We start from the raw sequence: 57,014 nt of genomic DNA, 5'->3' as shown, positions 1-57,014 counted from the left end.
ACGTGGCAGGCATGGAGCGGTTGTTTTTCCGCTTGTGGTTCGATGAAGCCCTGCGCGGCCAAACGAAGGTCTTTCTACATGCCGGGCTGCTGCCATGGCTGCAGGGCAGGGTGGCCGACTATCCCGGTGCCCTGGCCGAGGGCGGCGTGAACTATTGGGACGCTTTCCACCTGGTGCCATGCACCCGCGGCTTCTGGCACGCAGGCCTGTGGTTCGATGTGTTTCCCACCCGGCACCATGTGCAGGGAACCTCCTATGGCCTGGCCCTGCGCGGTGGTTTCGTCTTCACGGGCGATACGCGGCCCGTGCCGGAGGCGCTGGCGATCCACGCGGTGTCAGGCGAGCTCATCGCCCATGATTGCGGCGTGGTTGGCAACCCCTCACACACCGGCGTCGACGACCTCGAGCGTGAATATCCCGACGAAGTGCGCGCCCGCATGGCCCTGTACCACTACGGCAGTGTCTCTGAGGGCGAGACGCTCGAGGAAAGGGGGTACCGCATAGCGCGGCCGGGCGAGCGTCTGGCGCTCCCTGAGCCTGCGCCGGTGCGCCCGACGGCCGGCTAGCCGCTTGTGCGGGGCTGCGCATGCCGTTATCCTTCCGCTTCTTTGTCGGGACGGAAGCCGGCAAAGAGAAGTACACGTGCGGAGAGGTGTCCGAGTGGTTTAAGGAGCACGCCTGGAAAGTGTGTATACGTTAATAGCGTATCGCGGGTTCGAATCCCGCCCTCTCCGCCAGTTCTACGTCTTTATGGTGGCCCTGTCGGTCCCCCCGCGACGATAGTCCGTGAACTCCGCCAGGTCCGGAAGGAAGCAACGGTAGCGGGCGATTCGGGTGCCGGGGTGTGGCTGGCAGGGTCATCGCCTTTTTGGCCTGGCGCTTTCGCCGGCTCCGTCTCCTTGGCACAATCGACTGTCGCCCCAAGGTAGATCGCATGTCCTATCAGGTTCTCGCACGCAAGTGGCGCCCACGGAAGTTCGCCGAACTCGTGGGCCAGGAACACGTGGTTCGCGCGCTCACCAATGCGCTCGACAGCGGCCGCATGCACCATGCCTACCTCTTCACCGGCACCCGCGGCGTTGGTAAGACCACGATTGCCCGCATCTTCGCCAAGTCCCTGAACTGCGAGCGGGGTGAATCCGCAGACCCGTGTGGCGAATGCGCGGTGTGCACGGCCGTCGATGCGGGGCGCTTCGTCGACCTCCTCGAAATCGATGCCGCCAGCAACACAGGCGTGGACGATGTGCGCGAGGTGATCGAGAACGCGCAATACGCACCCTCGCGTGGCCGCTTCAAGGTGTACCTCGTCGATGAGGTGCACATGCTTTCCAAGCCGGCGTTCAATGCGCTGCTGAAAACGCTCGAAGAGCCGCCGCCGCACGTCAAGTTCCTGCTCGCCACCACCGACCCGCAGAAACTGCCGGTGACGGTGTTATCGCGCTGCCTCAAGTTCAACCTGAAGCGCCTGCTGCCTGAGCAGATTTCCGGTCAGATGAAACACATCCTTGGCGCCGAGGCTATCGAATACGACGACGAGGCGATCGCCGAACTCGCGCATGGTGCGGATGGTTCGCTGCGTGATGGTCTTTCCTTGCTCGACCAGGCCATCGCCTACGGCGGTGGCGTGCTGCGCGCGGGTGACGTGCGCGCCATGCTCGGCAGTGTCGAGCGCGGCCAGGTGCTCGGCGTGCTTGAAGCGCTCGCGGCTGGCGATGGCGCCGGGCTGATGGCCGAGGCCGATCGAATTGCATCGTTCTCGCCGGATTTCGCTGGGGTCCTCGACGACCTCGCCACCGTGCTGCACCGGATCCAGCTCTTGCAGCTCGTCCCGGGCTACCGTGGCGAAGAGAGCGACGCCGGCCTTGCCGCACTGGCCGAGCGCCTCGCAGCGGAAGACGTGCAGCTCTACTACCAGATCACCACCAACGGTCGTCGCGAACTACCCATGGCGCCGGACGCGCGGATCGGCTTCGAGATGGTGCTGTTGCGCATGCATGCGTTCCGCCCGGCTGAGGGTGGGCAAGGCCCTTCGGCGCCGCGCAGCGTGCCTGCGCAGGCGGCTGCACCGGCGCCCACGCGCCAGGCTCCGCCACCGGCGGCCGCGCCGCCGCGTCAGGCTCCGCAAGCACCGGCACCCGCGGCTGCACCAGCGCCGGCCCCCGCACCCGCGGCTCCGCCTGCTCCGCCGCGTCCCCTCGCGATGGGTGCGAACGGCTTGCCGGACTGGCACGACATTGTCGAGCGCGCCCATCTTCGTGGCCCCATCGGCCAGCTGGCGCAGAACTGCACCCTGCGCGGTGTGGATGGCGAAGCCATGGTGCTGGCGCTGCAGCCGCAGCACCTGCACCTCGCTGTCGAGCCGCTGACCAGCCAGATGGAAGAAAAGGTCTCGAACGCGCTGGGCCGCCGTGTGCGCTTCCGCTTCGTGGGCGAAGGCGGCAACCTCGGCACGCCTGCGGATCGTCGCGCCCAGGCGGCGAGCGACGCGCAGGCAAACGCGGAGGCCTCTATCGACAGCGATCCCCTTGTCCAGGCGCTTAAGCGCGACTTCGGTGCGCGCGTTATTCCCCAATCGATCAAACCCGTGGAGCCAGGAACATGAAAGGTCAAATCGGTCAGCTGATGCAGCAGGCCCAGCGCATGCAGGATGAAATGAAGCGTGCGCAGGAAGAACTGGCGAAGACGGAAATCACCGGTAGCGCCGGCGGCGGCCTGGTCACCGTGACCATGTCGGGTGGCCACGAAGTGCGCAGCGTCCATATCGATCGCCAGACGTTCGCGGATGATCCGGAAATGGCTGAGGACCTCGTCGCCGCCGCTGTTAACGATGCGGTGAACAAGATCGCCGAAGTCAGCCGCAACCGCCTTGGCGGCGTCACGTCAGGCCTGAACCTGCCGCCTGGCTTCAAGATGCCGTTCTAAGACGCTGCCAGGCACACGATGAGTAACGGTTCCCGCCTGCTTGGCGAATTGATCGATGCCCTGCGTTGCCTGCCGGGCGTCGGCGCCAAGAGCGCGCAGCGCATGGCATTCCACCTGCTCGAGCGTGAGCGGCAGGGTGGCCTGCGCCTTGCGTCAGCGCTTGAGTCCGCGATGCGCGATGTAGGTAACTGCACGCGCTGCCGCAACTTCAGCGAAACGCCAGTCTGCACGCTGTGCGCCAGCGCGACACGTGACCGCCAGGTGCTGTGCGTTGTTGAATCCCCCTCAGACCTGGCCGCGATCGAGCAGGCTACGGGTTTCCGTGGCCACTATTTCGTGCTGCTTGGGCGGTTGTCGCCGCTGGATGGGCTGGGCCCGGAAGAGCTGGGTCTGCCGCTGCTCGTGGAGCGGTTGGGGGAGGGTGATGTCGAGGAAATGATCATCGCGACCAACCCTACCGTCGAAGGCGAGGCCACGGCGCATTACATCGGACAGCTGGCCAAGGCCGCAGGCATCCGTGCGACCCGTCTTGCCCACGGCGTACCGCTGGGCGGCGAGCTTGAGTTCGTCGATCGTGGCACGCTGGCGCACGCCTTCGGAAGCCGGCAATCGCTCGGCTGACCTGATCCAGGAGATCGTAGTAGTGACCGATACCATTTTCGCCAAGATCGTCCGCCGGGAAATCCCTGCCGATATCGTCTACGAAGACGACGATGTGCTGGCGTTCCGCGACCTGAATCCGCAGGCGCCGGTGCATGTCCTCTTCATCCCCAAGCGGGCGATCGCCACGCTGGACGATGCGATGCCGGACGATGCCGGGCTGCTCGGTAAGCTGCTGCTCGCCGCGGCCGCCTATGCGCGGGCGCAGGGCCTTGCAAAGGACGGCTACCGCACGGTAATCAACACCAACAGCCACGGCGGGCAAACGGTATTCCACATCCATGTCCACCTGCTCGCCGGCCGCCAGATGCACTGGCCCCCAGGCTGATCATGTAGGAGCGCGCTTGCGCGCGATGGGGCTTGCCGTAACCCCTATCGCGCGCATGCGCGCTCCTACACAGGCACAAAAAAGCCCGGCGGTTGCCGGGCTTTTTTGTGTGGCTTATTTGTGCGGGCGCGGTGGCGGTGCCTGGCGGATGATCACGGTGCGCGGGCGGTACCAGAACGGGTCGCCCCAGGGACCGTAACCGTACGGACCGTAGCCCGGGCCCCAGCCTGGCCCCCAGAACGGGTCGTAGAAGCCCGACGGGTACCGGTTGATGGGAACGCGCTTCGGCCACAGGTAGACCACGTCAGCTTCGACACGGGGGTAGGCATAGTCGAAATCACCCACCTTCTGCGAGACGGCGCCATGCAGCGTGCCGGTCACGGTGATCTCGCGGCCACGGGTGAACACTTCCGGATCATAGAACCCATCACGGCATGCGACGAAGCGGCCCTGGCTTTCCGCCTTGGTGGCGGTCGGGCGGGCTTCATCATCAAGCGGTTGCGAGAGCACGAAGAAGCAGGTCTGCTGCGGACCCGGCTCGGTCTTGATGATCTCGCCACCCCAGCGCACCTTGGCGCCTGGGGCGCCGCCCTGCTGGGCGTTGACGGTGGTGACATCGTTGAACTGGCCCTGCAGCGGCTGCGGTACCGTGGCGCACGCGCCCAACGCAAGGGTGGCAGCGGCGACGGCCAACGGTTTGTACATGGACATGTCACTCTCCTCGGGGCGACGGGCACAGCCGCCGCCATGACCTATTTGACCACGCCACGCGTCCGGAATTCCCTCACCGCCTGCCGAAACTGTTTGACTAGTTCAGGTGGCGGTTCGTCGTGGGCGTAACGTGAACTCAAGTAAAGCTCGCTCAACCTTTCCAGGGCATTTCGATGCGCAGGCAGTGAGCGGGCCGCCCTCGCCATGAAATGCCTTGGGCCTTCGCCCGTACGACGCGCCACGCCAGCACGGGCGAGCTTCCGCTGCAGGCGCTGCATCAATGCGTCCAACGCATCGCCTTCACGTCGCTGGAACAACGCCCAGCCTAACGCGCTTGCGATGAGGAAGGTGCAGCCTACGGCTAAGATTACCGCGAGGTCGCCCACATCGGTGCGGCGGATGCCAAACGGCTGCAGCATGCCTCGCTGGCGCAACGCGTCGAAACCATTAACGGCCTGGTTCCACCATTGGTTGACCACATCCCAGCGATCGCGCAGCGGCCGCAGCCAGCCACCATCGAAGAACGAAACGCCGTCACCGCTTGCCGATGCGGCGGACGCGGCGCCCTGGCTGACGCGTTCCGGACGCACGGCGCCGGTCGGGTCAAAACGCACCCAGCCCCGCCCGGCGATCCATAGTTCGGTCCAGGCATGCGCATCGGATCGCCGTACCAGCAGGTATGAGCCGAGACGATTCCAGTAGCCGCCTTGATAACCGGTAACGACGCGCGCGGGCACGCCCGCGGCGCGCATGAGGAACGTGAAGCTCGACGCGTAGTACTCGCAGAAGCCTTCACGCGTACCGAACAGGAAATCGTCGATACGATCCGCGCCGAGGGGAGCAGGGGCGAGCGTGTAGCGGAAGCCTCCATCGCGAAACATCCCGAGCGCGGCACGTGCGATGGCCATCGCGTCGTGGTTGTACTGGCTTGCCCAACCCTGGGCCAGCTCCCTCGCACGCGGCCCCACCGCCGGCGGCAGTTGCAAGGCGGCGCGCCGAAGTGCGGGGCTTAACTCAGGGTCGAGCGTGTAATCCACCGTGGCGGCCGCATCGTAGCTCTTCGTCGCCTGCACCCGTTGGTTCGCCAGGACGGTCCGGTCGTATTGAAGTGCGGCATCGGTGGGCGCCGCAAACGGCATGTCGAGCATCGGCAGGATGCGTTGCTGGGTGGGCTCCATCGTGACGTGATAGTTGAAGCGCGGGCGGGCCCCGGCGGCATCGCTGGCAGGCGAGTAGGCGCGAAAGCCGGAACTCCACTGATGGCCGTCGAAGTAAAGCATGGTGTACGCGCGGAAGTAGCGTCCTTCGGCGGCCGGTACCGGGCCATCGAACGAGATGCGCAAGGCCGGGGTGTCGTCGACCAGAAGCTCGCCCATGTCACCTGGCGACATGGTACTGGCCAGGCCGGTCACGGCCCGTTGTGCGTTCGGCGCCCCCCAGAGTGGGGACTCCAGCCTGGGAATAAACAGGAACGCGAAGGCGGCGAGGGGAATGGACGCGGCGAGCATCCCCAGCACCGGCACGAATTCAGTGCGCCATGGTTCGCGCGGTGGCGCAACCTCCTCGATGGCGCGCAGTGTTCCCAGTGCCGGGAAGAGACCCAGCGCCACCACGACGGTGGCTACCAGCGACTGATTGAAAAGCAGCGCGCTCATCAGGGCGAAGCCGCCAAAGGCGATGCCGACCCGGGCATCACGGCGATGCTCGGTCTCCAGCGTTTTCAACACGAGGAGCCCGGTGGCAAACGCGGCACCCGGCTCGCGGCCGAACAACGTGCCGTAGGTGGCAACCACGACGGCCAGCAGCAGGCCGACCACCGGCAGTTTGATCCACATGGAAACGGGACGGCCGCCCCGGTTTCGATGCCGCCAGCGCCATGCCAGCGCGGCAGCCAGCGTCGCCGAGAACCACCAGGGCAGGTGCGTGGCATGCGTGGCAAGGACGAAAGCCATGCTGAGGCACAACAGGTTGAACGGGCGTGCGGCGAGCCGTGGCTCGGTATCCAGCCGTGGAGCAAGCGAAAGTCGAAAGCGGGTCATGGCCGCAGGGCCAGCGCGGTCATGCAGCGATGGTAATGCTCATCGCCTTGAGCAATATCGAAATACGCATCGGGCAAGCGCAGGCTCCAGCGTCTGCCGTCGTCATGGGCTTCATCGATCCAGCGTGCGAGCCGGGCGATCCGCGACTCATCGTCGAGGCCGCGCACGCTATCCCAGTCCAGGCGCCAGTCCTCCTGCGGCGCCGGTTGCTCCATGTCCTTCACCAGCAGGCTGTGGTGGCGGGCGCTGAGCTTCCACGCGATCTGCCTGCGCGGGTCACCCGGCCGGTAGGTCCGTAGCGATGCCAGCTCATCGCCGACGCGCGGTCGGCCACGATCGGCGTCTCCCTGGGGTTCAAAAGGGGAAGGGCCCATCGCTTCGGGCATGGGGTAGATCAGCACCGTGCTATCCGGGTGGATCCAGCTCCAGGCGCGGAACAAGCCCAGTGGCCACCGTGTGTGGATGCGGATGCGCGGCAGGGGCAACCAGCCGCGGCGTTCGGCATGCAGTTCAAATTCGACGGCCGTTTGCGCTCCCGCGGGAACGTTCAAAGCGTGCTCGCTCCCCGCGATGTCCATCCGAACGGCGCTGCGCGCGTGCTGCTTTGCCGAGAGATCGAGTGACAGGCGTACACGTTCGCCTACGCGGGCGGTATCCGCCCGCAAGGTGCTGATCGCCAGCCCGTTGAGCACGCGGAAGGCCACTAACATGCTGCCTGCGGTGGCCGCACCGAGCAGGCAGGTGAGCATGAGCGCGGCATTGTTGGCGTAGTTGAGTGCGCCGATCAGCATCACGCCCAGCAACACGGCGAAGCCGAGCCCGAACCCGGTGGGCACGATATAGATGCGTCGCCGGTGCAGGACGATGGGCAACGCCTCACGTGGGCGCAGCCGGGTGAGGGCGGGCAGCCGCCGTTCGGCCCACGCCAGTATCCGCGGCGCCGCGCGTTCCATCAGGGCACCGGCGTCTCGGCGAGGAGCGCACGGGCAATCGCTTCGCGGTGGCTGCCGCGACCCGGCACGAGTCGGTGCGCCGCGGCGGGGATGAAGACCGTTTGCACATCTTCAGGAATCACGTGGTCGCGGCCGCTGAGCATGGCCCAGGCGCGCGACGCCGCCAGGATCGCCAGCCCGGCGCGGGGCGACAGGCCCACGCGTACCTCGCTGTGCTTCCGGCTGGCCGCGAGTAGCGCCTGGAGGTAGTCGAGCAGGGTGCTGGTGGTCTTGATGCCTTGCGCGGCAGCACGCAGGTGGGCGATCGCTTCGGCGTCCAGGCGTGGCCTCAGCGTGGCCATCATGTCCCGCCGATCCTCGCCGATCAGCAGCGCACGCTCCGCGGCAGGATCGGGATAGTCGAGTGACAGGCGCAGCATGAAGCGGTCGAGCTGCGAATCCGGGAGGGGGAACGTGCCGGCCAGGTCGAGTGGATTCTGGGTGGCCACGACGAAGAATGGCGTCGGCAAATCATGCGTGGTGCCATCCACGGTCGCCTGGCCTTCGGCCATGGCTTCGAGGAGTGCGCTCTGTGATTTTGGCGTCGCGCGGTTGATTTCATCGGCGAGCAGCAGGCTGGTGAAGATCGGGCCTGGGTGGAAACGGAACTCGCCCGTCTCGCGCTCGTACACGCTCACCCCGATAATGTCCGAGGGCAGCAGGTCGCTGGTGAACTGGATACGCTGGAATGCCAGGTCGAAGGTCGCGGCTAGCGCATGTGCAAGCGTGGTTTTGCCCACGCCCGGAACATCCTCCAGCAACAGGTGGCCGCCGGCTACCAGGCAGGTGAAGGCGAGCTTGACCTGGCGCGGCTTGCCGAGCAGGACACCGTTGACCTGCGCAAGGGCCGCATCCAGTCGGTGGCGCAGCATTTCGTCGTTAAGTGGAGTAATGGCAGACATGATCGATGCGTGTGGCCCCCGGCCTGGCCATATCGATGGATGAGCCGTCGAGTGTAGCGGTGCGCGCGCGGCGCTGGCGAGGTGTGTTCCTCGGTCTGTTCGTCCTGGCCTGTGCCTGCAAGGTGGTCATAGCGGCCACCTTGTCCCCCTTCGGTGATGAGGCCTTTTATTGGCAGGAGAGCCTGCGGCCGGCGTGGGGCTATAGCGACCTGCCGCCGCTCACCGCTTGGCTCATCGGTGCCTCCGAAGCCGTTTTCGGGCATGGGCTGCTCGCCATGCGCTTGCCCTTCCTGGTGCTGGGCGCGCTGGTGCCGTGGCAGGTCGCCTCGTTGGCCTGGCGCGGCGGTGATGCGGCGGCCGGTTGGCAGGCGGCCACCTTCGCGCTGCTGCTCCCGCTTGTCGGGAGCCTGGGGGTGCTGGCGCTGCCGGATGTGCCCCTGACCTTCGCCATCCTTCTCGCTACGCAGGGCTTGGTGCTTGCGCTTGAGACGAATCGTAGTCGTCATTGGCTCTTGCTCGGTGCCGGTCTGGCGATGGCATGGGCGACCCATTACCGCGCGGCCATGGCGATGCTGGCCGGCCTCGTCTTTCTCGCGGCGATGCCGCGGGGGCGCACCGCATGGCGCCGTCCCGGGCTGTGGCTCGCGATGCTGGTGGCGGCGGCAGGACTCCTCCCGATCGTTATCTACAACATGGGCGCGCACGGTGCAGGCGTGGCGTTCCAGCTGGTGGAGCGCAATCCGTGGCAATTCCACGTGGACGCCGTGGTGCAGCCGCTGGAGCAGGCGGTCGCCTGCACGCCGCTGATGTACGCCTTGCTGTTGTGGGCGTTATGGAAGGCGTGGCGGCAGCGAGGCACCGCCCCGCTTGATGTGCTCTGCGCGCTGGCCGGCACGTTCGTCGTCGCTTACTTCGTCCTCGGGCTGTTCGCCGACGATCTGCGTTTTCGTGCCCATTGGCCGCTGCCGGCTTATATCCTGCTCTGCGCGGCGTTGCCCGGCTTGCTTGCCTCGTCGTCAACGCGGATGCAGCGTTTTGCGACGATCGCGATGGGCGTCGCCGGCCTGGGCCTGGCCGTGGGGTTTGCCTACCTGGGACTTGCGGCGTCTCCGCGCGGGGCGGTCGCGCTAGCCAGTGCAAAAGCCTTCCCTGCGAATTTCGTTGGCTGGCGCGAAGCCTCGGCCGCGTTGCCACCCCGGCCCGGGAGCATGTTGCTCGTCGCCGATAACTTCATGCTCGCCGCCGAGCTACGCTTCGCCATCGGCCCCGCGGCAACGGTGTACTCACTGGATAGCCCGCTTAATGTGAAGCATGGCCGTGCGCCACAGTTGCATGCGTGGCGGCTGGATGAAGCCGCGTTGCGCGAACACGCCGGCGCGCCGGTCCTGCTCGCCGTGGACGAAACCGCGCTGCGTGATCGTGAGGCACGTGACTGGCTCGGCACCGTCTGTGCACGTGTCGACATCATCCGCCCGCTGGCTCGCGTCGATGCGTTTGCCGGGCGTCGGCGGTTTGCCTTCTACGAAGCACGAGCGAAGGCAAGCACGGGCGCCCCCGGCAATCCGGACGATTGCATCGTATGGATGCGCGCCTACCGCGCTTCAGGGCAGGGCGATACCCGCGGCGCGCAGTAGCCGTGACGTCGCGATAAGCGGCAGCCCGATGAGTGCCGTCGGGTCGTCGTTGTTGATGCGTTCGAACAGGGTGATGCCCAGGCCTTCGCATTTGAAGCTGCCGGCGCAATCCAGTGGGCGTTCGCGTTCCACATAGCGCACGATGTCGTCGTGCGAGAGCGTGCGGAAGGTCACGCGTGTTTCGTCCACATGCGCATGCGCACCACCGTCCGCATCCAGGATGCAGACCGCGGTGTGGAAGATCACCTGCTGCCCCGAACTCGCCTCGAGCTGGCGGTGCGCCGCGTGTACCGTGCCTGGCTTGTCGAGCACCGTACCGTTGAGGTCGGCGACCTGGTCGGAGCCGATGACGATATGCCCGGGGTGGGTTGCGGCGACCGCGCGTGCCTTGGCTTCGGCAAGGCGCGCGGCACGGGCAGCGGGCCGTTCGCCATCGAGCGCCGCCTCGTCGGTTCCCGGCGCGGCTTGGGTGAAGTCATCGAACAGGCGGCGGAGGAGGGTGGCCCGGTAGGCCGAGGTCGAGGCAAGGATAACGGTCGGCGAGGGCAAGGTTTAGCGATCCGGCTGGAAGTGTTCGCGTACGGCGGTATCGAGGGCGGTCTGGGCATCGTCCAGGGCTTGCAGGCGGGGCTCGAGCTGGTGGCGGGCTCGGACCAGTGCGCTGACGGCGTCGTCGAGTTCGCGCTGGCTGGCGCTGGGTGCCCGGTCACGAATCCATAAGCGCTGCTGGAGCAGGGCCCGCAAGCCCGAATCAACGGCTTGCTGGGCCTCCACCTCGCCCACGGCGGGCTGGTCCGGGCTGAACTGCATGACCGCATGGGCGCGCTGGAGGCGGTCGCGGCAATCCTTCAGATCAGTCTCAAGGCGATCCGCCTGATCCATCAGGTCCTGCAGGGCCCCATGCCGACGGCGCCGGCGGCGGTGGGCAAACAGCCAGCCCAGCAGCCCGGCGACAATCGCTGTCATCACGGCAAGTGCATAATATGCAAAGGAAAACACGCTAACTCTTCCCCTCGTTGGGCGTGCTGCGGCAAACTTCCCGCTCGGCACGAGTCTGCCCGAAACCCGGGTCGCATCGCAAAAACGCCGGGTGATGTTCGCCGTTGTGTCTAACCAGTTGACTTAAGGCATGTTGATGCCTACCATTTCCCGATTATGTCCGTGACTCTGCCATCGTCCGTGGACGCTTGGCGCGAAGTACGTGCGCGGCGTTCGTTCCAGGGCCAGCTTCCACTGTCGGCGTTCAAGCGCCTGGCTGATGTGGTTGCGTCGCCCGAAGGCGACGTAAGCTACGAACTGGACTTCGGTCGTGATGACCTCGGTGTCGCCTATGTGGCTGTCCGCGCAAAGGCCTCGCCGACGCTGGTCTGCCAGCGTTCCCTGGAACCCTTCCAGTTCCCGGTGGAGGTAGATGCCGTACTCGGACTGATTGTCGAAGAGCGTGAGGAGGCATCGCTTCCGCCCGGCTACGAACCGCTCCTGCTGGAGCAGGACGGCAAGCTGGATCCGCTGGCGGCGATCGAGGACGAATTGTTGTTGGCGTTGCCCCTTGTTCCGGTCAATCCGGACGCTGAGCTGCCCGAAGACGTAAACGCGCCTGAGGAAGAAGAACTGCCTTCTTCGCAGGACCCATCCGATAACCCGTTCGCGGCTCTCCGCGGACTTATTAAGTAATTTCGCTGGAGATTCGCCATGGCCGTTGCCAAGAGCCGCAAGACCCCGTCCACCCGCGGCATGCGCCGTTCGCACGATGCCCTGAAGGGCGTGCAGCTGTCGACCGACCCGACCAGCGGTGAAGTCCACCTGCGCCACCACGTGACGAAGGATGGCTTCTACCGCGGTAAGAAGGTCATCGACACCCGCGGTGCGGTTGAAGTCGAAGACTGATCTTCACGCCATGTGAAGATGTAAAGAACGGCGCACCTGGTGCGCCGTTTTTTTGTGGGAGCGGCCCTGGCCGCCATGCCTCCCGGGTTCCAAACCCATGCGAATGGTGCATTCGCCCATGGGTTGCTGGCACCATTCGCGGTTTGAACGACCGGAATCGCCCCGCATGACTTCGACCAACCCCTCGCTCGCCATCGTTTTCCCTGGCCAGGGTTCCCAGTCCGTCGGCATGCTTGCCGAACTGGCCGCCGCCCATCCCGAGGTGAAGGCTACGTTTGATGAAGCCTCCGAAGGCGCGGGTGTCGATCTTTGGGATATCAGCCAGAATGGCCCCGAAGAGAAGCTCAACAGCACCGAGAACACCCAGCCCGCCCTGCTGGCCGCCAGCGTCGCCGTGTGGCGGGTATATCTGAAGCAGGGCGGCAAGCGGCCCGCCTACCTTTCCGGACACAGCCTCGGCGAGTACAGCGCCCTGGTCGCGGCGGGTGCCCTTTCGCTCAAGGATGCCGCCGGGCTGGTGGCTGAGCGTGGCCGCCTCATGCAGGCGGCCGTGCCGCCTGGCGTGGGTGCCATGGCGGCCATTCTTGGTGGTGATGATGCCCAGATCGCTCAGGTGTGCGAGGAGGTGGCCCAGGGCCAGGTCGTCGCTCCTGCCAACTTCAATTCGCCTGGCCAGCTGGTGATCGCCGGCCACGCCGAGGCTGTGGATCGTGCACTGGCACGCCTGGCTGAGCTAGGTGTCAAGAAAGCCGTGAAGCTGGCCGTTTCCGTGCCCTCCCATTCCATGCTCATGCGCGATGCGGCCGACAAACTGGGCGAGAAGATGGCCGCCATTGCCTGGCAGTTGCCCTCGATCCCCGTTGTCCAGAACGCCGACGCGAAGATCCACGCCTCGCTCGATGACATTCGCGGCGCCTTGCAGCGCCAGCTCTACCTGCCGGTCCGCTGGACCGAGTGCGTCCAGGCCCTTGCGGCCAACGGCATCACCCAGGCGCTCGAGTGTGGCCCGGGCAAGGTGCTGGCCGGCCTCATCAAGCGCATCGATAAATCCGTCGAGGCCAAGGCGATTGGTACGCCGGCCGAGCTCGACGCGGCTATCCAGGCCTGATCCCCATTCCCCTGTCGTAGGACCCAAAACCCATGACCCATTCCCTGAAGGGCGAAATCGCGCTGGTCACCGGCGCCAGCCGCGGCATTGGCGCCGCTATCGCCGACCTGCTGGCAGAGCAGGGTGCCACCGTTTACGGTACCGCCACGAGCGAGGCCGGTGCCAATGCCATCGGCGAACGCCTTGCGGCGCAGGGCGGCCATGGCCGCGTGCTCGATGTGACCAACCCGGAATCCATCGATGCCCTGGTCGACGAGATCGCCAAGGCCTCCGGCGCCATCAGCATCCTCGTGAACAATGCCGGCATCACCCGCGACCAGCTCCTCATGCGCATGAAAGAGGATGACTGGAGCGCCATCATGGATACCAACCTGACCTCGGTCTTCCGTACGTCGAAGGCGGTGATGCGCGGCATGATGAAGGCCCGCAAGGGGCGCATCATCAGCATCGCTTCCGTGGTTGGCGTGACCGGCAACCCGGGCCAGGCTAACTACGCCGCGGCCAAGGCCGGCATCATCGCATTCTCGAAGTCGCTGGCCCGGGAAATCGGCTCGCGCGGCATCACCGTGAACGTGGTCGCACCGGGCTTCATCGATACCGACATGACCCGCGCCCTGCCGGAAGAGCAGCGCACGGCCCTGCTTTCGGGCATTGCCCTGGGCCACCTGGGCGAAGGGCGTGATATCGCCGAAGCCGTGGGCTTCCTGGCCTCTCCGGCCGCGAAGTACATCACCGGTGAGACCCTTCACGTCAACGGCGGTATGTACATGCCCTGACCGGCAGGGCCCGGCAGTCGCCACCGGGCCGATTTTGAGAGACAATCACCCTTTCGCGTCCGGGTTCACCCTGGCGCTATCTACGAACGGCTACGTGCTGGCGGGTATGGACCTTAGCCACTACAATGCGCCGGATTTTTCCCCTCGGGAGGTTATAGCGACATGAGCACCATCGAAGAACGCGTCAAGAAGATCGTCGTCGAACAGCTGGGCGTCAAGGAAGATGAAGTCACCAACAACGCATCGTTCGTTGACGACCTCGGCGCGGATTCGCTGGATACCGTCGAACTCGTGATGGCTCTTGAAGAAGAGTTCGAGTGCGAGATCCCGGACGAAGACGCCGAGAAGATCACGACGGTTCAGCAGGCCATCGACTACGTCACGGCTCACGTCAAGAGCTGATCAGTTGACTGGCTGTCGATCGGGGGCGCGCCTCCCGTCGAGCTCCGAGCGACATGGAAGCTGCGCCGTTATGGCGCAGTTTTCGTTTCCGCCCATCGAAACCTGCGCCTGCGTATGGTTCGCCTGGGTACAGTGAAGGAACAAATGCATGACTAAGCGACGCGTGGTAGTGACCGGCATGGGAATCATCTCGCCGGTCGGTAATGATCTCGCCACCGCCTGGAAGAATGTCGTTGAAGGCAACACTGGCATCGGCCCGGTGACCGATTTCGACGCCACCCATTACGCCACCCGCATTGCGGGCGAAGTACGTGGTTTTGATCCAGTGGAAGCCTATTTCGCCGGTACGGATACGCCCGACGACGACCGCCGCTCCATTGCGAAAGACTTCAAGCGGATGGATCCCTTCATCCACTACGGCATCGTCGCGGGCACGCATGCGTTCCGCCAGTCCGGCCTCGTCATCACCGATGAGAACGCCGGCCGCGTCGGCGTTGCCGCCGGCGCAGGCATCGGTGGCCTCCATACCATTGAAGCCACCGCGCTCGAGCTTGAGGCGAAGGGCCCGCGCAAGGTGTCGCCGTTCTTCGTGCCGAGCTCCATCATCAACATGGTGGCGGGCAATCTTTCGATTTATCACGGCATGAAGGGCCCGAACATCGCCCTCGTGTCGGCGTGCACCACCGCTGCGCACAATATCGGCATGGCCATGCGCCTGATCCAGTACGGCGATGCCGACGCGATGCTGGCCGGTGGCGCCGAGTTCGCCACCACGCCGACGGCGATGGCGGGCTTCTGCTCGGCCAAGGCCATGTCCACCCGCAACGACGATCCCGTGCACGCCAGCCGTCCCTGGGATACGGGCCGTGATGGCTTCCTGCTGTCCAACGGCGCGGGCATGCTCATGCTCGAGGAATACGAGTTCGCCAAGGCACGCGGCGCCAACATCCTGGCCGAGCTCATCGGTTTCGGCATGAGCGGCGACGCGTACCACATCACTTCGCCCAGCGGCGATGGTGCGGAACTGGCGATGCGTAACGCGCTGCACGATGCTGGCCTCAAGCCGGAAGACGTGCAGTACGTGAACGCGCACGGCACCTCCACGCCGGTGGGCGACCTGGGTGAAGCCAAGGCCATCCGCAACGTGTTCGGCGAACATGCGACGAAGAAGGGCAAATTCGCTGTCAGCTCCACCAAGTCGGTGACGGGGCATCTCCTCGGTGCCGCGGGCGGCGTCGAAGCGATCTTCTCGATCCTGGCCCTGCGCGACGGCATCATGCCGCCGACCATGAACCTCGAGAACGTCGATCCGGAAGTCGCGGCGCTGGGCATGGATCTCGTGCCCAACAAGGCCGAGAAGGCCGATCTCACGGTCGTCATGTCCAACTCGTTCGGCTTCGGTGGCACCAACGGCACGCTCATGTTCCGTCGCGTCTGACACCTGCGTGGCATTCTCCACGCGAACCCTTGCCGGCCGGCGCGATCTCCTCGCGCCGGCCGCGCTGTTTCCGGGGCGTTACCCGGCACTGCTCGCCTCGGCTGTCACCGGTACGGCGCAATCGCGCTTCGATATCCTTTTTGCTCACGACGGCGTGACGCTAGCGCTCGCCGCGGATGGCGTGCTTCGCGACGGCGCCGGGCAAATACTTTCCGGGTCGTTCCTCGATGCGTTCGACGCGGCATGGGCCAGACAGCATCGTCCGCGTGTCGACGATGGCCTGCCTTTCCATGGCGGCTGGGTGCTTTATCTCGCCTATGAACTAGCCGCGCAGGTGGAGCCATCGCTTCATTTGCCGGCGGCCCGTGGCGATGCGCCCATCGCCTGCGCGCTGCGCGCCCCGGCTGCTGCCATCGTCGACCATGTCGAGGGCCGCACGATCCTCGTCGCCGAGGAGGGTGCCGAAGCGTGGCTCGACACCCTTGAAGCCGATCTTGGCGCAAGCATGCCCGAGCTGATCCTGGCGGCGCCCGAGCGCATCGATGAGGACCAGCCGACGCGGTTCCTGGATGGCGTTCGTCGCATCCATGAGCACCTGCGTGCCGGCGACACGTTCCAGGTCAACCTTTCACGCCGCTGGTGCGCGCACTTCGCTGACGTGCCTGCGCCCGCCGCGCTGATGCAGGCGCTGCGTGGCGCGAATCCCGCCCCGTTTGCGGGTCTGCTGCAGCAGCCGGGTTGGGCCATCATCAGTTCCTCGCCGGAACGGCTGGTGGAGTCGCGTGATGGCGTCCTGCAGACGCGGCCGATCGCCGGTACCCGTCCGCGCGTGGCGGGCGACGACGATGCCGCGCGCATCCGCGAACTCACGACGCATCCCAAGGAGCGCGCCGAGCACGTCATGCTGATCGACCTCGAGCGCAACGATCTCGGCCGGGTATGTGTGCCTGGCAGCGTTAAGGTCGATGAGCTCATGGTGGTGGAAAGCTACGCGCACGTGCACCACATCGTATCGAACGTGCGCGGGCGCGCACGTGAAGCGATCACACCAGGCCAGGTGATCGCCGCGACGTTCCCGGGTGGCACCATCACGGGCTGCCCTAAGGTGCGCTGCATGCAGATCATTGGCGATATCGAGCAGGAGCCGCGGGGTGCCTACACGGGTGCGCTCGGCTACGTGGACGATAGCGGCGACATGGATCTGAATATCCTGATTCGTACGCTCCTGGCCGAGGGGTGCGAGGTGTCGATGCGCGCTGGCGCCGGCATCGTCACCGACTCCGTGCCTGAAAAGGAGCTCGACGAAACCCGCGCCAAGGCGCGCGGGTTGTTGCGGATCTTTGGCGCGGGATGAGTACGCGGCGGTCGGTGGATTTTCGCGACGTCGGTGTCGTCTCTGCCGCCGACCGTGGATTTACCTATGGCGATGGCTTGTTTGAAACGGTGCGCGTCGTCGGTGGCGTGGCGCCGCTTTGGCCGCGGCATGCGGCGCGGCTGACCCGCGGCTGCGCGCAGCTGCGCATGCCCGCTCCCGGGATCGATGCGATTTACGCGGAAATCCTTCGCTTGAGCGGAGGATTTCCTGATGCCGTGGTACGCGTGACCTTGAGCCGTGGCGTGGGCGAGCGCGGCTACGCGCTTCCCCTGCGGCAGGCGCCCACGCTGGTCGTGGCCGCCGCCGAACTTACCCTCGATCCCGTGGCATTCCGTGAGGGGATCGCGGTGCGCGTGTGCGATCTACAGCTCGCGACCCAGCCTGCACTGGCTGGCCTCAAGCACCTCAACCGGCTCGAGCAGGTCCTGGCCCGCGCGGAGTGGACGGATCCGGCGATCGGGGAGGGGTTGCTGTGCGATATGGCCGGCGATGTCGTCTGTGCCACGGCGGCCAACCTCTTCGCGGTGATCGATGGTGAACTGGTCACGCCGCCCGTGGATCTGTGCGGCGTGGCGGGCGTGGCGCGTGCCGAGATCCTGGCGACGCGGGCCGTCGCGGTGACCCGGGTGGGCCTCGCACGGCTGCACCAGGCGTCGGAGGTCTTCCTCACGTCGGCCGTTCGCGGCATTCTCCCTGTCCGGGCGCTCGGCGCCCACACGTGGCAGCCTGGCCCCGTGGCGGGTGCGCTGCAGGCGCACTGGGCCTCGCTGGGCTTGCCGTTGACGACTCGTGCCAAGGATCGTGATCGATGAAAGTGCGTGGCGCCGCCCTCTGGCGCGCGGTGTTGCTCGTGGTGCTCCTTGCGGCGATCGCCGTTGGCGCGTGGCTGTGGCTTGACTGGGCGCGATTCGCCCGGACGGCACTGGCCGTGCCGACAGCAGGGCAGAGCATCGACGTCGCCCGCGGTTCGTCGTTCAAGGACATCGTGCGCGACCTGCGCGATCGCGGCGCGACGAAGGCATCGCCCTTGTACTGGCGGGTGCTTGCCATGGAAATGCATGCGTCCGGCCGCCTGCATGCGGGTGAGTTTGCGTTGCGCCAGGGTATGACGCCTCGGGACCTCATTGCGGACATGGCCGCGGGTAAGGTCATGCAGCGCAACTTCACCATCGTGGATGGCTGGACGTTCGCCGACCTTCGCCGGGCGCTGAGTGCGGTGGATACGCTGACCCACGACACCGCGGGCGTGGATGATGCGGAGCTTGCAAAGCGCATCGGCGTCGAGGGCGATAACCCTGAAGGCTGGTTCCTGCCCGAGACCTACGCCTATGTGAAGGGTGATGCGGATAGCAGCATCCTCAAGCGAGCCCACGCCGCGATGAGCAAGACGCTGGATGCCGCCTGGCCGGGGCGTGCCACCGGCTTGCCACTGGCGAGCCCGTACGAAGCCCTGATCCTCGCCTCCATCGTCGAAAAGGAAACGGGCAAGGCGGATGAGCGGCCGCGTATCGCGGGCGTCTTCGTGCGCCGGCTTGAGCAGCACATCCTGCTGCAGACCGATCCGTCGGTGATCTACGGGATGGGCGCTGCCTACGCCGGCAACATCCACAAAAGCGACCTCACCACCGACACCCCGTACAATACGTATACGCGGGCGGGCCTGCCGCCCACGCCCATCGCCCTGCCGGGCCGGGCGGCGATCCAGGCAGCGCTGCACCCGGCCGATGGCAAGGAGCTGTATTTCGTCGCGCGCGGCGACGGCAGCCATGTCTTCTCGGCTACCCTCGAAGAACATAACAAGGCCGTGGCCTGCTACCAGTTGAAACGATGCCAGTGAATCACGGACAGCGCGGACGGCTTATCACCCTTGAAGGGGGCGAAGGCGCCGGCAAGAGCACTCTCCTGCGTGGCCTCGAGGCTCACGTGCGCGGGCAGGGCGTCGATCTGGTCGTGACACGCGAGCCGGGTGGCACCGTTGTCGGCGAAGCCGTGCGCGGCGTCGTACTCGATGCGGCCAACAACGAACTTTGCGCGGAGGCTGAGCTGCTGCTGATGTTCGCATCGCGCGCGCAGTTGGTACGCCAGGTGATCGAGCCGGCGCTCGCGGCAGGGCAGTGGGTGCTTTGCGATCGTTTCACCGACGCGAGCTATGCCTACCAGGGCGGTGGTCGCGGGCAGCCGCTGGAACGTATCGCCGAACTCGAGCGTTGGGCCGCGCTGGGCCTGCGTCCCGATATCACGCTGCTGCTGGATCTCCCCGTGAGCGAAGGTCGCGCACGCGCGGCGGGTCGCGGCGAGTCCGATCGTATTGAAGTGGAGGGCGATGCCTTCTTCGAACGCATTCGTGGCGCCTATCGCGAACGCGCCGCCGCCGATCCGGCACGCTTCCGTGTGCTCGATGCCAGCGCCTCGCCGGCAGCTGTCCTCGCACAAGCCGTGTCCGGCCTCGCGAGCCTGTTCGGGCAGGACGTCGCGTGACGTCGCGGCCGTGGCAGGCGGATGCATGGGCGCGGCTGCAGGCGCGCCGTGAGCGCGATGCGTTGCCGCACGCGCTGCTGCTCGCAGGGCCGGCTGGCTTGGGCAAGCGCGATTTCCTCGCTGATTTCGTCAAGGGCTTGCTATGCCAGCAGCCTACCGACGGCATGCCGTGCGGCACCTGCCGCAGCTGCATGCTCATGGCCGCGGGTACCCACCCCGACGTGGTCGCGCTCAGCTTCGGCTTGCGCAAGGATGGTGGTACGCGCACTGAAATCGTGGTGGATCAGGTCCGCGACCTTTCGCAGCGGCTGGCCATGTCCAGCCAGTTTGGTGGCTGGCAGGTCGCTACGATCGATCCTGCGGATGCGATGAATGCCGCAGCCGCCAACGCGCTGCTGAAAACCCTGGAAGAGCCTACGCCCTCCACGATCCTGGTCCTCGTGGCCGATGAGCCAGCGCGCCTGCCGGCGACGATTCGCAGCCGCTGCCAGCGCATCGATTTCCTCGTACCTTCCCGCGACGTGGCGCTGGACTGGTTGCGCGGGCAGGGTGTGGCCGATGCGCCGGCCGCGCTCGAGGCCGCAGGGGGCAACCCCGGCCTGGCCCGCGACTGGGCGGCCGACGGCGCGCTGAAGCAGCGCATGGAAGTACGCCAGGATCTCAAGGGTCTGGCCGCTGGCCGTGGCGATCCCATGGACGTCGTAAAGCGTTGGCAGGCCACCGATCCCGCGCGCTACGTGTGGTTCGCGGCGCAGGCTGCCACGGACGAGTTGCGCGCCCGGGCTGCCGGGCGCCCGGCACCGCTCGAAAGCCAACTGGACGATGAGTCCCTGGATGCCTGGTACGGCCGCGCCAACCGCGCACGCGATGCACTGCGTGGTCCCTTGCGCACGGACCTGATTTTGCTTGAACTCATCGCCGCCTGGCGTTGACATCGCCTTTTCGCCGGATCCGCCCTAATCGAAGCTCAATCGCGCCCCGGTATCGCCGTGTCCTACGCCCCCACCATCGATGCGTCCACGCGCCTGCTGGTGGTCGCCCCCCATCCTGACGACGAATCCCTCGCCGCCGGCCTGCTGATCCAGCGTTGCCTGGGCATGGGCGGCCGCGTCGACGTGGTGCTCCTGACCGATGGCGACGACAATCCCTGGCCGCAACGCTGGGTCGAAAAACGCCTGTTCATTGGTGCCGCCGGGCGTAAGCGCTGGGGTGCGCGCCGGCGTCTCGAAGTGGCGGCCGCCCTCGGCCGACTGGGCGTCGGCCCGGATCGCCTGCATGCGCTGGGCTGGCACGATATGCAGGTAACCATGCAGCTCCGTCGTCACCACGACACCGCGGTGGGGGCCCTGCGCGGGATCATCGAGCGGGTCCGCCCGACGCTGCTGGTCATTCCCGACCTGGGTGACCGCCACCCGGATCATGGCGCGGCCCATGTGCTATCCCGGCTTTCCCTGCACGCGGCGGGCTCGTCGGCCGAGGTCCTCACCTACATGGTGCATGGCACGGAGGCTAGCGCGCCCGAGGACCTGATCGTCCCGGACCTGGATGGCGAGCGCCAGGCGACCAAGATCGCCGCCGTGCTGGAACACGCGACGCAAATGGCCCTGAGTCGCCAGCGCATGCTCGGCGTGGCCTCACGCCCGGAGCGGTTTGACCGGCCGCCGCCCCCGGTGGCGGGCGATGCCCTGCGTTTGCCCTGGCGCCCGGGCCCCTTCGCTCGAACGCGTCTGCGCGTCTTGCTCGCGGACGGGCAGGGTGCTCGTCACTGGGCCTGGCGGAGCGCACCGCTGGAGCGCGAAGGCAGTGACTGGCTCCTGGCCCTTCGGCCGGTGCCAGGCCCTGCCTTTGTGAAGCTCACGGCCGACCTGTCCACCCCGTGGATCTACGACCGCTACGGCTGGGTATGCCAAGATCCCGAGCCCGTCGGGCTTGTCGCCCGCCCCGTGGGCTAGCTAGGATGGCGGCCAATCAAGGGAATCCAACGCCTCCATGAATGCCACCAGCCCGTCGCCGCGCCAGGGCATCCTGTCGCTGAAAATCAAGGACGTGAATTCCCTGTACATCTCGTACATGCCGTTCCTGAAGACGGGTGGCCTGTTCGCCCCGACGGCCCAGCGCTACAACCTGGGCGACGAGGTGGCGCTGCTGGTGACCCTTATCGACGATAACGAGCGCCTGTCGGTGGCTGGCAAGGTCGTCTGGATCACCCCGGTAGGCGCCCAGGGCAACCGGACGGCGGGTGTGGGCATCCAGTTCAACGAATCGCCCGAGAGCGAAGCGGCCCGGCAGCGCATCGAGGCACTCCTCGTGGGCACCCTGAACTCCGAGCGCCCGACCCAGACGATGTAGCCGGCATGCCGAAAATCCGGCCTTGCACCATGGCGGGGCGGTTTTTCCTTCATTAAGACTTGTCCGCATACCTGCACGCACTGGTACAATAGATCGGTTCCCCAACGTGAGATTGTGGATCTCCGGAGTCGTTGGCGCGCCTGGCGCGTCGTCTCGGATCGAGCCATTTGGATCGATTCGAAAAAAGCTCCGGCGCCCCTAGCCGGACCGCTCGTCCCCGTCGACGGTCACTGATGCGCCCAGCGAGGCGCGGAGGTACGCAGCATCGTGCTCGCCCAATATTGGCCCGTCCTGTTGTTCATAGCCGTGGCCGTCGGCCTAGGCGCCGTCCTGATGGTGCTCGGCATGCTTGCCGGCCCGAAACGGCCCGATGCGGAAAAGCTCTCGCCGTATGAGTGCGGTTTCGAAGCCTTCGAAGACGCGCGCATGAAGTTCGACGTGCGTTATTACCTCATCGCGATTCTCTTCATTATTTTCGACCTCGAAATCGCCTTCCTTTTCCCGTGGGCCGTGGTGTTCGACAAGATCGGACTCATCGCTCTGGTGGAAATGGCACTCTTCCTGGCGCTGCTCGTGGTCGGTTTCGGTTATGTCTGGAAGAAGGGAGCGCTCGAATGGGAGTGATGACCACCATCGACCGGGTGATGCACAACCCGGAACCGCTCAACCTCGTCGACGACATCATCCGTCCGAATGGCGATGCACCGCTGCCGCAGCGCGGCTTTGGCGTCACCAGTGTCGACGCGCTGATGAACTGGGCGCGCACTGGCTCCATGTGGCCGATGACGTTCGGCCTGGCGTGCTGCGCGGTGGAAATGATGCACGCGGGTGCCGCGCGCCTCGATCTCGACCGTTTCGGCGTTGTGTTCCGCCCGAGCCCGCGCCAGTCCGACGTGATGATCGTGGCCGGCACCCTGGTCAACAAGATGGCCCCCGCGCTGCGCAAGGTCTATGACCAGATGCCCGAGCCGAAGTGGGTCATCTCCATGGGTTCGTGCGCCAACGGCGGCGGCTACTACCACTATTCGTATTCGGTCGTTCGCGGCTGTGATCGCATCGTGCCGGTCGACATCTACGTGCCGGGTTGCCCGCCGACGGCCGAAGCGCTGATCCACGGCATCCTGCAATTGCAGAAGAAGATCCGCCGCACTCACACGATCGCGCGCTAACAGGGCCTGCACATGAGCGTTAATAACGAGACCTCGCTGGTCGAACGCCTCGCCGCGCGCTTCGGCGACATGCTGACGGTGAAGGTCGAGCGCAACGAGGTCACCGCCGAGGTCGCCCCGCGCGACCTCATCGCCGTGGCCACCGCGCTGCGTGACGAAGCCGGCTTCCGCTTCACCGTTTTCATCGACATCTGTGGTGTGGATTACCTCAGCTACGGCAAGACCGAATGGGATACCGACACTGCGCAGGGCGAGAGCTTCTCGCGTGGCGTGGAAGGGCAGGCGATGGGTCGCTTCACGTGGGCCGAGCGCCCGCGTCCGGCCGACCTGCCGCGCCGCTTCGCCTCGGTGTACCAGCTGCTGTCGATCGAGCACAACCAGCGCATCCGCCTGCGCAGCTTCTGCGAAGACGATAACTTCCCGGTGGTGCCGTCCGTGACGGGCATCTGGCCGGGCGCTGACTGGTTCGAGCGCGAGTCGTTCGACCTGTACGGCATTATTTACGATGGCCACCCCGACCTTCGCCGCATCCTTACGGATTACGGCTTCGTCGGCCATCCGTTCCGCAAGGATTTCCCGCTCATCGGCAACGTCGAAGTTCGCTACGACGCCGAGCAGAAGCGTGTTGTCTACGAACCGGTTTCGATCGAGCCGCGCGTGCTGGTGCCGCGCACGATCCGCAACGATGCCGACCTCGATCAGGCCAGGGCGGAAGCCGCCGACCGCTGGCGGGAGAATTAAGCCGTGGAAGAAATTCGCAATTACACGATGAACTTCGGGCCGCAGCATCCTGCGGCCCACGGCGTGCTGCGCCTCGTGCTGGAAATGGATGGTGAAACCATCGTCCGCGCCGACCCGCACATCGGCCTGCTGCACCGTGGCACCGAGAAGCTCGCCGAATCGAAGCCGTTCAACCAGTCCATCGGTTACATGGATCGCCTCGACTACGTCTCGATGATGTGCAACGAGCACGCTTACGTGCGCGCCATCGAGAACCTGATGGGTGTGGAAGCGCCGATCCGTGCGCAGTACATCCGCACGATGTTCGACGAGATCACCCGCATCCTGAACCACCTCATGTGGGTCGGTTCGAACGCGCTCGATCTCGGCGCCATGGCGGTGTTCCTTTATGCCTTCCGTGAGCGCGAAGAGCTCATGGACGTTTACGAGGCGGTGTCGGGCGCGCGCATGCACGCTACGTATTACCGCCCCGGCGGCGTGTACCGCGACCTGCCGGAGCAGATGCCGCAGTACCGCGAATCGCCGTGGCACAAGGGCGGCGACCTGAAGCGCCTGAACCAGTGGCGCGAAGGCTCGATGCTGGACTACCTCACGGAGTTCACCAACGACTTCCCGAAGCGCGTGGATGAGTACGAACTGCTGCTCACCAACAACCGTATCTGGAAGCAGCGTACGGTCGGCATCGGTATCGTCTCGCCCGAAAAGGCCCAGGCCTGGGGCATGACCGGCGCCATGCTGCGCGGTTCCGGCATTGCATGGGACCTGCGCAAGAAGCAGCCGTACGCCGCATACGAGCACATGGATTTCGACATCCCGGTAGGCGTCAACGGCGATTGCTACGACCGCTACCTGGTGCGCGTGGAAGAAATGCGCCAGTCGAACCGCATCATCCGCCAGTGCGTGGAGTGGCTTAAGGCCAACCCGGGCCCGGTCATGGTGCAGAACTACAAGGTCGCCCCGCCCAGCCGTGTCGAGATGAAGAACGACATGGAAGCGCTGATCCACCACTTCAAGCTCTTCACCGAGGGCTACGGTGTTCCCGCCGGCGAAACGTACGCCGCCGTGGAAGCGCCGAAGGGTGAATTCGGCTGCTACCTCATGTCCGATGGTGCGAACAAGCCGTTCCGCGTGCACCTGCGCGCGCCGGGCTTCGCCCACCTTTCTTCGATGGACGCGTTCGTGCGTGGCCACATGCTAGCCGACGTCGTCGCGATGATCGGCACCTACGATCTCGTCTTCGGCGAAGTCGACCGCTAAGTCGACGGAGTACACAGAATCATGAAAGCCACCGGTCATTTCGAGCAGGTGAAGGATGTCGATCCTATCGCTGTGCTCAACGATCACACCCGGGAGCATATCGACCACTGGGTCGGCAAGTTCCCGCCGGACCGCAAGCGCTCGGCGCTGATCCAGTCGCTGATGGCCGCCCAGGAGCAGAACCAGGGCTACCTCACCGACGCGCTGATCACCGCCGTCGCCAAGTACCTCGACCTGCCGCCGATCTGGGCGTACGAAGTCGCGAGCTTCTACTCGATGTTCGAGACCTCGCCCGTCGGCCGCAACAACGTCGCCATCTGCACCAATATCTCGTGCTGGTTGAACGGGGCCGAAGGACTCGTGCGCCGTTGCGAGAAGAAGCTGGGCATCAAGACCGGCGAGAGCACCGCCGACGGCCGCATCTACCTCAAGCAGGAAGAGGAATGCCTGGCTGCCTGTGCGGGCGCGCCGATGATGGTCGTCAACGGTCATTACCACGAGAAGCTGACGGCCGAATCGGTCGACGCGATCCTCGACGGTCTTAAGTGAGGTAAGGGCAATGGCTAGCACCACTGGTCCGGTCGGACCCGCACCCCAGGAACACCAGGTCGTCTACACGACCCTGCATTTCGAAAAGCCCTGGTCGCTCGAGAGCTATGAGAAGGTCGACGGCTGGAAGGCATGGCGCAAGATTCTGGCTGAAAAGCCGGATCCGGCCGCGCTGATCGAAGAAATCAAGAAGAGCTCGCTGCGCGGCCGCGGCGGCGCCGGCTTCCCCACCGGCCTGAAGTGGTCGTTCATGCCGCGCACGGCGCCGGGCCAGAAGTACATCCTGTGCAACTCGGATGAATCCGAGCCGGGCACCTGCAAGGATCGTGACATCCTGCGCTTCAATCCGCACTCGGTGCTGGAAGGCCTGGCGATCGCGTGCTACTGCACCGGTTCGACCGTCGCCTATAACTACCTGCGCGGTGAGTTCCACCACGAGCCATTCGAGCACATCGAAGAAGCCCTGAAGGAAGCGTACGCCGCTGGCCTGCTCGGCAAGAACATCGATGGCACCGGCATCGACGTGGACATCTATAACGCCCTCGGCGCTGGCGCGTACATCTGCGGTGAAGAAACCGCGCTGATGGAATCGCTGGAAGGCAAGAAAGGCCAGCCGCGCTTCAAGCCGCCGTTCCCGGCCGGTTTCGGCCTGTACGGCCGCCCGACCACGATCAACAACACCGAGACCTATGCCTCGGTGCCGGCGATCCTGCGCAACGGCGCGGAGTGGTTCCTCAACATCGGCAAGCCCAACAACGGCGGCCCGAAGATCTTCTCGGTCTCCGGCCACGTGAACAACCCGGGCAACTTCGAGATCAAGCTCGGCACGCCGTTCTCCGAACTGCTGGAGATGGCGGGCGGTGTCCGCACCGGCAATAAGCTCAAGGCGGTCATCCCGGGCGGCTCCTCGATGAAGGTGCTGCCGGCCGACAAGATGATGGAATGCACCATGGACTACGACTCGCTGCAGAAGGCGGGTTCGGGTCTGGGTTCGGGCGCCGTCATCGTGATGGATGACAAGACCTGCATGGTCCGCGCCTGCCACCGCATCTCGCGCTTCTACATGGCGGAGTCGTGCGGCCAGTGCACTCCGTGCCGCGAAGGTACCGGCTGGATGTACCGCGTGCTCTCGCGCATCGTCGAAGGCAAGGGTACGCAGGAAGACCTGCACCGCCTGAAGGCCGTCGCCGGCCAGATCGAAGGCCACACCATCTGCGCGTTCGGCGAAGCTGCCGCGTGGCCGGTGCAGGGCTTCCTGTTCCACTTCTGGCACGAATTCGAATACTACGTGCAGCACGGCCGTTCCATCGTGGACGGCCCCGCTGGCACGGCCACCACTGGAGTCGCTGCATGAGTGCGCAGCCCGTAGCCAATGCCGCGCCCGATCTCGTCAATGTCGAGATCGATGGCGTTCCGGTGCAGGTAGCCAAGGGGTCGATGATCATCCAGGCGGCCGACGCCGTCGGCATCGCCATCCCGCGCTTCTGCTACCACCGCAAGCTCCCGATCGCCGCCAACTGCCGCATGTGCCTGGTGGAAATCGAGAAGATGCCGAAGCCGGCACCGGCATGCGCCACGCCGGTAGGCGAGGGCATGAAGGTCTTCACCCGTTCGGACAAGGCACTCAAGTCACAGCGCAACGTGATGGAGTTCCTGCTGATCAACCACCCGCTGGATTGCCCGATCTGCGACCAGGGCGGCGAGTGCGAACTGCAGGACGTCTCGCTCGGCTACGGCCGTTCGGTGTCGCGTTATGTCGAGCGCAAGCGCACGGTAGCCGATGAGAACCTCGGCCCGCTGATCGCGACCGAGATGACCCGCTGCATCCAGTGCACGCGCTGCGTCCGCTTCACCAGCGAGATCGCCGGCACGTACGAGCTGGGTGGCATGAGCCGCGGTGAAAACCTTGAGATCGGTACCTACATCGGCAAGACGATCGAGAGCGAACTGTCGGGCAACATCATCGACGTTTGCCCGGTCGGCGCGCTGACCAACAAGCCGTTCCAGTTCCAGGCCCGCGCCTGGGAGCTGGTCGCCCGCCCGTCGGTGGCTTACCACGACGCGCTGGGTTCGAACCTGTGGCTGCATACCCGCCGCGGCGAAGTGCTGCGCACGGTGCCGCGCGATAACGAATCGATCAACGAGTGCTGGCTCTCCGACCGTGACCGCTACAGCCACCAGGGCCTTTACGCGGCAGATCGCGTCAAGGCACCGATGGTCAAGCGCAACGGCCAGTGGGCGACCACCACGTGGGACGACGCCCTCTCGGTCGCCCGCGAAGCACTGAAGAGTGTGTCCGGTGCCGACCTCGGCATCCTGGTGAACCCGGCGACCACGAACGAGGAGGGCGAGCTGCTCGTCCGTCTGGCGCGTGGCCTGGGCAGCGCCCACGTCGATCACCGCCTGCGTCAGCTGGATTTCGCAGACAACGCCTTTGCCAAGCCGTTCGCTTCGTCGATCGCTTCGCTCGACAAGGTGAAGTCGGCGCTGATCGTGGGTTCCGACCTGCGTTACGAAGTGCCGCTGCTCAACCACCGCATCCGCCAGGCCGCGAAGAAGGGCGCGAAGGTGTTTGCCGTGAACCCGGCGCACTTCAACTTCAACTTCGATCTCGCCGGCGAAGCGGTTGCTCCGCCGCACGAGCTGGTCGCCGAACTGCTGCAGTTCGCCAAGGTGGCTGCCGAGAACGGCGCTGTCGTGCCGGAGTCGATCGCAGGTGTGGTGAACGCTGCCACGACCACCGACGACCACCGTGCTGCGTACACTGAGTTCGCGGTCGAAGGCGCCGTGGTGATCTTCGGCCACGCCGCCGCCAACCACCCGGAAGCCTCGTGGCTGCGTGCCATCGCGCGCTTCATCGCGCAGGCCGCCGGTGCGGCGTTCAACGAAATCCCGGCGGGCGCCAATGCTATTGGCCTTTCCACGGTGGGCGTGCTGCCTACCGCGGGTGGCCTCGATGCCCGCGCCATGCTCGCGCAGCCGCGTAAGGGTTACGTGCTGTACAACGTCGAGCCGCCGTACGATTTCGCCGATGGTGCCCAGGCCCTGCAGGCCATGCACTCGGCGCAGACCGTTGTCGCGTTCGCTGCCTACGCTTCCGACGCCCTGAAGGATTCGGCCGACGTGATCCTGCCGATCGCGCTGACGCCGGAGCTGGAAGGCACGCTGGTGAATGCAGAGGGTACGGCCCAGGCCGTGCTCGCGGGTTCGAAGGCGCCGGGCGAAGCCCGCGAAGGCTGGAAGGTCCTGCGTGCGCTGGGCGGTTCGCTCAACGTCGCCGGCTTCGAGTTCGATGACCTGGCTGGCCTGCGTGATGGCATGGTAGAGCGCACGACGGATGTTCGTCTGGTGCTCGGCCAGCGTGCTCCGGCCGCGACGCTTTCGCGCATCGCTACCGTGCCGGTGTACCGCGGTGATGCCGTACTGCGCCGCGCCGGTGCGCTGAACTCGCATCCGCTGAATCGCCCGGCCGCCATCCGCGTCAGCGCGGACGACGCGGGCAAGCTCGGCCTGGTTGATGGTGGCAACGGCCGCATCGGCGACAGCGTGCTTCCGGTGGTGGTCGATGCCGCGGTGCCTGCCGGTGCCGTGTGGATCGATGCCGCGCTCCCCGAAACCGCGATGCTGCCGCCGTACGGCGCCGCCATCACCCTGAGCAAGGCGTAAACCATGGCCGATCAACTCTTCGACCACCTCTTGCTGCCGGTGCTGTTCATCCTGGCGATCGTCCTGCCGCTCGTTGTTACCGTCGCGCTGTACGTGTGGTGGGAGCGCAAGGTGCTGGGCTGGATGCATGTCCGCATGGGGCCCAACAAGGTCGGCCCCGCCGGCCTGCTGCAGGCCTTTGCCGATGTCGTCAAGCTGCTCATCAAGGAAGTGGTGCTGCCGACCAACGCGAACAAGTTCCTGTACTTCCTGGCACCGATGCTGGCCCTGGTGCCCGCGCTGGCTGCCTGGGCGGTGGTGCCGTTCGCGCCGGGTATCGTGCTCGCCAACGTCAACGCCGGCGTGCTCTACCTGCTGGCCATGACCTCGATGGGCGTGTACGGCATCATCCTCGCCGGTTGGGCATCCAACTCGCGCTACGCCATGCTCGGCGCCATGCGCGCCGCGGCGCAGGTCATCTCGTACGAACTGTCGATGGGCATGTCCATCGTCTGCGTGCTGGTGCTCACCGGTAGCCTGAACCTCACGGCGATCGTCGAGGCGCAGCACGGCGGCCTGCTCAGCTGGTACTGGATCCCGCTGCTGCCGGTGTTCGTCATCTACTTTGTCTCGGGCGTGGCGGAAACCAACCGCGCACCGTTCGACGTGGCGGAAGGCGAATCGGAAATCGTCGCCGGCTTCCACGTGGAGTACTCGGGCTCACCGTTCGCGCTGTTCTTCCTGGCCGAATACGCCAACATGATCCTGGTCGCGTTCCTGACCTCGATCCTGTTCATGGGCGGCTGGATGTCTCCGTTCCCGGAGAGCGTCCCGTTCCTGGGCCACGCCAGCATCCTGTGGCTGTTTGCCAAAGTCTTCTTCTTTGCCTTCCTGTTCCTGTGGTTCCGCGCCAGCTTCCCGCGCTACCGCTATGACCAGATCATGCGCCTCGGCTGGAAGGTCTTCATCCCCATCACCATCGTCTGGGTCCTTGTCGCCGGCTGCATGAAGTATTTCGGCTGGGTCCACATTGGCACGGGAGCCTAAAGAACCATGTCCCGCGTAACCCATTATTTCAAGAGCCTCCTGCTCCTCGAGCTGTTCAAGGGCATGGGCCTGACCATGCGCTACATGTTCAGCCCGAAGTACACGATGCGCTATCCGTTCGAGCACATCCCGAAGTCGAACCGCTTCCGCGGCCTGCACGCCCTGCGCCGTTACGCCAACGGTGAAGAGCGCTGCATCGCCTGCAAGCTGTGCGAGGCGGTATGCCCGGCACTCGCGATCACTATCGACTCGGCACCGCGCCCGGAAGATGGCCAGCGTCGCACCACGCGCTACGACATCGACCTGTTCAAGTGCATCTTTTGCGGCTTCTGCGAAGAGAGCTGCCCGGTCGATTCCATCGTGGAGACCCACGTGCACGAGTACCACATGGAACATCGCGGCGAGAACGTGGTGACCAAGGGCCAGCTGCTGGCCATTGGCGACCGCTTCGAGCAGGACATCGCTGCTGCCCGCGCCCAGGACGCGGCTTACCGCTAAGGGGCCGGGACATACGATGAATAACGATCTGCTTCAACTCATCTGTTTTTACCTCTTCGCGGGCGTGGCGGTTATCGCCGGCCTGATGGTTATCACCGTGCGCAACTCGGTGCATGCCGTGCTGTCGCTGGTCCTGACCTTCTTCAGCATGGCCTGCGTCTGGCTGCTGGCCGAAGCGGAGTTCCTCGCCATCGCGCTGGTCGTCGTTTACGTCGGCGCAGTGATGGTGCTGTTCCTGTTCGTGGTCATGATGCTGGACATCAAGCAGGAGGTCGTCCGCGAGGGCTTCATCCGCTACCTGCCGGTGGGCATCATCGTTGCCCTGGTCATGCTGGTTGAAATGCTGGCGATGATCGGCGTGAAGTCCATGCACGCCCATACGCTTGGCCCGAACCCGGCCGGTAACTCGAATGTCGCGTGGCTGGGCCAGGCCCTGTACACCGACTTCCTGCTGCCGTTCGAAATCGCCGCGCTGATCCTCACCGTGGGTGTGGTGGCCGCCGTGGCCCTGACCCTGCGCCAGCGCCTTGGCGTGCGTCACCAGTCGGCGGCCGAGCAGGTGTCTGTCCAGGCGACTGACCGCGTGCGTGTCGTGAAGATGGCCCCGAGCCAGGTGGCTTCGGTACTGCCGCCGCCGGCACCCCCGGCTGCCGATCCGACGCAGGAGAACACCAAGTGATCACGCTTTCCCATTACATCGTGCTCGGCGCGATCCTGTTCTGCATCGCGGTCGCTGGCCTGTTCATCAACCGCAAGAACGTGATCGTGCTGCTCATGGCGATCGAGCTTATGCTCCTCGCGGTGAACACCAACTTCGTGGCCTTCTCGCGCTTCTTCGGCGATGTGTCGGGCCAGGTGTTCGTGTTCTTCATCCTCACCGTGGCTGCGGCGGAATCCGCCATCGGCCTGGCGATCCTGGTCCTGCTGTTCCGTAACCGGAGCACGATCAATGTCGCCGAAATCGACAGCATGAAGGGTTGATCCGATGAGTCTCTCGCTTGCAATCCTGCTTACGATCGCACTGGCCCCGTTGGCCGGCGCGATCCTGGCGGGCCTCTTCGGCAAGGTGATCGGCAGGGCGGGGGCGCACAGCGCCACCATCCTCGGCGTCGCCATTGCCTGCGGCCTGTCGTTCTACGTGCTCTACCAGCTGGTGTGGGGCGGGGCGGATAACTTCAACCAGGATGTCTACACCTGGTTCGAGATCGGCCGCTTCCACGCTTCCGTCGGCTTCATGGTCGATCGTCTCACCGCCATGATGATGGTGGTGGTCACGTTCGTGTCGCTGCTGGTGCACCTGTACACCATCGGCTACATGGCGGAAGACCCGGGCTACCAGCGCTTCTTCAGCTACATCTCTCTCTTCACCTTCTCGATGTTGATGCTCGTCATGAGCAACAACTTCATGCAGCTGTTCTTCGGCTGGGAAGCGGTGGGCCTGGTGTCGTACCTGCTGATCGGCTTCTGGTACAAGCGCCCGACCGCGATCTTCGCGAATCTCAAGGCCTTCCTGGTCAACCGCGTGGGTGACTTCGGTTTCCTGCTCGGCATCGCCGCGATCCTGTACTTCCTGGGCACCCTGGATTACCAGACCGCGTTCGACCACGCGCCCGACCTGGTCGGCAAGACCCTGCAGATCACCCAGAACCATGCGTGGGATGCAGCTACCGTGATTGGCATCCTGCTGTTCATCGGTGCCATGGGTAAGTCGGCCCAGGTGCCGCTGCACGTGTGGCTGCCCGATTCGATGGAAGGCCCGACCCCCATCTCGGCGCTGATCCACGCGGCCACCATGGTGACCGCGGGTATCTTCATGGTCGCGCGCATGTCGCCGATCTTCGAGCTGTCGGACGCCGCGCTGTCGTTCATCCTCGTCATTGGTTCGACCACCGCCTTCTTCACGGGCCTCATCGGTATCGTGCAGAACGACATCAAGCGCGTCATCGCGTACTCCACGCTCTCGCAGCTGGGTTACATGACCGTCGCGCTCGGCGTCTCCGCGTACAGCGGTGCCGTGTTCCACCTTATGACCCACGCCTTCTTCAAGGCCTTGCTGTTCCTCGGCGCCGGTTCGGTCATCATGGGCATGCACCATGAGCAGGACATGCGCTACATGGGCGGCCTGCGCAAGTACATGCCGATCACCTGGATCACCATGTGGATCGGTTCGCTCGCCCTGGCCGGTACGCCGTTCTTCTCGGGTTTCTATTCGAAGGACGCGATCATCGAGGCGGTGGGTGAGTCGCATCGCTGGGGTGCCTCGTACGCTTACTTCTGCGTGCTGGGCGGCGTGTTCGTGACCTCGTTCTACAGCTTCCGCCTCCTGTACATGACCTTCCATGGCAAGGAGCGCTTCACGGTGGAGCACAAGGCGCATGGCCACCACGGCCACGATGCCCATGCCGACCACCACGACGACGCACACCACGATGACGATCATGGCCACGGCACGCCGGGCGTGCTGGAGCATGCGCCGCACGAGTCGCCGTGGGTGGTGACGGTGCCGCTGGTCTTGCTGGCGATCCCGTCGATCCTGATCGGCCTGTTCACCGTGAAGCCGATGCTCTACGGCAACTGGTTCGGCAAGGCGATCCACGTCAACGAAGAAAACAACGTGCTGGGCGAACTCGCGCATGAGTTCCACGGCGCGGTGGCGGCTGGCCTGCATGGCTTCATCGCCTGGCCGTTCCTGATCGCGCTGGCCGGTTTCATCTCGGCCACGTACATCTACCTCTTCAACCCGTCCGTCGCCGACAAGGCGAAGAGCGCGCTGAAGCCGCTGTACAACCTGCTTGACCATAAGTACTGGATCGACGAACTGTACTTCGCGGTGTTCGCGAAGGGCGGCGTCAAGCTGGGCGAAGGCCTTTCGAAGGTGGGCGACCAGGCCCTCATCGATGGCGCTATCGTCAACGGCTCGGCCGGCCTCGTGCAGCGCATCGCCGGCGGCGCACGCCGCCTGCAGTCCGGATTCCTCTTCCATTACGCGTTCGCCATGATCCTCGGCCTTATCCTGCTCCTGGGCGGGTACTGGCTGATCGGGCAATAAGGGAAACGAGCTATATGTCGAATCACTTGCTCAGCCTGCTGATCTGGCTTCCGATCGTCGGCGCCATCCCGGTGCTGCTGGCCGGTTCCGGTCGCCCAGGCCTCGCCCGCTGGATCTCGCTGCTGGTCGCGGTTGCCACCTTCGCCGCCAGCCTTGCCCTCCTGCCTGCCTACGATGCCGTTAGCGGCACCATGCAGCTCACGGAATCCTTCAGCTGGATCCCGTCGCTTGGCATCAACTACTCGCTAGCGGTCGACGGCATTTCCGTCGCGCTGATCATCCTCACTACGTTTACCCAGATCCTCGTGATCGTGGGTGCGTGGGAAGTGATCCAGAACAAGCCGCACCAGTACATGGCCGCCATGCTCGTCCTCGAGGGCTGCATGGTTGGCGTGTTCTGCGCGACGGACGCGTTGCTGTTCTACGTGTTCTTCGAAGCCATGCTGATCCCGATGTTCGTCATCATCGGTATCTGGGGTGGCCCGCGCCGCGTCTACGCCACGCTGAAGTTCTTCATCTACACGTTCTTCGGCTCGATCTTCATGCTGATCGGCCTGATCTACCTGTATCACAAGACCGGCGGCAGCTTCGCGCTGGCCGATATGGCCAAGGTGCACCTGACCCTGACGGAGCAGAGCTGGCTGTTCTTCGCCTTCCTGCTGGGCTTCGCCATCAAGGTCCCGATGGTGCCGGTGCACACCTGGCTGCCGGATGCCCACGTGGAAGCGCCTACCGGCGGTTCGGTGGTGCTGGCGGCGGTCATGCTGAAGATCGGTGGCTACGGTTTCCTGCGCTTCTCGCTGCCGATCGTGCCGGATGCGTCCGAGCACTTCGCCGGCCTGATCATCGTTCTCTCACTGATCGCGGTCTGCTACATCGGTTACGTGGCCCTGGTGCAGGGCGACATGAAGAAGCTGGTGGCGTATTCGTCCATCGCGCACATGGGTTTCGTCACCCTGGGCATCTTCATTGCCTTCATGCTCGTGCGCGACTTCAATAACCCGGATGCTGCCCGCCTTGGCATGCAGGGTGCGATGGTGCAGATGATTTCGCACGGTTTCATCTCCGGTGCGATGTTTAGCTGCATCGGCGTGCTCTATGACCGCCTGCACTCGCGCCAGATCAAGGACTACGGCGGCGTCATCAACGTGATGCCGATCTTCGCCCCGTTCTACGTGCTGTTCGCCATGGCCAACAGCGGCTTGCCGGGCACCAGCGGTTTCGTCGGCGAGTTCATGGTCATCCTGGCCGCGTTCAGTGCCAACCCGTGGATCGCGCTGTTTGCCGCCTTCACGCTGATCATCGGTGCGGCTTACACGCTGTGGATGGTGAAGCGCGTGCTGTGGGGCGACATCACCAATCCGCACGTGAAGGAACTGACCGACGTCAACGGCCGCGAGATCTTCATGCTCTCCGCGTTTGCTGCCGGCGTGCTGGTCTTCGGCATCTGGCCGGAGCCGCTGGTCCACCTCATGGATGCGTCGGTCGCTCGCCTGGTCGAGCAGCTGGCCATTACGAAAGTCTGAGCGGGAATTAGTCCATGCCTGGTATCAATGACATCCTTATCCTGCTCCCCGAGGTTTACCTCACGGTCGCGGCGTGCGTCCTGCTTATGCTGGACGCCTTCCTGAAGCCGGACCAGAAGGGCGCGGTGCACTGGCTTTCGGTGCTGGTGCTGCTGGTCGGCGCCTACCTGGTCGTGAGTGGCCAGCCCGATGGCAGCGTGACCGCGTTCAGCGGCATGTTTGTCCGTGACGGTGTCGCGGAAGTCCTGAAGGTGTTCTCGCTGCTGATCACCGCGGTGATCTTCATCTATGCGCGTCCGTACCTGAAGGAGCGGGCCATCCCGTTCGGTGAGTTCTATACGCTCACCATCTTCGCCACCATCGGCATCATGTTCCTGGTGTCGGCCGGCAGCCTCGTGACCGTGTACCTCGGCCTCGAACTGCTCACGCTGTCGTCGTACGCACTGGTCGCGCTCAACCGCGATTCGCGCCTGTCCTCGGAAGCGGCGATCAAGTACTTCGTGCTGGGCGCGCTGGCCTCGGGCATGCTGCTCTACGGCATGTCCATGGTTTACGGTGCTACGCATAGCCTCGACCTGCATGCGATCCATGCGGCCATCGTCGGTACGGAGTGGCATACGCTGCTGCTGTTCGGCCTGGTGTTCATGATCGTCGGCATCGGCTTCAAGCTCGGCGCCGCGCCGTTCCACATGTGGATCCCGGACGTGTACCAGGGTTCGCCGACCGCTGTGACCATCTTCATCGGCTCGGCGCAGAAGCTCGCTGCGTTCGGCATGGCTTACCGCCTGCTGTCGACCGGCATGGGCGACATCGCCGGTGGCACGGCGGGTCTCGCTGCGCAGTGGCAGCTGATGCTCGCCGTGCTGGCGGTGCTCTCGCTGGCGATCGGTAACCTCGTCGCCATCGTGCAGACCAACCTGAAGCGCCTGCTGGCCTATTCGACCATTTCGCACATGGGCTACCTGCTGCTCGGCCTTGTCAACGCGGGTCCGGAAGGCTACTCGGCCTCCATGTTCTATGCGATCAGCTACGCGCTCACCAGCGCCGCGGCCTTCGGCATGATCCTGGTGCTGTCGCGTGCTGGCTTCGAGTGCGAAGAGATCGACGACCTGAAGGGTCTCAACCAGCGTTCGCCGTGGTTCGCCTTCATGATGCTGCTGGTGATGTTCTCGCTGGCTGGCGTGCCGCCGCTGTTCGGCTTCTTCGGCAAGCTGCTCGTGCTGAAGGCGGCGATGGATGCCGGTTACATGTGGCTCGCACTCGCGGGCGCGGTGTTCGCGATCATCGGCTTGTACTACTACCTGCGCGTCGTAAAGGTCATGTACTTCGATGCGCCGAACGAAGGCACCGATGTGCGTGCCACGTCGGATGTGTCGTCGCGCTGGGTGCTGTCGATCAATGCGATCGCACTGCTGGTGCTTGGCTTTGCGTGGTCGCCGCTGTTCGCCTGGTGCCAGAGGGCGTTCGGCGTCTGACGACGTTTTTGCAGCCCTTTCTTCACGAATATGTAAGAAAGGGCTTGCAAGAACCTCGCCACATCGCTATACTTTTTTTCTCTGATGCGGGGTGGAGCAGTCTGGCAGCTCGTCGGGCTCATAACCCGAAGGTCGTAGGTTCGAATCCTACCCCCGCTACCAGTTTTACTAAAAAGGCGCTGACTCTGGTCAGCGCCTTTTTTCTTGTTGGACTACACGGATTGTCGTCCACGGCTGACATCTTTGCCGAGCGCCACTGGGTACATTGAGCTCCCTTCCTCAACGGAGCTACTTCCATGGCTGTCGTCACCAGCGTGTCCGCTGCGCCCGCGCAGGTTAGCGTTGACATGCTCCTGGGTATCGCATCGTCCATCGCCAGGCTGGACGCGAAGTTCGATGTCGTCAACGCGAGGTTCGATGCGGTCGACGTCAAGTTTGCCGCGGTCCAGGTCTCCATCGCCGAGCTGAAGTTGAACGTGGCCAGCGTCGAGGGCGATGTCCGGAAGCTGTTCGACTGGAAGCAGCGGCTGTGGGGCATGCTGGTGCTTATCAGTCTCGTGACCGCGCTTGCTCCCTCCGCGTGGCACGCTCTGGCAGAGGGGCTCTCGCGCGTGGGCCACGCCCCGGGCGCGCTATCGGCCCCAGAGTAAATTCGCTGTCATGTACGGGCATCCTGCTTGACTCACCCGTGCCTTTACCGTTTATAGGGACTCCAACGCCGAAAGGATTCCCATGCGTATTTCGTATGCTGTTGTGGTGGGTTGGCTAAGCCTGGCGCCTGTCAGCGCGTTCGCGGCGGATACCTGGATGACCGTGATGCTGGACGGCCAGAAGGTGGGCAGGGCGCACATCCAGCGCGACGTGCAAGGCGATCAGGTCATCACGATGCAGTCGCTCGACCTGCGCCTTAATCGCTTCAAGACGCCCCTCGTAACACATAGCGAAGCGCGCCTCGTAGAGACCGTTGATGGCGCACCGCTGTCGTTTTCGACGAAGTCCGGCCAGGGCGACGCGATGATCGAGATCGACGCCCAACCGCATGGCGACCAGGTATTCCAGGTTTCCACTCGTATGGCGGAAAAGAACACGGTAACGCTGCTGAAATGGCCTGAAGGCGCGACACTGGCAGAGGGCCAGCGCCTTGCCCTCGTAGCGCGCGGCTTCCGTCCGGGTACGGCTTACACGCTGCGCATGTTCCAGCCGGATCGGCAGCAGGTAGCCAGCCTGGAGGTCACGGTCGCTGGCGACGAGATGGTCGACCTCCCGGGTGGGAAAGAACGTTTGCATCACTTGCGCGAAGAGCTCAAGGGATCGAGTGGCTCGCAGTGGACGGACATCTGGGTCGACGACGCCGGTTTCATTCGCCGCTCGATCGCTCCCATGCTTGCCTACCACCTTGAAATGGTCGCTTGTGATCAAGCCTGCGCCATGGCGCCCGACCAGGATGTCGATGTGCTGCGAACCGCTATGTCGCAATCGCCGCGACTGATACCTGGTGCGCTTCGCATCGCGCCTATCCGGTATCGCATTTCCGTGAAGGGTAACCACCCTGCGCCGTTTATCGAAACCGATGAGCAGCATGTCAGTGATATCGCGCCGGGCGTCTACCAGGTGGACGTGGGCCGGCCATTACCGCACGGCGATGAAGAGGGGCCGACCAGCCAGGACACCGAGGCCAACGCGTGGGTGCAGTCCGACGCGCCGGCGATCCACGATGCGGCACTTGTCATCGTCGGCAACGCGAGGTCAGACAGGGCGCGTATCCGTTTGTTGCGTAGCTATCTCACCGACCATATCGACACCAAGGGCATGGATATTGGGTACGCGACGGCGCTGGATACGCTGCAGAGCCTCAAGGGCGATTGCACCGAGCACGCCGTGCTGCTCACCGCGTTTGCGCGTTCCCTCGGTATTCCGGCGCGCGTGGTGACCGGGCTGGTATACGTCGATCGGTTCGCTGGCGCGAACCGTGTCTTCATCCCGCATGCCTGGGCGCAGGTCTGGTTGAACGGCCGGTGGGAGAGCTTCGATTCCGCGCAGGGTCGCTATGACTCAACGCATATCGCCCTTGGCGTAGGTGATGGCGCACCCTGGCATTTCTTCGATGCCATGGCGGTATTGGGCTCGATTCACATCGAACGCGCTACGCCGACATCGCAGATGATGGATATGCCTCCGGAGTCGGTGCGCCCCGATATCCAGCCGTCACCCTCTGTCATGCCGAATCCCAGCAATTCGTCGCGCCGCTAACGCGGTGCGCCGCAGCGGTGAGGTGCGCGAGGCTTGACATGCCTGCTGTCCGTGCGCTTTATAAGCCACTGGGCCGCGGAGCGATTCTCGTGCGTACACTGCAAGCGTTCATGGTTGGCTTGCTCTGCCTTGCTTCCGCTTATGCAGAGGCCCAGGACGTGTGGATGACCGTGACGCTCGACGGGCACAAGGTCGGCAAGATGCACGTCACTCGCGAGGTAACGGATAGTGGTATCGCGACCGCGCAAGTGCTGGATGTGCACCTCAACCGCATGGGGGCGCCCGCGCTCATGCGTGCGAACCTTGGCGCGGTCGAATCGCCCAGTGGCGCACCTCTCGGTTTCTCGTCAACAGGCGGCCAGGCATCCGCAGGTGCCGAAGTGAAAGCTACTCGACGAGACGATGGCGTGTTCCAGCTCGAGGACACCACCCGCGGCGAATCGAAGATCACCTTGTTGCAGTGGCCCGACGGCGCGCTGCTCTCGGAAGGACAGCGCCTTACGACGGTAAGTCATGGTTACCGTGCCGGCACGACCTACCGATTGCGTGTCTTTGAGCCGTCGCGGCAACAGGTTGCTGATGTTGATGTGACGGTGGTCGGCGATGAATGGGTCGTCCTTCCTGGCGGGAGGGAGCGGTTGCACCACCTCAAGCAGGTGCTCGCGGGAAGTGAAAGCACCCAGTCGAGCGAGTCGTGGGTGGATGATGCAGGTACCGTTCGCCGCTCGATTTCTCCGTTGCTGGGCTTTCGGATCGAAATGGCCGCGTGCGACGAGGCATGCGCCAATGCACCCAATGAGCATATCGATATCCTCCGCGCGGCGATGATCGACTCTCCGCGCGCCTTGCCTGCCGCCTTGCGGACGGCGCCCATACGGTATCTGGTCGTGGTGCGTGGCGATCGTGCCAGTCCCTTCATCAGCACGGACGAGCAGCAGGTGACCGATCTGGGCAACGGGCAATATCAGATCGATACCAGCTATGCCCAGCCCTATGTCGATGAGAGCCGGCCGACGAGGGACGATACGGCTGCAAACGCATGGGTCCAGTCCGACGCACCCGAGGTCCACGCGATGGCGTTAAAAGTCGTCGGGAATGCGAGCAACAACCTGCAACGAATGCGTCGGCTTCGTGCTTTCCTAACCGACTACATCGACGCGAAAACCCTTGATGTCGATTACGCCTCAGCGCTGGAGACTCTGCAAAGTCGCCGCGGCGACTGCACCGAGCATGCCGTGCTTCTGGCCGCCTTGGCCCGATCGCTGCACATTCCCACGCGCGTGGTCTCCGGGCTGGTCTATGTCGACCGATACGCGGATGCGGAGCGCGTATTCATCCCGCACATGTGGGTGCAGGCCTGGCTGGATGGGCACTGGGTTAGTTTTGATTCGGCACAGGGGCGTTACGACACCACACACATCGCCCTGGCTGCGGGCGACGGTGATCCCCGGAGCTTCTTCGCGGCCAAGATGACCCTTGGTTCCATCGATATCCTACGTGCCGTGCCTGTACCGGCCGTCATGGATGCGCGTACGCGCGGCCTTTCGCGGCCCGACATGGCGCGAGACGCGGTCAGCACCCTGGCGCCGCCTGGTGCCGGTACGGGACACTAAGCGCAGGCAAACCAGGAAGCAAGATCAGTCATGCGCGCCATGGCCTTGGCCGTTACGCTTTACCCATGACTGACGACCGCTTCCGCCATGTGCTCGGTTACATAGACAGCCATCTGGACGATGTCCTTTCTCTGGATGTGCTGGCCGTGCAAGCTGCCTATTCGCCGTTTCACTTCCACCGCCGCTTTTCTGCGCTAACCGGCATGGGTGTGCATCGCTATGTGCAGCTTTCGCGCTTCAAGCGTGCCGCGTGGCAGGCGGCGTTCCGGCCGGATGTATCGGTCATGCAGATGGCCTTGGATGCCGGGTATGAAAGTCCGGAGGCCTTCTCGCGTGCCTTTCGGCAGCGGCTGGGCCAATCGCCGTCGGCGTTTCGCGAGCAACCGGACTGGGCACGCTGGGCGCGCGCCTGGCAGGACCTGGACCTGGTCAGGAGATTTGCTATGCCGCCAACGCACCAGCTGGGCGACGTTCGCCTTGTCGATTTTCCTGAGACGCCCGTGGCATGCCTGTCGCACGTGGGGCCGCCGGAGCAGATGGGTGAAACGATTCGCCGTTTCATCATGTGGCGTAAAGACCGCCAGTTGCCGCCTGCCAGGGCGGCCACCTGGAATCTCGTCTACGACGATCCCGACGAAACGCCGGCAGACGCCTACCGAATGGATATCTGCTGTACCTGTACCGAGGTCCCGCCCAACGAGCAGGGCGTTGTCGCGGCGCGGATCGATGGGGGGCGTTGTGCCGTCCTGCGACACACGGGATCCGACGCGCAACTTGTCGACAGCGTGCGCTTTCTCTACGGCGAATGGCTGAGCACCAGCGGGGAGACGCCTCGCGACGCGCCATTGTTCTTCCAGCGGATCACCTTCTTTCCTGATGTGCCTGAGCATGAGGCGATCACGGATATCTATTTGCCGCTTGGGGGCGGTGACTAGATAGCGCCCGGAAGCCTGGTTGCCCATCCAGACGACCGCTGCTTCAGGGGAGTGGCGCAATAACTTGCGCATACGTCACCACCTACGGATTTCACTGCGCGCAACATCCTTCTCGCCTTCACGAAATTTGCACGACATTCGTCACAGGAAAACGGCCACTGTAAACCGACACGATCTAAGTGAAAGGTTGGCGAAAGTTCTGGAACCGCTTGCTCGTTGGATGGGGGAGAACAAGGCGGGGAGGCTGGGGAGTCGCAATTTCCTGCGCTGAGCCGCTGGCAGTGACAACGCCGCCACGCAATGTGTGCGGCATTCCTACGGGCAAACGAAGGAACACAACTTAATGAAGATCGATGCGTTTCGCGTTACACGAAAGACGGCATTGACAGTCGCGATCACTCTCGCGATGACATCTTTGGGGAGCCACGCGCAGGACGCGTGGGTGTCTACGAATACCCAGGCCGCCCTGTTGCCTGCGGCCACCACGCAGGTTCTCGCTGTCAGCAGCACCGCCGCCACCCCTGTCGCCGCAGGGTACAGGCTCAACATGACCGGTCAGCCTTCGATCGAAGGGGCAGCGGTTACTGCGATGGCGGCCGACCATCCGATGCACGTCGTTATCAGCATGAAGCTGCGCAACCCGGACCAGCTGCAGACCTTCCTGCACAACGTCACCACGCCGGGTAACGCCGCCTTCGGCAAGTTCCTCTCGCCTGACCAGTTCAAGGCGCAGTACGGGCCGACCCAGGCGCAGGTCGATGCCGTGGTTGCTCACCTGAAGCAATCCGGCTTCACGAACATCGAAGTGACGCCGAACAACCTGCTGATCTCGGCGGACGGTAACGCCAACGCAGCCACCACGGGCTTCCACACCTCGATCAAGCGGTTTGAGCAGGGTGGTCGCGAGTTCTTCGCCAATGATGCTCCGGCGCTCGTGCCGGCCGCGCTCGGCGAATCGGTCAATGCGGTGCTTGGCCTGCAGAACGTTAGTGTGAAGCACACACTGCACCACGTGTACCACCCTGAGCGCGTCACCGTGCCGGGCCCCGCATCGAGCACGCAGGCAGCGGCCGCGGTCGCGGCTCACCATCCGCAGGACTTCGCCGCGATCTATGGCGGCAGCAGCATTCCCGCGGCGACGAATACCGCGGTAGGTATCATCACCTGGGGTTCGATCACGCAGACCGTGACTGACCTCAACAGCTTTACCTCCAGCGCCGGGCTCGGCACCGTCAACAGCACGATCACCAAGGTCGGCAGCGGTACCTTCGCCAACGATCCGGATTCCAATGGTGAGTGGTCGCTGGACAGCCAGGACATCGTCGGTATCGCCGGCGGCGTGAAGCAGCTGATTTTCTACACCTCGGCCAACGGTAACTCGAGCTCGTCGGGTATTACCGATGCGGGCATCACGGCGACCTACAACAAGGCGGTCACCGACAACATCGCCAAGCTGATCAACGTGTCGCTCGGCGAAGATGAAACCGCGGCGCAGCAGTCCGGTACGCAGGCTGCGGATGATGCGATCTTCCAGCAGGCGGTCGCCCAGGGCCAGATCTTCTCGATCGCCTCCGGCGATGCCGGTGTGTATCAGTGGTCGACGGATCCCACGTCCGGTTCGCCGGGTTATGTGGCCAATTCGGCGGGCACCGTGAAGATCGACCTGACCCACTACTCGGTCAGCGAGCCGGCCAGCTCGCCGTACGTCATCCAGGTCGGCGGCACGCAGCTGTCGACGAGCGGCACGACATGGTCAGGTGAAACCGTGTGGAACGAAGGTCTCTCGGCCATCGCGCCGAGCCAGGGCGACAACAACCAGCGCCTGTGGGCAACCGGTGGTGGCACGAGCCTATACGAGGCTGCACCGTCGTGGCAGTCGTCGGTCTCCAGCAGCACCAAGCGCGTGGGTCCGGATGTGTCCTTTGACGCGGCGTCCTCGTCTGGTGCGCTGATCGTCGTCAACGGCTCCACCGAGCAGGTAGGTGGTACGTCGCTGGCCTCGCCGTTGTTCGTCGGCGCCTTTGCGCGTATCGAATCGGCGAATGCGAACGCCATTGGCTTCCCGGCCTCGAAGTTCTACGCCGCGTTCCCGACGCAGACGTCGCTTCTGCATGACGTAACCTCGGGCAACAACGGCTACCAGAACCACGGCTATACCGCGGCTACTGGCTTCGATGAAGCCACCGGCTTCGGTAGCTTCGATATCGGCAAGCTCAATACGTATGCGCAGGCTAACTGGGTCAGCGGTGGTGGTACGACCAATGCACCGCCGGTGGCGAACTTCAGCGTCGCAACCAGCGGGCTGACGGCGACCTTCACCGATAGCTCCACCGATAGCGATGGCAGCATCGCCTCGCATGCGTGGACCTTCGGCGATGGCGGCACGTCTACGGCGAGCAGCCCGAGCCACACGTATACGGCGGCCGGCACCTATAGCGTCAGCGAAACGGTGACCGATAACGCCGGGGCGACCAACACCAAGACCTCGTCGGTCACGGTGACCTCCTCGGGTGGCGGCGGTGGCAATGTGCTGCAGAACGGAGTGGCCGTTACGGGCCTCTCGGCTGCCAAGAACGCCAAGCTCAACTACACGGTGGTGGTGCCCGCGGGTGCGACGAACCTGAAGATCGCGATCTCGGGTGGTTCGGGTGATGCGGATCTGTACGTGAAGTTCGGCTCGGCGCCGACGACATCGAGCTACGACTGCCGCCCGTATGTCACGGGTAACACGGAATCGTGCACGGCGGCCTCGCCGCAGACCGGCACGTATTACGTGATGCTCAATGCGTACGCTGCGTTTTCGGGCGTGACGTTGAAGGCGACCTGGACCAACTAAGTGCGCGTGTGAAACGTTGCCCGCCCCGCATGGGGCGGGCAACTTCGGTCAGGGTGACGACCAGTGGTAGGTCTTGATCACCTTGCCGTCGCCGTCGAGATCCACGGTCCAGGCTTCGATGTCGGGGAGCAGTGGGTGGATCCACCACAGGCGTCGAACACAGGGAGCCTTGCAGCGGCTGTCGGCCGTGGTGAAGGCCCTGCCTGCGCCAGGATCAGGGCTGGTAGCGACCTCAACGCCGGGCGTGAACCAGAACGACGAGACTACGCTCTGTTCCGACGCGCCCAGCCGTATTTCCTCTTGCACGCGCCCTTGGTAATGGGTGATCGCGATGGCGGCAAGGATATATGTGGCCAGCAGTCCCGCTATGGCCTGGACGAGGCGTACGCCGATGATTCGTGTCGATGCTCGCATCTCACGCCGCTCCGTTAGGAGTTGCGTCTTTGCGTTCTTCGGGCTTTGGCGTCTGATCTGGATCCTTCGTATCCCTCTTGATCATGTTGCTGGCCGCCATGTCCTGGGCCGGGGTAGTACTGATGACGCTGACCACCTGGTCGCGGCCGTCGGGATCGATGTTGTTGTAGGGGCTGTTGCCGGCGTACTGGTAACGATTGAACCGATCCAGGTTGGCAGGAACAGTGGGCAGTGGGTCCATGCTGAGGAATCGGCCCAGCGCCGAGTCGTAGTACCTCGCCTGCTTATAGATAAGCTGCGATTCGCTGTCGTCCACATGCCCTGTATAGCCTGGGCCGTTCGTTTGATCCGACGCAACCTGCTTTCCGAACGGGCTCCGCTCGGGATTCGATTTCTGGTTGCCGGACGCATCAGTCGTCATGAGGACGGTGCCTTGCGGGTCCGTGTAGTAGTACGTGACTTCCTTTGAGAGCGCCTGGCCTGCGAACAGGGCGAGCCATGCCCGCCGAGCCAACGCCTGTTCTATATATTTCCCCGGCCCTAGTTTAGTCACATTACTGAGAAAATGCGGTACCCGTGGAAAAGCCGCGAGCGAATCTCGGACGGCCTTGTAGCCTATAACGCTGAGATGGCGCGAAATGTCCGGAGTGGGGCAGTTCTGGGCCTGTTAAGCGGAGGTCCTGGGGTGCAGACTTTGTCCTGCCCACCCCACCCAGGATCTGAAATGGCTTCCGACACCGCGCTTATCGTCATCGACGTCCAGGAATCGTTCCGACACCGGCCGTACTGGCGGGAAGAGGGCGTATCCGGATACATCGCTCGCCAGCAGGCCCTGATCGATGGCGCGATGGCCCAGGGCATCCCGGTGGTCCGGATCTTCCATGTGGAAGACGAGGGGGCGTTCTCTGAAGCGTCAGGCTACGTCACGACGCTTGCGCCGCTGCGTATCGACCCCGCCGTGACGTTCCGCAAGCGTCGGCACTCTGCGTTGGTGGGTTCAGGCCTGGATGTCTGGCTTACCGAGCACGGTATCCGCCGGCTCATCATTTCAGGCATCCGCACCGAGCAGTGCTGCGAGACCACGACGCGGCATGCCTCGGATCTTGGCTACGAGGTGGACTACGTGGGCGAGGCAACGCTGACCTTCCCGATGACGGACGTCACGAGGCGCGAATGGAGCGCGGATGAAATCCGTGCCCGGACCGAGCTGGTGCTCGCCGATCGCTTCGCCCGCATCGCTACTGTCGAGGAAGCCCTCGCGTCTGGCCTGGGCAAGGCAGCGTAGTGACGACGATCCTGCCCGTATGCGTCGTGGTGCCGCCGAGGGTGCTCCTGTTGGATCTCGCTGGCCCGGTGGAAGTGTTGCGCAAGGCGAACCTCCTGCAGGCCGAGGTTCGCTTTGAGGTTAGCTTCGTCGGGCCACGCCGTAGGGTAGGAAGCTCCATTGGTCTGGGTGTCGACGGGATCGCGCCCCTGCCTGCGCGAATCGAGGCCGGCAACATGCTGGTGGTTCCGGGGTCCGCCGACGTGCCTCTTGGCGACCGCCGTGCCACGGCGGACGACGACACGGCCGCGGAACAGGCGATCGTGGATTGGCTGGCGGAGGTCGTGCGCCCCGGCATTCGCGTAATGTCGATCTGCTCGGGCGCCATGCTGGTAGGCCGGGCAGGCTTGCTGGATGGCTTTGAGTGCACCACGCATCACGCGGATACGGCTGAGCTCGCCAAGGCCTTCCCGCTCGCAAAAGTGCGCGAGAACCGCCTGTACGTGGAAGATGGTGAGCGGCTGAGTAGCGCGGGAATCACGTCCGGCATCGACCTGATGCTGCACCTCGTTGCGAATGCGGTAGGGCCGGCCGTCGCCGTGGCCGTCGCGCGGTATCTCGTGGTCTATCTGCGCCGCGCGGGCGGCGATCCGCAGCTGTCACCTTGGCTGGAGGGGCGCAACCACATGCACCCAGCGATCCACCGTGCACAGGACGCCGTTGCCGCCGATCCGGCACAAGCGTGGTCGGTGGAGGCGCTGGCGCATGTCGCGGCGGCAAGCCCGAGGCACCTGTCACGCCTGTTCAACGAGCACGCGGGGATGAGCGTCAGCGAGTACGTCAGCCACATGCGTGTGGCCCTGGCGCAAGAGCTGCTGGTCGGATCGCGGCTCGATATGGAGGCCGTCGCCGAGCGGGCGGGGTTTGGTTCAACCCGACAGTTGCGGCGCGCGTGGGCGCGCAGCCACGGCTTGTCGCCAAGCCACTTCCGTGGCGAGGCCGGACAGCCTTAGCGTTGCCTGCCGTCCTGTCTCAAGCGCCGAGATCGCGTGGGGATATCCTGCGGATCCACCGCCGTTGAAGGATCAACATGCTCACCACGCTCGCCGTCGCCAACTATCGGTCACTACGTTCGCTGGTCATGCCCATGGGATCGCTCAATCTCGTGACAGGTGCCAATGGCAGCGGCAAGTCCAGCATTTATCGCGCGCTGCGGCTCCTTGCCGAGACGGCGCAGGGCGGTGTGGTTGGCGCGCTGTCCCGCGAGGGTGGCCTCGGCTCGACGCTGTGGGCCGGCCCTGAAAAATTCACTCGGGGCATGCTCGCTGGCACGGAAGCGGTCGAAGGCAGCCACCGGCGTGACAACGCCGTCGCACTGAAGCTTGGTTTTTCGAGCGACGAGTTCGGTTACGCCATCGATCTCGGTTATCCCGTGCCGTCGTTGTCCATGTTTGACTTCGATCCGGCCATCAAGTCGGAAGTGATCTTCAACGGCACTTTCCTGCGCGAGTCGAGCAAGCTTGTCGAGCGAAAGGGAGCGGCGGTTCGCTCGCGTGATGGCAAGCGCTGGCGCGTCGTCGCACAGCACATGGCCCCGTTTGAGTCGATCTTCACCGAAATGGCCGACCCCGAGCGCGCGCCGGAAGTGCTCGCGCTGCGTGAAACCATCCGTGGATGGCGTTTCTACGATCATTTCCGTTCCGATGCCGATGCACCGGCACGCCTGCCGCAGCTGGCGACACGTACGCCAGTGCTCAGTCATGATGGGCGCGACCTCGCTGCCGCGTGGCAGACGATCCGGGAGATCGGCGACACGCGCGGACTCGATGCCGCAGTGGACGATGCTTTCCCCGGCGCGCGTGTTTCGGTCGTAGGGGAGGGCGACCGGCTCAGCCTGCGCTTCCACCAGCCTGGCCTGCTACGCCCGCTGGCATCGGCCGAGCTTTCCGATGGCACCCTCCGGTACCTGTTGTGGATCGCCGCGCTGCATACTCCGCGGCCACCCCCGTTGATGGTATTGAACGAGCCAGAGACGAGCCTCCATCCCGATTTGCTGCCTGCGCTCGGTCGGTTGATTCTTGGTGCCTCCAAACGCAGCCAGGTGTGGGTCGTCTCCCACGCGTCCCGGCTCATCGCTACGCTTGAAGGCGCCGAAGCATGCAACAGCGTGCGCCTCGAGAAGACGCTGAGTCAGACAAAGATCGAAGGCCAGGGCATGCTCGACGAACCACCCTGGCACTGGCTGGAAGATCGCTAGGCGGTGAGGCGCTACCATGGCCGGACCGGGATCACGTGAGGACACCATGCAGATCAGAGGCGCATGTCATTGCGGCAACGTGGCGTTTGAACTCGAATGGCCGGACCATGTGCCGGTGGCCACTCGTGAGTGTGGGTGCACGTTCTGCCAGAAGCACGGCGCGGAGTGGACGGCCAATCCGCACGCGTCGCTGCACGTGCGCGTGGCTAACACCAGCCTGGTATCCATGCATCGCTTTGGCACGAACACCGCCGACTTTCATGTCTGTGCGCGTTGCGGTGTAGTCACCCTTTGCACGAGTGACATCGAAGGACATCAATACGCCGTTGTGAATACGCGCGCATTCGAACATCGCAGCATGCTTTCGCCGCCGGCGCCGGTGGATTTTGAAGGCGAGGAAGAAGATGCGCGACTCCGCCGCCGGGCGCGCAACTGGATAGGTCACGTCGTTATTGAGGCGGTATGAGCCGCACCCTCCTGGCATTACTGGTGCCCGATGCGGATCCGCTGGTTGGCGACCTGCGTGCGAAGCTGGATCCTGCGGCAAAGCTTGGCTTTGGCGCGCACATTACGCTCGTCTACCCGTTCTACGATTCTGACGCGATTACTGTGGCGCACCTTGTGTCGCTGGATGCGGCGGTGGCTTTGCATCGGCCCCTGGCGTTTTCAATGGATGCAGTGGGCACGTTTTCATCCACTGTATGGCTGGCGCCAGCCCCCGATGGCGAGATCGTCGAACTCGTCCGCGCGCTGGAGCGGGCATTCCCAGACCTGCCGACCGCGGGTCCAGCCCACGAACGCTTCGTGCCACACCTGTCGGTTGCACGAAATGTGCGCCGAGCCAGTGACCGGGACACGGTGGCGCGGGTCCTTGAGGAGCGACTCGAGGACGATACCGTGAGGTGCCAGTGCATTGAAGTACATGTCATGGTGCGCGAGCCGAGCCGTTGGCGATCAATCCACCGCAGCCCCTTGGGGTAGTCGTCTTGTCGCCTGGTTGAGCGGCGAGACAGCTGTCGCCGCCGTAGTTGCGCGTCGGCTTTCGCTGGGAAGACGGCCATGCCCACGCTGTCGAAATCGTCGACTGTCACTAAAGGTGCTTTATGACTCAGCTAATGCCGTCCGTGCACCCTGGAGAAATCCTGCGCGAGGAATACATGCGACCTCTCGGTCTTTCGGCCAATGCGCTGGCGCTTGGCGTGACAGCGGCGCGGGTCAATGAACTGGTCGCTGGCAAGCGTGGCGTAACCGCAGATACCGCACTTCGGCTGGCACGTTACTTCGGCACGGATCCGCGAAGCTGGATGAACCTGCAGCTCGACTACGAGCTGGAGGTGACGGGGCGCCGTATCGGCGATGCTATCGAGCGGATCCGTCCGCGCGCTGCCTAGCCCCTGGGCAGCGCGTCGGCGGTGGCTGGCTCCCCGGGCGTGCTTCCCGCGGCGTCCAGCACCATCGACTCGACCCGGTCGCGGCCGGTGCGTTTGGCTTGGTAAAGGGCTGCGTCTGCGGTGTCGATCAGGCGCTGGATGTGGATGCCTGCGCCCGTGGCGACGCCGACGCTGGTGGTGAAGACGATGGGTTCACCAGCGTAGTGCGCGGGCGAGCGCTCGACGAGCGCGCGCAGCGACTCGGCCAGCGTCACGGCCACATTGGCGCTGGTGCACGGCACCAGGAGCAGGAATTCTTCCCCGCCATAGCGAGACAACAGCGCACGGTGGGGGATGCCGCCTTCCCGCAAGGTCTGGGCGAAGTGCTTCAGGACCGCATCGCCACCCGCGTGGCCCCAGCGGTCGTTGATCGCCTTGAAGCGGTCCAGGTCGAACAGGAGTACCGCATGGGTAGGTTCGCGGTTGGCCTGGAGGACGGGCGTCGCTGCATTGAGCAGGGCTGTTCGATTCAGCAGGCCGGTCAGCCCATCGATATCCGCCGCGATCCGGAGGTCGTGGACCAGGCGCTGCGAGAGCATCAGGGTGAAGCCCGTGCTGAGCAGGAACGTGCAGAGAATGCCGAAGAGGTAGTTCGATGCCGTCAGGAGGGAAAGGAGTTCGGGCGATTCAATCTCAGGATGCAACGAGACAAGTCCCCTGATCACGTAGAACAGGGCGTCGATCAGGAAGATCAGGGCCGTGAATGTGCTGCCGGCCCTTAGTTCGCGGGGTGCGCGAAGCAGGAAGTACACCATCCAGCCATCCCAGAGGATGCTCTTGAGCCCGAATACGGCGCTCTCGAACGGCTGGCTCGGTGGCCACGCCATGAAAGCGATCTGGATCAACAGGAAGACCGCAATGACCAGGGCGGGCCAGCGCCACTGGAGGGGGCGGCCCAGGTGCATGGCGATCCCCACCAGCATGGCGGCGTTGGCCAGGGCGATAAGGGCACTGCCGATGATGGCGGACAGGAAGCTGCCGTTCTCATCATAGCCTTCGGCCAGGCCGGCAAAGGTCAGCAGCCAGAAGGCGGCGGCCCAGACGTGCAGGGCGGGCATGCCGCGCAGCACCAGGCTCATCAGCGAAAAGCTCAGTGCGATAGCCACGCCCACCGCCAGGCCGATCATGCCTAGTGTGTGGACATCCAGCCCGGTCACCCCATCCATCCGTCCGAACCCCCCGTTCGCTCACGTGGACATTCTAAGGGCATTAACGCGCAGGATGGGCCGGGGTTACACCCGCCGCCGTGTCAGGGGTGAACTTGCGCGAAGCAGGGGATTTGAGCTAGAATTGCTGAATCTTAAGCGCCGTTAACCATCGATCACGTATCGCGGGCCTATGTCGCTTCAGGACCTTTCTTTTTACAAGAAAGCCTCCTCGTGAGGCTTTTTTGTTGGGCGCAGGGATGGCGTCCAGCGATCCTCGTGAGCGCCTGCAAGGCTCCTCGCAGGCGCTGGGAGGAAGTGTCGGGATACATCGGCGACGAAAGGAATGGGCCGTTCGCGCCCTTTTTTTGTTTCTGGCGACCAGAAAACCGTAGGTAACGTGGACACCAACGCACTAACACAACGCTTTTCAGAGATCGTGGCCGACCTGGGCCTCGAAGTGCTGGGTATGGAATTCCTGCCGGCCGGTGGCGGGCAGAGCACGCTGCGCGTCTTCCTGGATATCCCGGAAGACCAGCGCGAAGGCCGCGAATCGCCCGAGGTCACCGTGGAGGACTGCGAGGCTGCGAGCCGCGAGTTCTCGGCCTGGCTGGATGTTGAAGATCCGATCCCCGGCAACTATGTACTCGAGGTCTCCTCCCCCGGCATCGACCGGCCCCTGTTCAGCGCCGCGCAGTTCGCGCGCGTCACGGGCCAGGAAGTGAAGGTGCTGCTGAAGGCCCCGATCGAGGGTCGCCGCCGTCTCAAGGGCAACGTCGTTGAAGTAAACGGCGAGCACATTGTGCTGGAAGGCGAGGCCGGCAAGTTCGAATTCGAACACGCGGACGTTGAAAGCGCCCGCGTGGTTCCAGATTGGGTGGCGCTGGGTTATGCCCCGCAGCCGAAGCCCAGCCTGGGCGAAAAGAAGAAATCCAAATAACGAAACGACGGGATGCCACAGGGCATCCTCAACGGGAGTAGCGGCAATGAGCAAAGAACTTTTGCTGGTAGTCGACGCGGTCGCCAATGAAAAGGGCGTGCCGCGCGATGTCATTTTTGAAGCCATGGAAGCGGCGCTGGCCTCTGCCGCCAAGAAGCGCTATTCCGAAGAGGACCCGGACATCTACGTCGAGATCGATTCCGACACGGGCGAGTACAAGACGTTCCGTCGCTGGGAAGTCATCGCGGACGATGGCGAGATGGAGGATCCGTCCTTCCAGATTCGCCAGATGGACGTGGAAGACGAAGTCGCTACCGGTGGCGAACTGATCAAGACCGCGGACGAAGACCAACTCTATATCTTGCGCCAGATCGAAAACGCCGAGTTCGGCCGCATCGCCGCCCAGGCCGCGAAGCAGGTCATCGTCCAGCGCGTCCGCGAGGCCGAGCGCCAGCAGGTCGTCGATGCCTTCGTCGATCGCGTCGGCGAGCTGGTCACCGGTATCGTCAAGCGCGTCGAGCGCGGCAACGTCTACCTCGATCTCGGCAGCAACGCCGAAGCGTTCATTCCGCGCGACAAGACGATTCCCCGCGAATCGCACCGCGTGGGCGACCGCGTCCGCGGCTACCTGTTCGAAGTGAAGTCGGAAATCCGCGGCCCGCAGCTGTTCGTTTCGCGCAGCGCCCCGGAATTCATGATGGAGCTGTTCAAGCTCGAAGTGCCGGAAGTCGGCCAGGGCCTGGTCGAGATCAAGGGTTGCGCCCGCGATCCGGGCGATCGCGCCAAAATCGCCGTCGTCGCGCACGATAGCCGCACCGATCCCATCGGCGCGTGCATCGGCATGCGTGGTTCGCGCGTGCAGGCCGTGTCCAACGAGCTCAATGGCGAGCGCGTCGATATCATCCTGTGGCACGAAAACCAGGCCCAGTACGTCATCAACGCCATGGCGCCGGCGGAAGTGCAGTCGATCATCATGGATGAAGAGAAGCACTCCATGGATATCGCGGTGGCCGAGGACAAGCTGTCCCAGGCGATCGGCCGTGGTGGCCAGAACGTGCGCCTCGCCAGCAAGCTCACCGGCTGGCAGCTCAACGTCATGACGCAGGATCAGGTCACCGCGAAGAGCGAGGCCGAGCAGACGGCGGCGCTGGAGCTGTTCCAGGAAAAGCTCGAGGTCGACGCGGAAATCGCCGGCATCCTCGTGCAGGAAGGCTTCTCGTCGGTCGAAGAAATCGCCTACGTGCCTAGCGCCGAACTGCTCGCCATCGAAGGCTTCGACGAAGACATCGTTGAAGAGCTCCGCGCCCGCGCTCGCGACGCGCTGCTCACGCAGGCGCTGGCTGTTGAAGAAAATGTGGAAGGGCCGGACCAGGAGCTCCTGGATCTGGACGGTATGGATGAGGGTACGGCTTACGCACTCGTCGAGCGCGGCATTCGCACGCTGGACGACCTGGGCGACCTGGCCGTCGATGAACTCATCGATATCGAAGGCATGACCGAGGAGCGCGCTTCGCAGCTGATCATGGCTGCCCGCGCGCCGATGATCGCCCGACTGGAGAAGGGCGGCTAAGCGCGGCACCGGAAGCGCCCCGGAGGGGCGCCCCGAGGGAGGCCACACGGCCTCCCGCCAGGGACGGAGGCAGCCTGAGATCGCATCGATGGCACGGGTAACGCGCGGGAACGGCGGAGAATGAAGAACGATGTCGGACGTCACTATTAAACAACTCGCCCAGGTACTGGGTATGCCGGTCGACAAGCTGCTTTCGCAGCTTGGCGAGGCCGGAATGAATTTCTCCAACTCGGAGCAGGTCATCAGCAGCACTGAAAAGGTGAAGCTGCTTGGCTTCCTGCGCCGCACGCACGGCAAGAACGAACCGGCTCCCGAAGCGGAAGACAGCTCGCCGCGCCAGATCACATTGAAGCGTCGCACCGTCGGTGAGCTGAAGGTCAGCTCCGGCTCCGGCCGTGGCGCTGGCCCGGCGAAGACCGTGAACGTGGAAGTGCGCGCCAAGCGTACCTACGTGAAGCGCGGCAGCATCGGTGAAGACGCGCCGGTCGATAACGAGCGCGACGAGGCTGCGCGCAAGCTGGCCGAATCGCAGGCCCAGCGCGAGCACGAAGAGAACGAGCGCCGCGAAGAAGCCGAGCGCCGCGAGCAGGCCGAGGCCGAGCGTCGTGAGCAGGCCGAAGCCGAGGCACGCCGCCAGGAAGAGGCCGCCGTCGAGGCGCGCCGCCAGGCCGAGGCCCAGGCCGCGGCTGAGCGCGCACGCGCCGAAGAGGCATCGCGTGCCGCTGCCTCGACTGCCGAGCAGCCGGTGGCTCCCGCCGTCACGGAAAGCGCAGGTACGGCGGAAGCCGCCCCCGCGGCCGCCGGTGACGATCAGTTGGGCCACCAGACGGCTAAGCTCGACTCGCGCAAGCTCGGCATGATCCTGCCGCGCATCCACGAACCGCGTAAGCGCGAGCGCATTGTTTCCAAGCCGACCCCGCCGCCTGCGCCCGCTCCGGCACCGGCGCCCGCGCCTGTCGCGGCTCGTCCGGCGCCAGCTGCCGCCCGTCCGGGCGCACCGGCGGCTGGCGCTTCGCGCCCGGCACCGGGCGCTATTGCCGCTGCCAACGACACGCGTGGTAACGCGCGTCCGAAGCACGGTGGCGGTGCGGGCACGGGTGCAGGCAACGGTCGTGGCGGTGATCGCGATTCGGGTGGCAAGCGCTTCGGCGCGGGTGAGATGCACCTGTCCGATGCCGACCGCGCACGCCGTTCCAGCGGCAAGGGCGCGCGTGGCAAGCAGGGTCGCGGTGGCCGTTCCGAGCCGTCACGCGGCTCCGCCGCCTCCAGCGGTCCGCATGGCTTCACCCGCCCGACGGCGGCTGTCGTCCGCGACGTGGTCATTGGCGATAACAACCTCGTCGCCGACCTCGCGCAGAAGATGGCCGTGAAGGGCGCCGAAGTGGTCAAGACCCTGTTCAAGATGGGCGTCATGGCCACGATCAACCAGACGATCGACCATGACACCGCGGCACTTGTCGTCGAAGAGCTGGGCCACAACCCGGTTCGTGCGACCGACAACGACGCCGAAGCGGCACTGGTTCTGCACACCACGGCGGAGCTCGATGGCGACAAGGTCTCGCGTCCGCCGGTCGTCACCATCATGGGTCACGTCGACCACGGCAAGACCTCGCTGCTCGACTACATTCGTCGCACCAAGGTCGCGTCGGGCGAAGCCGGCGGCATCACGCAGCACATCGGCGCCTACCACGTGGAAACCGAGCGCGGCGTGATCACTTTCCTCGACACCCCGGGTCACGAGGCCTTCACGGCCATGCGTGCTCGCGGTGCCCAGGCAACCGACATCGTCATCCTGGTGGTGGCGGCCGACGACGGCGTCATGCCGCAAACCAAGGAAGCCATCCACCACGCGAAAGCGGCCGGTGTGCCCATCGTGGTTGCGATCAACAAGATCGACAAGCCCGATGCCAACCCTGACCGTGTCAAGCAGGAACTGGTGGCTGAAGAGGTCGTGCCTGAAGAATACGGCGGCGATTCGCCCTTCGTGGCTGTGTCGGCAAAAACCGGCGACGGCATCGACGAGCTGCTCGAACAGGTGCTGCTGCAGGCCGAAGTGCTGGAGCTCAAGGCTCCCGTCGATACCCAGGCCAAGGGCCTGGTCATCGAAGCCAAGCTCGACAAGGGCCGCGGCCCGGTCGCGACGATCCTGGTGCAGAGCGGCACGCTCAAGCGCGGCGACGCCGTGCTGGCCGGCGCAAGCTTCGGCCGCGTTCGTGCCATGCTCGACGAAGTCGGCAAGCCCATCGCCGAGGCGGGTCCCTCGATTCCGGTCGAGATCCAGGGCCTGACCGAAGTGCCGGGTGCCGGCGACGAGCTCATCGTGTTGAGCGACGAGCGCAAGGCACGCGAAATCGCGCTGTTCCGCCAGGGCAAGTTCCGCGACGTCAAGCTGGCCCGCCAGCAGGCGGCCAAGCTCGAGTCGCTGTTCGACAACATGGGCGAAGGCGCGCAGACTCTGGCTTTGATCGTCAAGACCGACGTGCAGGGTTCGCAGGAAGCGCTGGTGCAGGCGCTGACCAAGCTGTCCACCGACGAAGTTCGGGTGCAGGTCGTGCACGCCGCTGTGGGTGGTATCTCGGAAAGCGACATCAACCTGGCCATCGCGTCCAAGGCTGTCGTCATCGGCTTCAACGTGCGTGCCGACGCCAGCGCCAAGAAGCTGGCCGAAGGAAACGGCATCGATGTGCGCTACTACAACATCATCTACGACGCTGTGGATGAGGTGAAAGCGGCCATGTCGGGCATGTTGGCTCCCGAGAAGCGCGAAGAAGTCGTGGGTCTGGTCGAGATCCGCGAAGTGTTCAGTGTCTCGCGCATCGGCAACATCGCCGGCTGCATGGTGCTCGACGGTGTGGTCCGCCGCAACGCCCACGTGCGCCTGCTGCGCAACAACGTGGTCCAGTGGACCGGCGACATCGATTCGCTGCGCCGCTTCAAGGACGACGTGCGCGAGGTCAAGGCAGGTTTCGATTGCGGTATTACGCTGCGCAACAATAACGACATCGCGATCGGCGACCAGCTCGAGGTGTTCGAAGTCAAGGAAGTGGCGCGTACCCTGTAAAAGCGGTACGTGCGGTAAAAATGAGTCGTCACAGGCAGAAAAAGCTCCCCGGCGGCCGCAATTTGCGGCTCGCCGACCAGATCCAGAAGGATCTGGCGGAAATGATCCAGCGCGAGGTCGAGATCTCGCGTGCGGGTCTCGTTACGCTCACCGGGGTGGACCTGACGGCCGATTACGCTCATGCGACGGTGTATTTCACCGTGCTGGGCGCCGAGCCTGAGGTCGCCCTGCAGGCGCTCAACGAAAAGGCCGGTTGGCTGCATTCCCTGCTGTTCAAGCAATTGCATATCCATACCGTGCCCACGCTGCACTTCGTCCATGACGAATACCTGTCGCGGGGCA

57 protein-coding genes, 2 tRNA genes and 1 other RNA gene (1 of these 60 running past the window's edge) are annotated in these 57,014 nt (G+C 64.5%); 51 read left to right on the top strand and 9 right to left on the bottom strand.

Annotated elements, in window-relative coordinates; all coding sequences use genetic code 11:
- The 7 genes from VGN46_RS08590 to VGN46_RS08560 all read left to right on the top strand — a co-directional run.
- A protein-coding gene (locus VGN46_RS08590; protein ID WP_331642712.1) for an MBL fold metallo-hydrolase crosses the window boundary here: on the top strand, positions 1–566 show its 3' portion. It extends 193 nt beyond the left edge of the window; 566 of the gene's 759 nt are visible here — the last part of the coding sequence; its start codon lies beyond the left edge, outside the window; the stop codon is at positions 564–566.
- A gap of 80 nt (positions 567–646) precedes the next feature.
- Positions 647–737, top strand: a tRNA-Ser gene (locus tag VGN46_RS08585).
- Positions 738–760: 23 nt separating this feature from the next.
- Positions 761–857, top strand: an RNA gene (ffs, locus tag VGN46_RS08580) — signal recognition particle sRNA small type.
- Between the two features lie 77 nt (positions 858–934).
- A complete protein-coding gene (gene dnaX / locus VGN46_RS08575) occupies positions 935–2,602 on the top strand; it encodes a DNA polymerase III subunit gamma/tau (RefSeq protein WP_331642710.1) in 1,668 nt (555 codons plus the stop codon).
- Entirely contained in the window at positions 2,599–2,922 is a 324-nt protein-coding gene (locus VGN46_RS08570) for a YbaB/EbfC family nucleoid-associated protein (protein WP_331642708.1), read from the top strand. Before dnaX ends, VGN46_RS08570 begins: the two co-directional genes overlap by 4 nt.
- Before the next feature lie 18 nt (positions 2,923–2,940).
- On the top strand, positions 2,941–3,543 hold the full coding sequence (gene recR / locus VGN46_RS08565) for a recombination mediator RecR (RefSeq protein WP_331642706.1): 603 nt from the start codon (positions 2,941–2,943) through the stop codon (positions 3,541–3,543).
- Between the two features lie 22 nt (positions 3,544–3,565).
- Entirely contained in the window at positions 3,566–3,910 is a 345-nt protein-coding gene (locus tag VGN46_RS08560) for a histidine triad nucleotide-binding protein (protein WP_331642704.1), read from the top strand.
- 114 nt (positions 3,911–4,024) lie between these two features.
- Here VGN46_RS08560 and VGN46_RS08555 read toward each other — a convergent pair whose 3' ends face one another.
- The 4 genes from VGN46_RS08555 to VGN46_RS08540 are packed head-to-tail and all read right to left on the bottom strand — an operon-like array spanning position 4,025 to position 8,554.
- The gene (locus VGN46_RS08555) at positions 4,025–4,621 is read right to left on the bottom strand and encodes a Slp/YeaY family lipoprotein (protein ID WP_331642702.1); all 597 of its coding nucleotides are present in this window, start codon (positions 4,619–4,621) and stop codon (positions 4,025–4,027) included.
- A gap of 41 nt (positions 4,622–4,662) precedes the next feature.
- Entirely contained in the window at positions 4,663–6,660 is a 1,998-nt protein-coding gene (locus tag VGN46_RS08550; protein WP_331642700.1) for a DUF3488 and transglutaminase-like domain-containing protein, read from the bottom strand.
- Positions 6,657–7,613, bottom strand: a complete 957-nt coding sequence (locus VGN46_RS08545; protein WP_331642698.1) for a DUF58 domain-containing protein — start codon at positions 7,611–7,613, stop codon at positions 6,657–6,659. The genes VGN46_RS08550 and VGN46_RS08545 overlap by 4 nt, the downstream gene beginning before the upstream one ends.
- Positions 7,613–8,554, bottom strand: coding sequence for an AAA family ATPase (locus VGN46_RS08540; RefSeq protein ID WP_414675240.1), 942 nt, complete (start codon positions 8,552–8,554; stop codon positions 7,613–7,615). The genes VGN46_RS08545 and VGN46_RS08540 overlap by 1 nt, the downstream gene beginning before the upstream one ends.
- A gap of 5 nt (positions 8,555–8,559) precedes the next feature.
- Between VGN46_RS08540 and VGN46_RS08535 the strand changes: the two genes are divergently transcribed.
- Complete coding sequence (locus VGN46_RS08535) at positions 8,560–10,188, top strand: ArnT family glycosyltransferase (RefSeq protein WP_331642696.1); 1,629 nt, start codon at positions 8,560–8,562, stop codon at positions 10,186–10,188.
- Here VGN46_RS08535 and VGN46_RS08530 read toward each other — a convergent pair.
- On the bottom strand, positions 10,156–10,737 hold the full coding sequence (locus VGN46_RS08530) for a Maf family protein (protein WP_331642694.1): 582 nt from the start codon (positions 10,735–10,737) through the stop codon (positions 10,156–10,158). The two genes, VGN46_RS08535 and VGN46_RS08530, sit on opposite strands and share 33 nt — an antisense overlap.
- A gap of 3 nt (positions 10,738–10,740) precedes the next feature.
- The gene (locus VGN46_RS08525; RefSeq protein WP_331642692.1) at positions 10,741–11,187 is read right to left on the bottom strand and encodes a hypothetical protein; all 447 of its coding nucleotides are present in this window, start codon (positions 11,185–11,187) and stop codon (positions 10,741–10,743) included.
- Positions 11,188–11,343: 156 nt separating this feature from the next.
- On the opposite strand from VGN46_RS08525, the gene VGN46_RS08520 reads away from it, so the two are divergent.
- The 33 genes from VGN46_RS08520 to VGN46_RS08360 all read left to right on the top strand — a co-directional run bounded on the left by VGN46_RS08520 (position 11,344) and on the right by VGN46_RS08360 (position 44,591).
- Positions 11,344–11,862: a YceD family protein gene (locus VGN46_RS08520; protein ID WP_331642690.1), complete on the top strand. Its 519-nt coding sequence runs from the start codon at positions 11,344–11,346 to the stop codon at positions 11,860–11,862.
- A gap of 18 nt (positions 11,863–11,880) precedes the next feature.
- Positions 11,881–12,075, top strand: a complete 195-nt coding sequence (gene rpmF, locus VGN46_RS08515) for a 50S ribosomal protein L32 (protein WP_139983614.1) — start codon at positions 11,881–11,883, stop codon at positions 12,073–12,075.
- A gap of 166 nt (positions 12,076–12,241) precedes the next feature.
- Positions 12,242–13,183 carry an ACP S-malonyltransferase gene (fabD, locus tag VGN46_RS08510; RefSeq protein WP_331642688.1) on the top strand — a complete coding sequence of 314 codons (942 nt, stop codon included), beginning with the start codon at positions 12,242–12,244 and terminating at the stop codon, positions 13,181–13,183.
- 32 nt (positions 13,184–13,215) lie between these two features.
- Entirely contained in the window at positions 13,216–13,959 is a 744-nt protein-coding gene (gene fabG / locus VGN46_RS08505; RefSeq protein WP_331642686.1) for a 3-oxoacyl-ACP reductase FabG, read from the top strand.
- 162 nt (positions 13,960–14,121) lie between these two features.
- A complete protein-coding gene (gene acpP, locus VGN46_RS08500; RefSeq protein ID WP_331642684.1) occupies positions 14,122–14,361 on the top strand; it encodes an acyl carrier protein in 240 nt (79 codons plus the stop codon).
- Positions 14,362–14,509: 148 nt separating this feature from the next.
- Entirely contained in the window at positions 14,510–15,799 is a 1,290-nt protein-coding gene (fabF, locus tag VGN46_RS08495; RefSeq protein ID WP_331642682.1) for a beta-ketoacyl-ACP synthase II, read from the top strand.
- A gap of 7 nt (positions 15,800–15,806) precedes the next feature.
- A complete protein-coding gene (locus VGN46_RS08490) occupies positions 15,807–17,153 on the top strand; it encodes an aminodeoxychorismate synthase component I (protein ID WP_331642680.1) in 1,347 nt (448 codons plus the stop codon).
- On the top strand, positions 17,150–17,986 hold the full coding sequence (gene pabC / locus VGN46_RS08485) for an aminodeoxychorismate lyase (RefSeq protein ID WP_331642678.1): 837 nt from the start codon (positions 17,150–17,152) through the stop codon (positions 17,984–17,986). Before VGN46_RS08490 ends, pabC begins: the two co-directional genes overlap by 4 nt.
- Positions 17,983–19,011 (top strand): endolytic transglycosylase MltG, encoded by a 1,029-nt coding sequence (gene mltG / locus VGN46_RS08480; RefSeq protein WP_331642676.1) that lies wholly within the window; start codon positions 17,983–17,985, stop codon positions 19,009–19,011. The genes pabC and mltG overlap by 4 nt, the downstream gene beginning before the upstream one ends.
- Positions 19,008–19,652 carry a dTMP kinase gene (gene tmk / locus VGN46_RS08475; RefSeq protein WP_414675239.1) on the top strand — a complete coding sequence of 215 codons (645 nt, stop codon included), beginning with the start codon at positions 19,008–19,010 and terminating at the stop codon, positions 19,650–19,652. The genes mltG and tmk overlap by 4 nt, the downstream gene beginning before the upstream one ends.
- Complete coding sequence (gene holB / locus VGN46_RS08470) at positions 19,649–20,584, top strand: DNA polymerase III subunit delta' (protein ID WP_331642672.1); 936 nt, start codon at positions 19,649–19,651, stop codon at positions 20,582–20,584. The genes tmk and holB overlap by 4 nt, the downstream gene beginning before the upstream one ends.
- Before the next feature lie 57 nt (positions 20,585–20,641).
- On the top strand, positions 20,642–21,604 hold the full coding sequence (locus VGN46_RS08465) for a PIG-L family deacetylase (RefSeq protein ID WP_331642670.1): 963 nt from the start codon (positions 20,642–20,644) through the stop codon (positions 21,602–21,604).
- A 37-nt stretch (positions 21,605–21,641) separates the two neighbouring features.
- Complete coding sequence (locus VGN46_RS08460; RefSeq protein WP_331642668.1) at positions 21,642–22,001, top strand: PilZ domain-containing protein; 360 nt, start codon at positions 21,642–21,644, stop codon at positions 21,999–22,001.
- Positions 22,002–22,268: 267 nt separating this feature from the next.
- Positions 22,269–22,625: an NADH-quinone oxidoreductase subunit A gene (locus VGN46_RS08455; protein WP_247327462.1), complete on the top strand. Its 357-nt coding sequence runs from the start codon at positions 22,269–22,271 to the stop codon at positions 22,623–22,625.
- On the top strand, positions 22,616–23,170 hold the full coding sequence (locus tag VGN46_RS08450; RefSeq protein ID WP_139983592.1) for a NuoB/complex I 20 kDa subunit family protein: 555 nt from the start codon (positions 22,616–22,618) through the stop codon (positions 23,168–23,170). The genes VGN46_RS08455 and VGN46_RS08450 overlap by 10 nt, the downstream gene beginning before the upstream one ends.
- A 12-nt stretch (positions 23,171–23,182) precedes the next feature.
- Positions 23,183–23,911, top strand: coding sequence for an NADH-quinone oxidoreductase subunit C (locus VGN46_RS08445; RefSeq protein ID WP_331642662.1), 729 nt, complete (start codon positions 23,183–23,185; stop codon positions 23,909–23,911).
- A 27-nt stretch (positions 23,912–23,938) separates the two neighbouring features.
- Entirely contained in the window at positions 23,939–25,168 is a 1,230-nt protein-coding gene (locus tag VGN46_RS08440; protein WP_331642745.1) for an NADH-quinone oxidoreductase subunit D, read from the top strand.
- 21 nt (positions 25,169–25,189) lie between these two features.
- The gene (nuoE, locus tag VGN46_RS08435) at positions 25,190–25,717 is read left to right on the top strand and encodes an NADH-quinone oxidoreductase subunit NuoE (RefSeq protein WP_331642660.1); all 528 of its coding nucleotides are present in this window, start codon (positions 25,190–25,192) and stop codon (positions 25,715–25,717) included.
- A gap of 10 nt (positions 25,718–25,727) precedes the next feature.
- Positions 25,728–27,071 carry an NADH-quinone oxidoreductase subunit NuoF gene (gene nuoF, locus VGN46_RS08430; RefSeq protein WP_331642658.1) on the top strand — a complete coding sequence of 448 codons (1,344 nt, stop codon included), beginning with the start codon at positions 25,728–25,730 and terminating at the stop codon, positions 27,069–27,071.
- Positions 27,068–29,383, top strand: coding sequence for an NADH-quinone oxidoreductase subunit NuoG (gene nuoG / locus VGN46_RS08425; protein ID WP_331642656.1), 2,316 nt, complete (start codon positions 27,068–27,070; stop codon positions 29,381–29,383). The genes nuoF and nuoG overlap by 4 nt, the downstream gene beginning before the upstream one ends.
- A 3-nt stretch (positions 29,384–29,386) precedes the next feature.
- The gene (gene nuoH / locus VGN46_RS08420) at positions 29,387–30,409 is read left to right on the top strand and encodes an NADH-quinone oxidoreductase subunit NuoH (RefSeq protein ID WP_331642654.1); all 1,023 of its coding nucleotides are present in this window, start codon (positions 29,387–29,389) and stop codon (positions 30,407–30,409) included.
- Between the two features lie 6 nt (positions 30,410–30,415).
- A complete protein-coding gene (gene nuoI, locus VGN46_RS08415) occupies positions 30,416–30,907 on the top strand; it encodes an NADH-quinone oxidoreductase subunit NuoI (protein ID WP_331642653.1) in 492 nt (163 codons plus the stop codon).
- Between the two features lie 16 nt (positions 30,908–30,923).
- Complete coding sequence (locus VGN46_RS08410; protein ID WP_331642652.1) at positions 30,924–31,586, top strand: NADH-quinone oxidoreductase subunit J; 663 nt, start codon at positions 30,924–30,926, stop codon at positions 31,584–31,586.
- The gene (gene nuoK, locus VGN46_RS08405; protein ID WP_216164434.1) at positions 31,583–31,888 is read left to right on the top strand and encodes an NADH-quinone oxidoreductase subunit NuoK; all 306 of its coding nucleotides are present in this window, start codon (positions 31,583–31,585) and stop codon (positions 31,886–31,888) included. Before VGN46_RS08410 ends, nuoK begins: the two co-directional genes overlap by 4 nt.
- 4 nt (positions 31,889–31,892) lie before the next feature.
- Positions 31,893–33,956 carry an NADH-quinone oxidoreductase subunit L gene (gene nuoL / locus VGN46_RS08400; protein WP_331642648.1) on the top strand — a complete coding sequence of 688 codons (2,064 nt, stop codon included), beginning with the start codon at positions 31,893–31,895 and terminating at the stop codon, positions 33,954–33,956.
- A 14-nt stretch (positions 33,957–33,970) separates the two neighbouring features.
- The gene (locus VGN46_RS08395) at positions 33,971–35,482 is read left to right on the top strand and encodes an NADH-quinone oxidoreductase subunit M (protein WP_331642646.1); all 1,512 of its coding nucleotides are present in this window, start codon (positions 33,971–33,973) and stop codon (positions 35,480–35,482) included.
- A 14-nt stretch (positions 35,483–35,496) separates the two neighbouring features.
- Positions 35,497–36,957, top strand: coding sequence for an NADH-quinone oxidoreductase subunit NuoN (gene nuoN, locus VGN46_RS08390; protein WP_331642644.1), 1,461 nt, complete (start codon positions 35,497–35,499; stop codon positions 36,955–36,957).
- An 85-nt stretch (positions 36,958–37,042) separates the two neighbouring features.
- Positions 37,043–37,119: transfer RNA gene (locus VGN46_RS08385), tRNA-Met, on the top strand.
- Between the two features lie 134 nt (positions 37,120–37,253).
- A complete protein-coding gene (locus VGN46_RS08380; RefSeq protein ID WP_331642642.1) occupies positions 37,254–37,607 on the top strand; it encodes a hypothetical protein in 354 nt (117 codons plus the stop codon).
- A gap of 82 nt (positions 37,608–37,689) precedes the next feature.
- Complete coding sequence (locus tag VGN46_RS08375; RefSeq protein WP_331642640.1) at positions 37,690–39,207, top strand: transglutaminase domain-containing protein; 1,518 nt, start codon at positions 37,690–37,692, stop codon at positions 39,205–39,207.
- Between the two features lie 89 nt (positions 39,208–39,296).
- Complete coding sequence (locus tag VGN46_RS08370; RefSeq protein ID WP_331642638.1) at positions 39,297–40,820, top strand: transglutaminase-like domain-containing protein; 1,524 nt, start codon at positions 39,297–39,299, stop codon at positions 40,818–40,820.
- A 65-nt stretch (positions 40,821–40,885) separates the two neighbouring features.
- Positions 40,886–41,755: an AraC family transcriptional regulator gene (locus VGN46_RS08365; RefSeq protein WP_331642637.1), complete on the top strand. Its 870-nt coding sequence runs from the start codon at positions 40,886–40,888 to the stop codon at positions 41,753–41,755.
- A gap of 343 nt (positions 41,756–42,098) precedes the next feature.
- Positions 42,099–44,591 carry a protease pro-enzyme activation domain-containing protein gene (locus tag VGN46_RS08360; protein WP_331642635.1) on the top strand — a complete coding sequence of 831 codons (2,493 nt, stop codon included), beginning with the start codon at positions 42,099–42,101 and terminating at the stop codon, positions 44,589–44,591.
- Between the two features lie 48 nt (positions 44,592–44,639).
- Here VGN46_RS08360 and VGN46_RS08355 read toward each other — a convergent pair whose 3' ends face one another.
- Complete coding sequence (locus tag VGN46_RS08355; protein ID WP_331642633.1) at positions 44,640–45,005, bottom strand: hypothetical protein; 366 nt, start codon at positions 45,003–45,005, stop codon at positions 44,640–44,642.
- Position 45,006: 1 nt separating this feature from the next.
- Positions 45,007–45,426 (bottom strand): RHS repeat-associated core domain-containing protein, encoded by a 420-nt coding sequence (locus VGN46_RS08350; RefSeq protein ID WP_331642631.1) that lies wholly within the window; start codon positions 45,424–45,426, stop codon positions 45,007–45,009.
- Between the two features lie 303 nt (positions 45,427–45,729).
- On the opposite strand from VGN46_RS08350, the gene VGN46_RS08345 reads away from it, so the two are divergent.
- The 6 genes from VGN46_RS08345 (at position 45,730) to VGN46_RS08320 (ending at position 49,917) form a co-directional block, all read left to right on the top strand.
- Entirely contained in the window at positions 45,730–46,290 is a 561-nt protein-coding gene (locus tag VGN46_RS08345; RefSeq protein ID WP_331642629.1) for an isochorismatase family protein, read from the top strand.
- Positions 46,290–47,282: a GlxA family transcriptional regulator gene (locus VGN46_RS08340; RefSeq protein WP_331642627.1), complete on the top strand. Its 993-nt coding sequence runs from the start codon at positions 46,290–46,292 to the stop codon at positions 47,280–47,282. The genes VGN46_RS08345 and VGN46_RS08340 overlap by 1 nt, the downstream gene beginning before the upstream one ends.
- Positions 47,283–47,359: 77 nt before the next feature.
- Entirely contained in the window at positions 47,360–48,526 is a 1,167-nt protein-coding gene (locus VGN46_RS08335) for an AAA family ATPase (protein ID WP_331642625.1), read from the top strand.
- 46 nt (positions 48,527–48,572) lie between these two features.
- On the top strand, positions 48,573–48,992 hold the full coding sequence (locus tag VGN46_RS08330; RefSeq protein ID WP_331642623.1) for a hypothetical protein: 420 nt from the start codon (positions 48,573–48,575) through the stop codon (positions 48,990–48,992).
- Entirely contained in the window at positions 48,989–49,507 is a 519-nt protein-coding gene (locus VGN46_RS08325; RefSeq protein ID WP_331642621.1) for a 2'-5' RNA ligase family protein, read from the top strand. The genes VGN46_RS08330 and VGN46_RS08325 overlap by 4 nt, the downstream gene beginning before the upstream one ends.
- Before the next feature lie 122 nt (positions 49,508–49,629).
- Positions 49,630–49,917, top strand: coding sequence for a HigA family addiction module antitoxin (locus VGN46_RS08320; protein WP_331642619.1), 288 nt, complete (start codon positions 49,630–49,632; stop codon positions 49,915–49,917).
- On the opposite strand, the gene VGN46_RS08315 is transcribed toward VGN46_RS08320, so the two are convergent.
- A complete protein-coding gene (locus tag VGN46_RS08315) occupies positions 49,914–51,113 on the bottom strand; it encodes a GGDEF domain-containing protein (protein ID WP_331642617.1) in 1,200 nt (399 codons plus the stop codon). The genes VGN46_RS08320 and VGN46_RS08315 overlap by 4 nt on opposite strands.
- A gap of 388 nt (positions 51,114–51,501) precedes the next feature.
- Here VGN46_RS08315 and rimP point away from each other — a divergent pair, with 388 nt between their 5' ends.
- The 4 genes from rimP to rbfA all read left to right on the top strand — a co-directional run.
- Positions 51,502–52,041 (top strand): ribosome maturation factor RimP, encoded by a 540-nt coding sequence (gene rimP, locus VGN46_RS08310; RefSeq protein ID WP_331642615.1) that lies wholly within the window; start codon positions 51,502–51,504, stop codon positions 52,039–52,041.
- Positions 52,042–52,087: 46 nt separating this feature from the next.
- Complete coding sequence (gene nusA, locus VGN46_RS08305; RefSeq protein ID WP_331642613.1) at positions 52,088–53,611, top strand: transcription termination factor NusA; 1,524 nt, start codon at positions 52,088–52,090, stop codon at positions 53,609–53,611.
- Between the two features lie 130 nt (positions 53,612–53,741).
- Positions 53,742–56,672: a translation initiation factor IF-2 gene (gene infB / locus VGN46_RS08300; RefSeq protein ID WP_331642611.1), complete on the top strand. Its 2,931-nt coding sequence runs from the start codon at positions 53,742–53,744 to the stop codon at positions 56,670–56,672.
- Positions 56,673–56,692: 20 nt separating this feature from the next.
- The coding region (rbfA, locus tag VGN46_RS08295) for a 30S ribosome-binding factor RbfA (RefSeq protein WP_331642609.1) at positions 56,693–57,014 on the top strand (322 nt) is incomplete at its 3' end.

The organism is Luteibacter sp. (assembly GCF_036500425.1).
Lineage (GTDB): Bacteria > Pseudomonadota > Gammaproteobacteria > Xanthomonadales > Rhodanobacteraceae > Luteibacter.
The sequence above is the reverse complement of the archived record's forward strand: the minus strand, read 5'-3'. Positions and strand labels throughout refer to the sequence as shown.

Coding starts and splice junctions, on each gene's coding strand:
- dnaX (WP_331642710.1), top strand. CDS start 935: ATGTCCTATCAGGTTCTCGCACGCAAGTGGCGCCCACGGAAGTTCGCC.
- VGN46_RS08570 (WP_331642708.1), top strand. CDS start 2,599: ATGAAAGGTCAAATCGGTCAGCTGATGCAGCAGGCCCAGCGCATGCAG.
- recR (WP_331642706.1), top strand. CDS start 2,941: ATGAGTAACGGTTCCCGCCTGCTTGGCGAATTGATCGATGCCCTGCGT.
- VGN46_RS08555 (WP_331642702.1), bottom strand. CDS start 4,621: ATGTCCATGTACAAACCGTTGGCCGTCGCCGCTGCCACCCTTGCGTTG.
- VGN46_RS08550 (WP_331642700.1), bottom strand. CDS start 6,660: ATGACCCGCTTTCGACTTTCGCTTGCTCCACGGCTGGATACCGAGCCA.
- VGN46_RS08545 (WP_331642698.1), bottom strand. CDS start 7,613: ATGGAACGCGCGGCGCCGCGGATACTGGCGTGGGCCGAACGGCGGCTG.
- VGN46_RS08540 (WP_414675240.1), bottom strand. CDS start 8,554: ATGTCTGCCATTACTCCACTTAACGACGAAATGCTGCGCCACCGACTG.
- VGN46_RS08535 (WP_331642696.1), top strand. CDS start 8,560: ATGCGTGTGGCCCCCGGCCTGGCCATATCGATGGATGAGCCGTCGAGT.
- VGN46_RS08520 (WP_331642690.1), top strand. CDS start 11,344: ATGTCCGTGACTCTGCCATCGTCCGTGGACGCTTGGCGCGAAGTACGT.
- rpmF (WP_139983614.1), top strand. CDS start 11,881: ATGGCCGTTGCCAAGAGCCGCAAGACCCCGTCCACCCGCGGCATGCGC.
- fabD (WP_331642688.1), top strand. CDS start 12,242: ATGACTTCGACCAACCCCTCGCTCGCCATCGTTTTCCCTGGCCAGGGT.
- fabG (WP_331642686.1), top strand. CDS start 13,216: ATGACCCATTCCCTGAAGGGCGAAATCGCGCTGGTCACCGGCGCCAGC.
- acpP (WP_331642684.1), top strand. CDS start 14,122: ATGAGCACCATCGAAGAACGCGTCAAGAAGATCGTCGTCGAACAGCTG.
- fabF (WP_331642682.1), top strand. CDS start 14,510: ATGACTAAGCGACGCGTGGTAGTGACCGGCATGGGAATCATCTCGCCG.
- pabC (WP_331642678.1), top strand. CDS start 17,150: ATGAGTACGCGGCGGTCGGTGGATTTTCGCGACGTCGGTGTCGTCTCT.
- mltG (WP_331642676.1), top strand. CDS start 17,983: ATGAAAGTGCGTGGCGCCGCCCTCTGGCGCGCGGTGTTGCTCGTGGTG.
- VGN46_RS08460 (WP_331642668.1), top strand. CDS start 21,642: ATGAATGCCACCAGCCCGTCGCCGCGCCAGGGCATCCTGTCGCTGAAA.
- VGN46_RS08450 (WP_139983592.1), top strand. CDS start 22,616: ATGGGAGTGATGACCACCATCGACCGGGTGATGCACAACCCGGAACCG.
- VGN46_RS08445 (WP_331642662.1), top strand. CDS start 23,183: ATGAGCGTTAATAACGAGACCTCGCTGGTCGAACGCCTCGCCGCGCGC.
- VGN46_RS08440 (WP_331642745.1), top strand. CDS start 23,939: ATGAACTTCGGGCCGCAGCATCCTGCGGCCCACGGCGTGCTGCGCCTC.
- nuoE (WP_331642660.1), top strand. CDS start 25,190: ATGAAAGCCACCGGTCATTTCGAGCAGGTGAAGGATGTCGATCCTATC.
- nuoF (WP_331642658.1), top strand. CDS start 25,728: ATGGCTAGCACCACTGGTCCGGTCGGACCCGCACCCCAGGAACACCAG.
- nuoG (WP_331642656.1), top strand. CDS start 27,068: ATGAGTGCGCAGCCCGTAGCCAATGCCGCGCCCGATCTCGTCAATGTC.
- nuoH (WP_331642654.1), top strand. CDS start 29,387: ATGGCCGATCAACTCTTCGACCACCTCTTGCTGCCGGTGCTGTTCATC.
- nuoI (WP_331642653.1), top strand. CDS start 30,416: ATGTCCCGCGTAACCCATTATTTCAAGAGCCTCCTGCTCCTCGAGCTG.
- VGN46_RS08410 (WP_331642652.1), top strand. CDS start 30,924: ATGAATAACGATCTGCTTCAACTCATCTGTTTTTACCTCTTCGCGGGC.
- nuoL (WP_331642648.1), top strand. CDS start 31,893: ATGAGTCTCTCGCTTGCAATCCTGCTTACGATCGCACTGGCCCCGTTG.
- VGN46_RS08395 (WP_331642646.1), top strand. CDS start 33,971: ATGTCGAATCACTTGCTCAGCCTGCTGATCTGGCTTCCGATCGTCGGC.
- nuoN (WP_331642644.1), top strand. CDS start 35,497: ATGCCTGGTATCAATGACATCCTTATCCTGCTCCCCGAGGTTTACCTC.
- VGN46_RS08380 (WP_331642642.1), top strand. CDS start 37,254: ATGGCTGTCGTCACCAGCGTGTCCGCTGCGCCCGCGCAGGTTAGCGTT.
- VGN46_RS08375 (WP_331642640.1), top strand. CDS start 37,690: ATGCGTATTTCGTATGCTGTTGTGGTGGGTTGGCTAAGCCTGGCGCCT.
- VGN46_RS08365 (WP_331642637.1), top strand. CDS start 40,886: ATGACTGACGACCGCTTCCGCCATGTGCTCGGTTACATAGACAGCCAT.
- VGN46_RS08360 (WP_331642635.1), top strand. CDS start 42,099: ATGAAGATCGATGCGTTTCGCGTTACACGAAAGACGGCATTGACAGTC.
- VGN46_RS08355 (WP_331642633.1), bottom strand. CDS start 45,005: ATGCGAGCATCGACACGAATCATCGGCGTACGCCTCGTCCAGGCCATA.
- VGN46_RS08350 (WP_331642631.1), bottom strand. CDS start 45,426: ATGACGACTGATGCGTCCGGCAACCAGAAATCGAATCCCGAGCGGAGC.
- VGN46_RS08345 (WP_331642629.1), top strand. CDS start 45,730: ATGGCTTCCGACACCGCGCTTATCGTCATCGACGTCCAGGAATCGTTC.
- VGN46_RS08335 (WP_331642625.1), top strand. CDS start 47,360: ATGCTCACCACGCTCGCCGTCGCCAACTATCGGTCACTACGTTCGCTG.
- VGN46_RS08330 (WP_331642623.1), top strand. CDS start 48,573: ATGCAGATCAGAGGCGCATGTCATTGCGGCAACGTGGCGTTTGAACTC.
- VGN46_RS08325 (WP_331642621.1), top strand. CDS start 48,989: ATGAGCCGCACCCTCCTGGCATTACTGGTGCCCGATGCGGATCCGCTG.
- VGN46_RS08320 (WP_331642619.1), top strand. CDS start 49,630: ATGACTCAGCTAATGCCGTCCGTGCACCCTGGAGAAATCCTGCGCGAG.
- nusA (WP_331642613.1), top strand. CDS start 52,088: ATGAGCAAAGAACTTTTGCTGGTAGTCGACGCGGTCGCCAATGAAAAG.
- infB (WP_331642611.1), top strand. CDS start 53,742: ATGTCGGACGTCACTATTAAACAACTCGCCCAGGTACTGGGTATGCCG.